The following is a 57,671-nucleotide window of genomic DNA, read 5'->3' on the forward strand; positions in this document are numbered from 1 at the left end:
TCACGGACCAAAGTCCTTGGGTACGCAGCATGAACATTGGTGATAAAGTAAGGATGGTAAGGGCGAAGGAGCAGGGTGTCGTGACGCGCTTCTTACCCGGTAATCAGGTAGAAATTGAAATCGAAGACGGTTTCCGGATTCCGGTTCTGCGGTCGGAGATTGTAGTGGTTTCGGCGATGGAAGCCAAGCGGTTTCAGGCCGAACCAACACTGGAAGCCCAGAAATCGACCAAACCCGAAATCATTGCAAATGCCGGGATTTACCTGGCATTTGTTCCTCAAACGGAGCGGAATAACGCGAAAGACGCTGATCTCTATCTGGTTAATAATACAGATTGGGAATTGCCGTTTACCATCGGTGAAGAACGGGAAAACCGCTACATCGGGCTGCATTCGGACGTGTTGAAAGCGCGTTCGTTTCATAAACTCGTGCAGCAGTATTCCCTGGCGACCTTTGAAAACTGGCCGACGTTTCTGATTCAGGGGCTTTGGCACCGTCGGGGAGCGTCGACCTTGCGGGAACCGTTGATCAAGCGTCTCAAGTGTCGGGCGCAAACTTTTCAGAGCCATATTGGGTTGATTCCGGTTGTGAACCAGACCGGTCACGTTTTTCAACTCGACCTGGAAGAACCCGTTCAGCAGGAGACGCCGAAACTGAAAAAAAACGTTGAAAAACCGGTCGATGCCGCAGCACTGCGCGATAGTTTGCTTGGACTGACTGATAAAAAAGAACCGGCGTCGCTGGAACGCCCGTCGTCCATCATCGATTTACACATCACCAAATTGCTGCCGACCGGTTTTGGCAGCCGTACGAATGCCGAGTTGCTGGAGGTGCAGTTGCAGGCGTTTGAGAAAAACCTGGAAAATGCGATTGCCAGCGGCATGGACGATATTACGTTCATTCACGGTGTTGGCAATGGGGTTCTGCGGAATGAATTACACCGGCGACTGGGCAAATATCCCGGTGTTGCCTATTTTGAAGACGCTCAAAAGGAAAAATTTGGCTATGGAGCCACGAAGGTTAAGATTAAATAAAATTATTTTTACTACATTGACCCGATTCCTGAGCATCCTGCTGATTTTTCTGGCAGTACAGGCTTGCAAACACACCGCGACGACAAATCCGAAGGCACCGAAAGCGGCCTATTCGGTAACCAAAATGGAGGTACAGAACGACAAGTTTTTATCGACTGTAAACATTCCGGTATCCATTGCGCTGACGGACGTCGAGCGGCAGATCAATAGTCAGGTCAATGGCCTGATTTACGAAGACAACAGCCTGACCGACAACGACGACGATCAGTTTATGACCAAAGTCTGGAAGCGCGCGCCCATTCTGGTGTCGGCCCAGGATAGTCTCTTTCACTTCAAGGTTCCGCTAAAAATCTGGGCTAAAGCCGGGATGACCGTGCTGGGTTTTACAAAATACCAGGAAACGGAATTCGAACTGGACCTTAAATTTGCTACCCGGTTTTCCATCGATAAAAACTGGACCGCCAGCACCCAAACCACATCGGAAGGGTACGAATGGGTGAAGAAACCCGCCGTCCGGATCGCCGGTTTCGATGTTCCGGTGACGAGCATTGTGGGGCGGCTTATCGACAAAAATCTGGGAAAGATTACGAAAGCACTCGACGATCAGGTTCGGAAGGAAATTGACCTGCGAACACCGGTTCTGAATGCCTGGAATACCATTCGTCAACCGTATCTGGTTTCGGAGAAATATCGCACCTGGCTGCTGGTCGTTCCCAAACGAATTTTGATCACTCCGTTTCAGTTCGAGAAAGGGGCAATCCGGTCCACGATCGGGATCGAAGGCTATACGCTGACCCAAACCGGCGCCAAACCCGACGTCAAACCTGCCGTTACTATTCCGGAATTAATCGTCTCAAAAGAAATACCCGACCAGTTTCGCATTGGTTTGCTGAGTGAAGCCAGTTACGCCGAAGCCACTAAAGTGGTTTCAAACGAGTTTGTGGGGCAATCCTATGAGTTTCGTGACGGTCGGTACAAGATAACCATTCGGGAGATTGATTTGTACGGGCAGAACAACAACCTGATCATCAAAGCAACCCTGGAAGGCAGTATCAACGGAGCGATTTATTTACGGGGGCAGCCCTTTTACGACGCCCAAGCCCGGACGATTTCGCTGCGTGACCTGCATTATGATCTGGATACAAAAAATATTCTGTATAAAACCGCGAGTTGGTTATTACAGGGTAGCTTTGCACGAACATTGGAAAAACAGCTGACGATTCCGGTGGGAAACCAGATCGACGAAGCCAGAAAGTCGCTTCAGGCCCGATTAACGAACAATCAAATAACCAAGGGAGTTATTATCAACGGGAAACTTGAACAAGTTTCGCCCGATCAGGTTTACTTGACACAGGAGTCACTGCTGGCGGTCGTATATGCGACCGGTAAAATCAATTTAAAGGTCGAAGGATTATAGTTATGGCGGGTTTTGTGCCTTTTTTTTGGCAATAGGCTCGAAAAATTTGCAGTTTTTCGATACCAGGTTTTTAAAGAACCTAAGTATTTATAGATTTGCGGTATTCACGGAATGGCAACCAACGCGGAGTAAATTGGCTTATCGCTCCGGAACGGTTTAACGAACCGGGGAGGAAAGTCCGGACAGCATAGAGTACCATACTTCCTAACGGGAAGGCAGGTGATGGGCAACGCCCGGCGTTGCGGATCAGTTGACAGAAAGTGCCACAGAAAATATACCGCCGTAGCTGGGTTTTGATTCAAAATTCACTGCGGTAAGGGTGAAAAGGTGGGGTAAGAGCCTACCGCCCGGCTGGCGACAGACGGGGCACGGAAAACCTTATGGGCTGAAAGATCAAATAAGCACCGGAATAGGGGCGACTCGTTCCTGTAATTTCGAAGCAATTCGGAATGATGCCGATGCGGGTAGATCGATAGAGTTCCGGAGTGATTCGGAATCGAGATAAATGATAAGAACCCGGAAAAGTTGTTTCGGCAATTTGACGGGAAACAGAATCCGGCTTATAGATTTACTTCGCGGAAAGTTGCTGATGTCGTAAAAAAAGTAGTTTTAAACGGTCCGCCGTAGCGCCGGTTTGCCGTGCGATTGTTCTACGTTAAAGGCTTATGAATTAAACCTGAGTTCTCATGAAGAAAATTTCCATTTTCGCTTCTCTGACGCTTCTGTTACTAACGCAGGCTGTCGGGTATGCCCAAACTGACACCACCAACCGTTCCTCCACCGGAGGGTCCACTCGTAGCCGTTCCTACGAGGGCGATTACAAAATGAATACCTGGTCAGTGACCGTCACACCCGCGATTACCCGTTTCTTTGGCGACCTGGATAATTACGGTTTTTACAAGGCATTTCCTGAAAAAGGCCCCAGCACCAAAATGACCGGGGCACTCGGAGTCTCGATCAACAAACAACTGAGCCACCTGTTCGGGGCGTCGGCCGATTTTCACGTTGGGTCATTGCGGGGCTCGAAACAGGCGCTCTATAACGCTTCGTTTCGGTCAAACTTCCTTCAGGGAACGTTGAATGCCAACGTAAATATGAAGTCGTTGCTGTTCGGCACCAAAAAACTGAAACGGTGGAAGTGGGATATCCACGCCGGAGCAGGTTTGATGTGGTTCGATACCCGGGTGTATGACCTGACGACCGGACAAATGATCCGGTACAGTAACGACCGTCGTGATTATAGTTCCGTTACGCAGGGAAAATGGGAGGGAGACGGCTCGGTCTACACCCGCGAATTCGTTTTCCCGATCGGATCGGCTCTGCATTATGAATTGACCTCCCGGCTCGACATTGGCCTCGATGCAACACTGTATATGGTCAATACCGAAAAACTGGATATGACAGTGGGTGGAGTTGACAACTCAAAAGCGGGGAATGTTTACGGGTGGAGACGCGGTGATTCCGGTCTGGACAAATGGGCTGGCCTGGGTTTATCGTTGACCTACAAAATTGGTAAAGATGCGGTTCGCGTTGGTAAAGACGGCGTTTACGATCCTGCCAAAGGACGGTATCACCTGCGCTGGGCTGATCCGAAAAATCTGTTGAAGGAGCCGTACAACCCAACAATGAACGATGCGGATTCGATTGCCAAAGCGAATATGCCGAAACCGGTCGATCCCCGTTTGTACACGGATACGGATAATGACGGCGTTGCCGATTTGTTTGACAAAGAACCCGCAACACCTGCCGGTAGCATTGTTTCAGGTGCTGGTGTAGCCATGAACCTCGATAGTATCATCAGCTCGATTCTGCGCGGTAAATTTGCCCCGGAATGTGAAGCGTTATTCGGAAATATCGAATTTGATACGGATAAAGCCACAATTCGTCCGGCATCGCAGGACATCATGAAGAAAGTGATCGAACTGCTGAATGTAAAGACCAATTGTGGTATCATCCTCGTTGGACACACCGATTACCGGGCTTCTTATGGTTATAACGTTCAATTATCGAAACGCCGTGTTGATGCCGCCAAGCGGTTCCTGACCCGCGCTGGTCTGACCGATCCGAGTCGGGTCACGGTCGAGTACTACGGGGAATATCGACCCATTGCGCCGAACACTACCGGAGACAACCTCCAGCGAAACCGGCGCGTCGAAATCAAGATTGTTCCCATGAACATGCTCCGTTCCAACTACCAATCGGGTCAGCGGTTTGATCCGAAAGAACCGAGGTAATAACCCCTAAAGGCTAAAAAAGCAAAACCCCGACCTGAGCCGGGGTTTTGCTTTTTTAGCCTTTTAGTTATGTTGGCAGTGGGCCATTTAGACAAAAACATTGTCAGGAAAAACCGGTACAATTGTCAACAAAAATACGTACCTTTGCCCCCTAATTCTACCGGAGGACGACCAACCGCAGCATTGTCAGGTGGTTTCTCCCAATCACAAAAACCAATAAAATGGCAGTTAAAATCCGTTTATCGCGTCGGGGACGCAAAAAACTGGCTATTTACGACATCGTAATTGCCGATGCCAGAGCACCACGGGATGGTAGCTTTATTGAAAAAATCGGTTCGTATAACCCGAACACAGACCCAACCACCGTTGTTTTGAAAAGCGACCGGGCGGTCGACTGGCTGTTAAAGGGAGCACAACCGACGGACACGGCTCGTTCGATTTTGTCGCACGAAGGTGTCATGTTGAAAAAACACCTCCAGGTTGGGGTCATTAAAGGCGCCATCTCTCAGGAACAGGCGGATGCCAAGTTCGAAGACTGGAAGCAAGGAAAAGAGGATCGTAAGCAGGGCAGTGTCGACTCGAAAACGCAGGCAAAAGCCGATGCCAAACAGGCTCGTCTGGAAGCTGAGCGGAAAGTTAGCGAAACCCGTGCTGCGGCTATTGCCAAGAAAAACGTGGTTGAAGAACCCGTTGCTGAGGCTCCGGCCGCCGAAGAACCCGCTGCTGAAGCGCCAGCCGCTGAAGAAGGCGAAGCTCAGGCTTAGTTTCGTACCCACGGACGGAATCGAAACGGCAACCGTCTTTCGAAAGTTCGTGTAAGATTTGAGTGCAGTACGGATGGAAGCCAGCAGGGCCCGGTCCGTTTGTACGTTTCCCGACAACTGATGGAAGTCTGTTTCTTGAAATAGGTTTCTGTCAGTTGTTGTTTTATACAGACCTCTTCTGATTTTTTCGGGGATAAAATAGCATAAATCGTGACCAAGGACGATTGTTTTCAATTAGGGAAAATCACTAAAACGCATGGCGTACGGGGGGAGTTGGTATTTTTCCTGGATGTCGATATGCCGGAAATTTACGCCGAAATGGATTCGGTACTGATCGAAATAAAGGGCGATCTGGTGCCGTATTTTATCGAATCGATTTCGGTTAACCGCAACCGGGGAATTGTCGCGCTGGAAGGCGTCGAAACGATTGAGGAAGCTCAGAAACTGGTCAATTGTGATTTGTTTCTACCGCTCGATAACCTCGATGAACTGGAAGATGGACAGTTTTATTTCCACGAAATTGTCGGTTATCGGGTTCGCGACGAAAAACTGGGCGATTTGGGAACGGTTCGTACGGTGTACAATGTGGCCCCCCAGAATCTGATTTCGATGGATTACCAGGGAAAGGAAGTGCTGATTCCGGTGAATGATGAACTGACGCCATCGGCAGATAAAGTCCAAAAAATTCTGCATGTCCGGCTGCCAGACGGCCTGGTCGATATTTATCTGGAAGAACCTTCGGCGAAAACCGGGAAGAAAACCGCCGAAGATGACGAAGAAGCGATGCTCGATGAGGATTGATATTTTAACCTGCCTGCCCCGATTACTGGATAGTTTCTTCGCCCATTCCATTTTGCAGCGGGCACAACAGGGCGGTTTTGTGGAGGTCGTTATTCACGACCTGCGCGATTTCACGCTCGACAAACACCGCCGGGTCGATGATTACGCTTTTGGTGGGGGAGCTGGGATGGTGATGTCTATCGAGCCGATCGCCCGCTGTATCCGGGCTTTACAGGCCGAACGCACCTATGATGAGGTCATCTACGTAACGCCCGACGGCGAGCGGTTTGACCAACGCACCGCTAACCGGTTGTCATTAACCCAAAACCTGATCATTCTGTGTGGTCATTATAAGGGCGTCGATGAGCGGGTGCGGGAATTGTTTATTACGAAGGAAATCAGTGTGGGCGACTACGTATTATCCGGGGGTGAACTCCCCGCTGCGGTCATTTCCGATGCCATCATCCGCCTGTTGCCCGGTGTGTTGAACGACGAAACCTCGGCGCTGACGGATTCCTTTCAGGACGATTTATTAGCTCCTCCGGTTTATACCCGCCCTGCCGAATTCGAAGGCCATGCCGTGCCAGAGGTGCTGTTGTCGGGCCACGAAGCCAAAATCAATGAGTGGCGGTTTGAAAAGGCCCTGGAACGGACAAAACAGCGTCGCCCGGACCTCTTACAATGACTATGATTGCGGTGATTTTAAATGATGTAATGATGATTGATCTGATCTCATAATCATTTCAATCACTGTAATCATAGTCCATCACCGTAATCATAGTCAGTTCTCCTGTTTTTCCTGTTCCTCTTTTTCCCGGCGACGTTGTTCCCGACGTTCTTTACGGAGTTGCCGACGCGATTTGGGAACAGAATCCGTCGGTGCAACTTCTCCTTTTCCTTTGGCTGCTTCCTGTTCAGGATTCACCACCTCCGGTTCTTCGCGGTCACGGCCTAATACCCGCCGGAAAAAATCACCGACGCCATTGGCGCTTTCTTCCGTTTCTTCATCCGGCATCATCAACGAGTCGATCTCGATGGAGTCGGCCGGTGCGATTTCCTGACGCAATCCTTCGCGCAAACGAACTCCGTAAAAACCGTATGCGGTTGTATCATAAGGTGTTAGCCCCCGGGAAGCCATGATTCGCCCAATCAATTTGAAATAACCCCGAAGATAGGTCTTGACCGAACCATCCGGATAAAACCGGCTCAGCGTAGCCTTCGGCGATGGCACGACGTACGACAATAGAATACTTTCGCCAATGTCAAGGTTGGAGGGACTTTTCGCGAAGTAATACCGGGATGCCTCGCCGATGCCGTAGATATTCCGACCCCACTCGATGAAGTTGAGGTAGATCTCATACATCCGTTCTTTGCTGATAATGTGCTGATTTTCAATTAACCAGACGATCAGAATCTCTTCAGCTTTGCGGGAAAGCGTTTTGTTGCGGTTCAGAAAAGCATTTTTGACAAACTGCATTGAGATGGTGCTTCCCCCGCGCTTGAATTTCTTCGTCTTGAAGTTGGTTGCCAGCGAAACCCGAAACGCTTTTTCGTTAAACCCGTTGTGGGTGAAGAAGTTGTAATCTTCGGCCGTCAGAATGGCGTTGCGGAGATTGGGTGAAATGGAATTCAGCGGGGTAAAATCCGGATTTTCGGGACCAACGATAAACTTGCGAACCAGCTTGTCTTTTTCGTATACCTCGTGTTCGAACGATTTGTTTACCCGGCTGAAATCTTCTTTCCCAAATTGCAGAATCTTGAACTGATCCGGCGTCAGACCGGACGAGAACTGTACCGAATCGGGCAGCGAACTGTCCAGATGCAAAACCGCATCGTATTTGAGTTTCCCCGACACTTTCATGCCTTCCAGTGACTCAAAAAGGCCTTGTGGAAACGAATCAAATATATCCTGAGCTTCCTGTGAATCGGTATGAACCTGAACGTCGTATATCTTGACCGGCGAAACCGTGTATTTGATAAACGGTCGGGCTTTGGCTTTCCCCAAATAAATGGTCGATGAACTGTCGATACCGATATAATTCTCGCCGACAAACAAATTGGCATCCATGGCGGCATTCTCAACCAGCACATCACCCAGCGCAACGGCCGGGTGATTAATCCGCAGATTGCGCACTGCTCCGGCTCCCTCAATCTTGAATTCTCCTCCTGAACTGGCCACATCGCGAAGCTCCGCCCGCAAGGTATCGGCCTGTAATTTAAGCTTAAACCGATGTTCCAGATAAGGTAATTCGAGCGGTTTTCCATCGGCGTAGAGCGCCACGTTGGCTTCCTGATCCGAAGCGGCCACGGTTCCAACCAGGTGCCAGACCGACTCCCCGTTGTTGACCCGAATGGTCGAGGTCAGTTCGTCATCGTCGATGGTGGCGGTTTGAGTCAGAAAGCTCAGTTGCCGTTCGTTGTCCGTAAACCGCAATTCCAGGTTGCGGACATCCATGTTGGCCGGAATTTTGGCCAGCAGGTTATCGACCAGATTTTCGGCCACAACCGACAGATCGACTTTCCGACTGTTGTCGGTGGTTTCCGTTGCCGCCGTCGAGTCTTTCTTGTGCGATTTTAGGAGAAAATCGATGTTGGTGGTACTATCCCGTTTAACAACGTGGGCAAGACCATTTTGCAACGTTAGCGAGGCAACGGCAACTTTTCCGAAAATCAGAGGCCAGATGCTGACACCGACTTCTGTTTTTTCGACCCGCAACAGACTGTCGCGTCCTTCCGGTACTACCGTGACGTTGGAAAAAGCCACCGTAGAAAAACCGGTAAATTGCGCCTTGCCAATGGTAACATTCAGATCATAGTCGCGTTTGGCTTTCCGAATGGCCCGGGAGAGCCCTTCTTTCAGCAGTGCTTCGCGTTTGTTGTAGGCAATACCGGCTCCAATAGCCCCCAGAATCAGAAATCCCAGCAGCACCCAGCCCGAGATGATCAGTATTCGTTTTTTGTTGAATTGCATTGTAAACAAGTAAAGTGATCCGAAAAGGCATTCCGGCACTTTCATGGTGTGGCGCGAAGTTACGGCTATTTATCAAAATCCAGATGGCAATTCCACCAGCCCGTGTCGAAGCGGGTATTAAACTGTTTGTAAAAGTGAATGGCCGGTTCGTTCCAGTCCAGTACCTGCCACATCATGCCGGTGCAATGGGTTTGGTGAGCCTCCTCGATGGTGGCATCAAACAGTGCTTTTCCCAACCCCTGCCCGCGAAAAGCTTCATTGACAATAATATCCTCCAGATACAGGCGTTTGCCTTTCCAGGTCGAATACCGGAAGTAATATAACGACATGGCCACAATCTTGTTTTCGATTTCGGCTACCAGCACCCCAAAAAGTGGGTTATCGCCAAAACCGTCTTTCAGCATTTGCTCCGGCGTGTTGGTGACTTCGTGTGGCGCCTTTTCATACAGGGCCAGTTCCTGAACCAGTTCAAATAAGGACGGAACATCAGCGGGAGTTCCTTTGCGGATCGTCATTCGGAATCAGTTTTTTAAGTGTACGGTTTTCAGGTATTCGGTTTACGGCATTTGGTTTTTGGTTTGTAGGGGTATCCGGTTGAGCTATTACATCGGGTTTGTTGCGTTCTTCTTCAAGCTCAATCTGCGGAGAACTGAAAACCATAAACCGAATTCGGTAAACCGATCACCGGTTTTCGAGGTAACTTTCCCATTTCGCCAAAACCGAGCTGAAATCGTCCGGCCATGCGGAGTCGAACTGGAGCCATTCATGCGTTCGGGGGTGTTCAAATCCCAGCGATTTGGCGTGCAAAGCCTGCCGGGGCATCAGTTCAAAACAATTCTGGACAAATGATTTATAGGAACCGTTGGCGTTGCCGCGCAGAATACGGTCACCGCCATACGTGGCATCGCTGAAAAGCGGATGACCAAGGTATTGCATGTGGACCCGAATCTGGTGGGTCCGACCGGTTTCCAGTTTGCATTCGATCAGCGACACGTAATGCAACGATTTCAATACTTTGTAATGCGTAACGGCGTGTTTTCCCTGGCTACCATCGGGAAAAACTGCCTGAACTTTCCGGTCGCGGAGGCTTCGTCCGATGTTCCCGGAAACCGTCCCCGCTTCGTCTTTCAATTCGCCCCAGGCAATGGCGTTGTACGTTCGCTCGATGGTGTGTTCGAAAAACTGCCGGCCAAGGTGCGCCATCGCATATTCCGTTTTGGCAATAACCATCAAACCCGAAGTGTCCTTGTCGATGCGATGAACCAAGCCGGGGCGAATGCTGCCGTTGCGTGAAGTGGGCAGGTTTTGAAAATGGTAAACCAGGGCGTTGACCAGCGTGCCGGTCCAGTTGCTGTAGGCCGGATGAACCACCATGCCCGCCGGTTTATTCAACACGAGCACTTCGTCATCTTCATACACGATGTTCAGCGGAATATTTTCCGGTAAAATATCCGTGTCGCGGGGTGGATGGGGCAGCGAAACCGTAATGACATCCTGCGGTTTGATTTTGTAACTCGCCTTGATGCTTTTTCCGTTGACTTTCACAGATTCCGTATCGATCGCATTCTGCACCTTCGTCCGGGTGGCATTGGGCAATCGTTCGGTCAAAAACCGGTCAATACGCATCAGGTTCTGGCCGGGGTCGACCACAACGCGGTAATGTTCGTAAAGCTCGTCCTCATCCGGATCAGCATAACCCGGTTCTACGTCCTGCTGAGCCTTCGTTTCAGGTGGTAACATCTTACAAAAATACCAAGAATCACACGTTTTAGCGAACGGTCACTGGTTTTTGTTAAAATATCATGTGACCTTATTACTTTTGTGTAATCAAAATAGAATCAGTGTAGTACAACCTGACTTTACATGAAGAATTCTAATCCACACAAAATGGGGCCTTTCCGGGCTGCCTGTTTGAAAATTGCATTGTTTTTGCCGGCTGTTCTTTTCAGTCTGAGCAGTTGTAAAACGCCGGATCCGGTCGTAATGCCTGAAACCGTATTCGATGGCGTATTCACCGTCCAGGAAGCCAATCCGAAAGATAACTACCTGCTGACGCTGCGTAAAAGCACCGAAAAACCCAATACTTTTCTGGTCGAAAATCTGGCGAATCTGGTCAAAACCCCAATTGAGGCCAAATCCTCAGGCGTAAATCTTCTCATTGAAGATCAGGCTTTTATCAATTACCTGGGCGATCAGTACACCATTTCGGGAGAAGGTGAACTGATTGACGAAACCCTGGTGCTTCGCTACACCATCAACGGGTACAACGGCTATGCAGGTTCGGTTTTTGCCAAAAAGCAGGCGGACGGAAAATAACGGATCGTGAAGGATTGGCCGGTGATTTCTGATTTTTCCCGGCTCCACTACTTGCCTGACCCGTTTCCGGAACCGGTTCCGCTTCAGCTCTATCTGAAGCGGGATGACGAACTGCATCCAACCATTTCGGGCAACAAGTGGCGTAAGCTCAAGTACAATCTCGCTGAAGCTCGGCGATTAGGCTACCAGACCCTGCTGACCTACGGCGGAGCCTACTCCAATCACATATATGCCGTCGCGGCTGCCGGTTCCGAATACGGTTTTTCCACCATCGGGATTATTCGGGGAGAAGACCACCGGGAGCGCGATAATCCGACCCTGGCGTTCGCCCGGGCGCAGGGAATGCATCTCCATTTTGTGACGCGCCAGCAATTCAGAAACCGCTCAGATGCGGTTTTTCAGCAGGACATCCGGCAACGGTTTGGCACGTTTTACGAACTTCCGGAAGGAGGAACGAACGAACTGGCCATTCGGGGGACTGCGGAGATAATTCCGGAAATTTTAACTCAGTTGGAAGGGGAAATACCAGACTTCGTTTGCTGCCCGGTCGGAACCGGAGGAACGTTGGCTGGCCTGGAAAAAACCGCCCCGCCCGGTGTAAAAATCCTGGGCTTTTCTTCACTAAAAGGCTACAATTCCGAACCCAATTCAAGGGCACAGGTACTGACGGAGTACCATTTTGGCGGATATGCCAAAACAACGCCCGCATTAATTGCCTTTATCCGTGATTTTGAAAAAAAAAATCAGGTACGACTCGAACAGGTTTATACCGGCAAAATGCTGTTTGGGATCTTTGATTTGGCCAGAAAAGGCGTTTTTTTATCAGACACAAAGGTTGTTGCCATTCACACCGGGGGACTGCAGGGACGAAGTGAAAAATTAGATTGCTAAAATTGTATAATGATTTGATTTTATTGTTAATATTGAAGACAATGAAATTCAAATCATCCTATGAAGATAGTTTTAATTACGCAGGACGATCCCTTTTATTTAGCCCGAAATCTTGACTATCTTCTGAAAAAGTTACCGCCATTTGCCCAGGTGGTTGGAACGGTGGTGGCGGATGTATCCCCATTTGGCAAACGGGAAACGTTTACCCAAAAAGCCCGAAAAACGTACTCCATTTTTGGCGGCCCCTTTTTTCTGCGCTACGGCCTGAAGTTCATTCTCTCCAAACTACGTCGACAAAATAGCGTCAGGTACGTGCTGAAAAAACATGGCGTGCCGTTGATTCATCTGGAAGGAAACATCAACCGTCCGGAAAGTCTCCAGAAAATAGCCGCCTACCAGCCGGATTTGCTCATCTCCATCGCTGGAAATCAAATTTTTAAACGACCGCTCATCGATCTCGCACCGAAAGGCTGCCTGAACCTGCACACCGCCTTGCTGCCCAAATACCGGGGATTAATGCCCTCTTTCTGGGTAATGAAAAACGACGAAAAATACACCGGGGTTTCGGTTTTTTTCGTCGATGAAGGCATTGACAGCGGGCCAATTCTGGTGCAGAAAAAAGTAGAAATCGGCAACCGCTCGCAGGCCGGTCTGATCAAATATACCAAGCAATTGGGCATGGATGCGATTGTTGAAAGCGTGGAGAAAATTCATGCCGGAACGTACGAGCTGATTGAAAATGATGCATCTCAAATGACCTATTTCTCATTCCCGACGCGCGAGGATGTAAATGCATTTCTGGCCGCTGGCAAAACCTTTTACTGAGCGATGAATATTTTAACTTTCGACATCGAGGAGTGGTTTCACTTGCTCGACAACCCCTCCACCAAGACCGAGCAGGACTGGTGTCAATATGAATGCCGGCTTCACCGCAATGTGGACCGGATTTTTCAGCTATTGGAAGAAACCAATTCGCGGGCTACTTTTTTTTGCCTCGGCTGGGTGGCTCGAAAATACCCCGACGTTATTCGCCGGATCGATGCGGCCGGATATGAAGTGGCAACGCATTCGGACCTCCACCAGTTGGTTTACGAGCAATCTCCCCATGAATGCCGCACCGACCTGGACCGTTCGATCAAGTCGCTTCAGGATGTTACCGGTAAAAAAGTGAGTTACTACCGGGCACCCGGTTTTTCGGTCAAGGAGCAAAATCGCTGGATTTTTCCGTTGCTGATGGAGTTGGGAATCGAGATCGATTGTTCGATGTTCCCCGCGCGCCGGGCCCACGGTGGCGATTCGTCTTTCGGGATTGCAAAACCGTGTTACATCGACGTGGACGGGGCGATGTTAAAAGAGTTTCCGATCAACACGGTCAATTTGCTGGGCCAGGACCTGATTTTTTCGGGGGGCGGTTATTTTCGGTTATTGCCGTATGCCGTCATCCAGAATTTTATGCGCCAATCGCCGTATGTCATGACGTATTTTCATCCCCGCGACTTCGATCCCCAACAGCCGATGGTGCCGGGCCTCAGCCGGTTGCGGCAATTTAAATCCTATTACGGCCTGAGTGGATGCTGGGAAAAACTGAGGCATTTGCTGACGGATTACCGCTTTGTGGACTTGCAGGAAGCCGATCGGCAGGTGAAATGGTCGGAAAGCCGGGTTCAGCGATTCCAAGTAAATTCATAATCCGGACTGCTTTTAAGGTTAGGATGAACGAACTAACCTTACGGATTAAAACGAATGGAATATCGGAAATTGGGTGAGTCGGACCTGACGGTTTCGGCAATTGCCTTCGGAGCCTGGGCCGTCGGTGGCTGGATGTGGGGTGGAACGGAGCGGAAAGACGCTGTTGAAGCCATCAAAGCGTCGTTTGACCTCGGCGTAACCACCATCGACACGGCACCGGTTTATGGCCAGGGGACCAGCGAAGAAATCGTCGGCGAAGCCATCAGGGGCATTCCGCGCGACCAGGTTCAGATTCTGACCAAATACGGCATGCGCTGGAATCTGGCAAAAGGAACGCTGGCTTTTCATACCAGAGACAACCACGGAACGCCGATTGATGTCTATAAATTTGCGTCGAAAGAAAGTATCATTAAAGAATGCGAAGACAGCCTGGAACGGCTGGGAACGGATTACATTGATCTGTATCAGATCCACTGGCCGGATGTTACCACCCCGATTTCGGAGACGATGGAAGCCGTGAGCCGATTGATTGAACAGGGAAAAGTTCGGGAAGCGGGCGTTTCCAACTACAATGTCGAGCAGATGAAAGAAGCGGAACGAACGTTGAAATTGGTCTCGAATCAGGTTTCCTACAGCATGGTTAAGCGGGATATTGAAGCCGAACTGGTGCCCTATTGCCTGGAAACAAACAAATCGATTGTGGCTTACAGCCCGTTGGAACGTGGTTTGCTCGCCGGGAAAATCAGGCCGGGGCATCAGTTTGCCGAAGGCGATCACCGGGTGAATTACAAAGCGTTTAAAGACGGAAATATTGACCGGGTTTGGCCCATGCTGGACCAGCTCAACGCCCTTGCCGATCAGAAACAGGTGACAATGAGTCAATTGGTTATCCGCTGGACCATCGATCGGCCCGCCATCACGGTGGCGCTGGTGGGCGCCCGAAATGCCGAACAGGCCGTTCAGAATGCCAAAGCCATGGATGTAACGCTTACCGCCGACGAAACCGCCTATATCAATCAGCTACTGGAAACAGTAACGCTGGTGTAATGGTAAGATCACCCAGTCCGCGCCGGACCATCGATACGTTCCGGCGCGGACTGGGTTAATCAATATACTTTTTATAATACGGCTTGTAACCGAGTAGCCAGGCAAGCGGAGTCAGCATTCCAAAAACCAGTTTCTGAACAACAAAGGGCGGTTTGGCAACCCGGAAAACGTGGTCATAATGATTCATCATCAGCGCCACCTGTAACAGATCCGGTATGCCTTCTGCATTGGTCTTGTCGTCATTGGCGAGACCGGTGTTCAGTTCCAGTAAATATTCCGTATCCATGGCCGGAACGGTTTTCCAGGAAACGACGGTTTTATCGTCACTGGCATTCCACATGGAATGGACACGATTTCGTTCAATATGGAGTTTATCCCCCGGTTGAAGGATTTTTAAACGGCCATTTAAGCGAATCGTTAATTCACCTTGTAAGACCTCAAAATATTCGTCCTGATTCGGATGATAATGCGGCACCGGCTCTTTGGAATGAGCTTCGTAGGTAGAAATTAATTCCAGGTACCGGCCGCGGGTATCGGCTTTGGTTTTTACAAACTGAATAACCTGCCCGGTTTTCGGATTGCGGATTTCTTTTCCTTTATGTGCCATTAGCTAAGCTGTTGTCAGACGAATTTAACGAAGTCCACCCAATGGCACCACTACATTTTAGGAAACGGTTTTGTTTGGCGAGCTATTTTTTGCCACTTCCCAGCCACAATAAAGCGTCAATGATGAGCCTGTTCTGCTCAGTACTACTAAACGAAGACGACAGTTCTTTGTTGGTTTTATTTTCGTAATCCATGTCATTATGACCCATGTTTAAATAGATCATCCGGTATTTTTTATGGGTCCAGACCACGGGATAATACCCACTGTGCCAGATTTCGTGCGGTTTGGGGCCCGTGCCCAACGGAAAGCTGGTCGAATCGATGGAAAGGAGAATTTTTATATCCGGATTGGCCGTTAAATCGTTGGTCCAGCGATACCATTCATTGGGTGCTGACTTAAATGTTTGGGGCAATTTTTTAGTTGCCGGATGGTTGCGATCTTCCACCCGTAAAACCGCCGGGGTCGGTCGCCAGGTATTGCTTTTATACGAGCCCGCGCCGACGAATTCATTGTGGTACCAGTCCCAGTTCTGCGGATAGGCCGAGGGCGTGAGGGCAAAAGCCGCAAAATGAAATCCCATCCAGCCACCGCCATTTTCCATGTATTTCTGAAAAGCCGCCCGTTGCTCCGGCGCTTCAGGCCGGGTGTCGAAAAAAATAACTACCTGATAATCAGAAAGAAATTTAGTGTTCAGGTTGTTCCAGTTTGAGGTAGAATCAAATTGGAAACGATACTTGGCGGCCATTTGAGGAAACCATTGGTTGGCTTCCCGCACAAAGCTAATGTGCGCTTTGTCATTCTTTGCGGTAAAGAAAGCAATCACCCTGAAGGCCGGTTTGCGGTTTTGTGCCTGAACTCCCGAGCTAAAACAAAGCAGCATCAAGGCAAGAGCTTTGATAAAATGAGGCATAGGTTACGGATATTTTACGGTGGTCGGTAGTTGGTCTGCGGTTTCGGATCGTCGAATTCAGTGACACCTGAAGCATTTCGCCGTCATAATCACTCCGAAAACTGGATACCGAAAATCAAAGCTCACATGGGCAAATAAATAGTAAACGAAGCTCCTTTATCAGGTGTGCTTTCGGCAAAGATATTTCCTTTATGGTTTTCGACAATCTTTTTACAAAGGGCCAGTCCAATTCCGGTTCCGGTATAAGATTTACGTCCGTTCAGACGGTGGAAAATGGTGAAGATCTGCTCAGCATATTGCTGCTCAAAACCGATACCGTTGTCTTTAAAATTGAGTTTTAAATACGTTCGATCAGGTAAAAGATGAGGAATACTACGGGACGATTCAATCGGCACCAGGGTTGCTGAAATATGAATTTCGGGCGTCTTTTCGGAAAACTTGAGCGAATTGCCGATCAGATTTGAAAACAATTGATTCAATTGCAGCGGAATGGCCGTGATGGTTGGTAATACATCGTGGGTAATGACCGCTCGTTTTTGCTCGATTAATAATTCAAAATCCGTTTTAACATTGGCCAAAATCAGGTTTAAATCAGTGGCCGTAAATTGATCATCGGTTTTGGGAAGGCGGGAATAATTCAGCACATCTTTGATTAGGGCCGACATGCGCTGCGCCGACGAACTGATCTTCATCAACAGCGTCCGGGTAGATTCGGCATCATGACTTTGATCCTGGAGTAATTCAATAAATGTCTGAATTTTGCGCAATGGTTCCTGTAAATCGTGGCTGGCGATATACGCAAACTGCTCCAGTTCGTGATTGGTCCGTACCAGTTCATGGTTGGTATTCTGGAGCTGGATTGTGCGTTCCACCACTCGTTTTTCCAATTCCTCAGCTACTTCCTCCAGATTCTTCCGGGCTTCAACCTGTTGGGTAATATCGAGCGCCGTCCCCAGCAATCGCCGTTTTTTTTGATTTTGATCTCTGATTATTTTCCCCGCAAACCGAACCCACTGAATGACATTGTCGGGGCGGGCCAGCCGGGCTTCATAAAAAAGCCGGCCTGATTTAAGGGCTTCCTCAAATGCTTTGGCCCGAATCGAAACAAAATCTGGATGAATGGCGCTGCTAAATTCTTTTTGTTCATGAAATCGATCCGTCGAAAATCCGAAAATGGTGGCCAGCCGTTCGGAATACTGGAATTCACCCGTCGTCATGTCCCAGTCGTAAGTCCCGATATCCGCAGCTTCGATGGCCAGACGCAACCGTTGCTCGGCTTCAAAAATCGACAATCGTGCTTCTACTTTCTCTGTCACATCGTTGACTGTCACTATAATACCGGAAACGTTATTATTGGTGTCGAACAAAGGGGCGTATTCAAAGTCGAGATAATATTTGCCCATCCCTTCCGGCGAATTGACGTAAGCCAGCGCTTCTTTTTCGGTGTATGGAATACCGGTTTTGAGAACATTCGCCAGGAGCGCCGGAAACTGCTGGTTGTTCAGTTCAGGGAATAAATCCAATAACCGCTTTCCCTGAACTTCGGAAAGTGGCCGTTTCCACATCGTTTTCAGCAGAACATCATTGGCAATTTCAATGATGTATTCCGGCCCCCGGAAAATTGTCATCGGAATAGGCGACTGGATGACCAGGTTTCGAAACTGGCGTTCACTTTCCTGAAGGGCGTGTTTGGACTTTACCAGATTTGTGACATCACTGGCGACCACCACGACGCCATTGATGACATTATTTTCTGCCTGCAGCGGCTGGTAAACGAAATTGAAATAAACGGTTTCGTCCTTTCCGTGCCGGTGTAAAATTACCGGGTATTCGTTTCCGAAAAAGGGCTCACCGGTTTCAAAAACCCGGGTCAGTAATTCAAAAATACGCTGGTTTTTTAACTCCGGTAAAGCCTCCAGAATGGGCTTGCCGATCACATCCCCATGGTTTTTGGCAATGAGACCGAGGTAGTTGACATTCGCTGTTTCAAATACAAACTGACGACCCATCAATACCGCGATGCCCACCGGAGCTTGATTGAGCACGTCGCGTACATGCGCTTCGGTTCGGCTGCGCGTTTGGGCAATGGCCAACTGAATCCGGATTCTGGTAATCAATTCCTGAGCCGGAAACGACCCAATCAGGTAATCGTCCGCAGCAGATTCGTCGTCATTCTGCGCCGGTTCTTCCCGGTCCGCTAACACGATTAACGGAATTCGGGCCGTAGCTACATCACTTTTCAGGAGTTTTATCAATGAAAATCCATTCAAAACCGGCAGACTGGTTGTGCTGATGATGAGATCAGGGCGGTTTTGACTGATTTGCCGCAGCGCAAGTGCCGCGTCCGAAGCCGTTTCGGTTAAATAAGTTTTTGTCAGTAGCCGTTGAAGCCGTGGATCGACGGGTGGGCCTATTAACAAGACCCGTTGTTTTGGGGAATTTTCGGAAGAATTCCGACCCTCTTTGCTCATAGGAACCAACGTGCTGGATGAATTGTCTGGAAATGGCTGGATTTAAATGATGGAAACCGGATGTTATACGAGATTGTTTATTTGTTTATTTCTTTAAAGTCCAGTTGCTGAATCAGGGCCGGGTTTTCGGGTGTAAGCGTGAAAAATACCTCAATATTGGCCTTTTCGGCTTCGATCAAAAAGCGCCCCCGCAGTTGATTTTCCGCAATTAATTCGCCGACCCGAACGGTTTTTCCGACTTTGGCGTACAAATCCTGAACCACTTTTCGTCGAATCGCCAGGGATTTATCCGGGAAGAAGTTCTCCGCAAAAATTTTGCTCTCGGGGGCATTCATCCAGTCGGGGAGCAATTGAACAATCTCGGCTTTCCGCTGCGCCAGGATTTTAGAAACCGGCATCATCCTCGGTTTTAATCCAGCCGTTGTGATCAGCGTGTCCAGAACCGCCCAGTTGACCGCGCCCATTCCGGCATACGTCAGGTTGCCGTTGGCCACAACGCCGATGCCGTATTCCGGCATAATCCACCACTGACTGCCAAAACCGGGCAAACCGCCCGTATGACCAACGTAGACGCGTCCTTCGCAATCGCGGCTCCAGCGCAACCCATATCCGTAGCTGCTTACCATCGGACACGCGCGACCGCTGGGATACCTGAAGGTACCGGCCAGGTTATTAAACGTCCACGGTTGCTGCATTTCCCGCACGGAACTTCGTTTGATAGGCCCGGTTTCGGCCCCACTTTGGGGTGGCCAGGCCAATTCGTGTAACGCCATATATTTACTGAAATCTTCGATGGAAGTAAGCAAACCACCCATCGCACCGTAGGACCCGTCGTGCAGCAGGGGTTCTTCCAGCCAGTTATTTTCCTGCCAGCGGTAGCCGTGCGCCAGTTGGTTGGTAGGCACTTTGGTGTATTCCCAAACCGTGTGAGTCATGCCCAGCGGTTTAAAAATCGCTTCATCGATGTACTGCTGATACGGTTTTCCTGAAATTTTACTGATAATGGCACCCAGCATCGCAAACGCCAGATTGCTGTATTCATACGTAACACCCGGTACGTTGGACAATGACAAACCACCCTCGATCAGCTTGATCAGGTCCGCCGGACTGTCGTCCAGTTGCCGGTCACCCCACGGGTTGTCCTCGGGAAAACCCGCCGAATGCGTCATCAGATGCCGGATGGTGATCAGGGGCGAATCGGAAGTAAGGTACGGCAGTTTTTTCAGCTCCGGGATGTAGAGATACGCCGGATCGTCGAGCCGGAGTTTGCCTTCATCGCGTAGTTTCAGAATGGCCATCGTGGTCACACTCTTGCTCATCGACGCAATTCGGAACAGCGATTGGGGCGTTGCGGCAGTTTTCTTGGCGACATCCGTAAAACCAAAACCACCCGCGTGCACCAGCTTGCCATCGACCACAATGCCGAAGGCCAGGCCCGGGAAGTGGTTTTTCGCGGCATAATCACGAAAAAGATTGTCGATGGCTGGAAAGACCGCTTTGATTTTTTCGCTGCGTTGCGGATCACCAAAAACCGGAGGTTGATAGCTGGTCGAGTACGAGGCCGGGCTGCGATCACCCGCAGCGGGTTTAGGCTGGCCGTGCGCTGCTGAAGCAATCAACAAGGCAAATAGCAGATGTCTTTTCATGGAGGTATTCAGTTACGCTAAAATAGGACGCATTTCTTAAAAGAGCTATTTCTGGGGAACAAGAACTACCTTTGTGGGGAACGAAGCGCCGTTACTCCTTGGAACCAAAAATCCTTTTTATTACACCACCTTTCACGCAGCTCAATACGCCGTACCCGGCGACGGCTTACCTGAAAGGGTTTCTGAATACGAAAGGCTTTCGTTCACACCAGGCTGATTTAGGCATTGAGGTGATTCTGAACCTGTTTTCGGCGAAGGGGCTGAAAACGCTATTCGACGAACTGGAGGCTTCCGACGCGGAATTATCCGAAAACAGCTACCGGATTTTTTCGCTGAAGGATGACTACATCAGCACCATTGACCCGGTCATCCGGTTTTTGCAGAACAAAAATCCAACGCTGGCCCACAGCATTTGCGACCGGTCGTATTTGCCAGAAGCTTCCCGGTTTGCGCAACTTGATGAAATGGATTGGGCCTTTGGAACGATGGGGATTCACGACAAAGCCCGCCATCTGGCAACCTTATACCTCGAAGACCTGGCCGATCTGATTACCGAAGCGGTGGACCCGCACTTTGGTTTCAGCCGGTACGCCGAACGCCTGGGTCGCTCGGCAACGCATTTCGACGAAATCAACGCGGCACTGTTAGCGCCCGAAACCCTGATTTCGGCTACATTAACGAATCGGCTCGAAAAACGGATTCAGGAATGGAACCCCAGCGTAGTTTGCCTGACGGTTCCGTTTCCGGGAAATCTGTACGGCGCCTTAAAGTGCGGACAATACATTAAGAAAAACCATCCGCAGATTGCCGTCGTTATGGGCGGAGGGTACGCCAATACCGAACTTCGCTCGCTGAAGGAGCCCCGCGTGTTTGATTTCGTCGATTACATCTGCCTCGACGATGGCGAAGCTCCGCTGCTCTCTCTGCTGGATTACCTGGCGGGAAACCGCGAACGGGAGAGTTTGAAGCGGGTGTATTCGCGGGTGAACGGCGTCGTGACGTACCACAACCAGAACCGGGAGCGGGATATTCCGCAACGCGATACCGGAACGCCCGACTACCGTGATTTACCGCTGAACGACTATTTATCAGTCATCGAAATCGTCAATCCGATGCACCGGCTCTGGAGCGACGGACGCTGGAACAAGCTGACGCTGGCGCACGGTTGCTACTGGGGGAAATGCTCTTTTTGCGACGTAACGCTCGACTACATCAAACGCTACGAACCGCTGACGGCGGCTTTGCTCTGCGACCGGATCGAAGAAATGATCGAACAAACCGGCCAGAACGGTTTTCACTTTGTCGACGAAGCCGCTCCGCCCGCCTTGATGCGCGATCTGGCGCTGGAAATCATTCGCCGGAAGCTGACCGTGGTCTGGTGGACGAACATCCGGTTCGAAAAAAACTTCACGCCCGATCTGTGTCGCTTGTTGAAAGCGTCGGGCTGCATTGCGGTTTCCGGGGGGCTGGAAGTGGCCTCGGACCGGCTACTCGAACGCATGAAAAAAGGCGTAACCGTGGCGCAGGTGGCCCGCGTAGCCGATGGATTCACCCAGGCGGGCATCATGGTCCACGCCTATCTGATGTACGGTTTTCCGACGCAAACCGCCCAGGAAACGATCGATTCGCTGGAAATGGTCCGGCAATTGTTCGAAGCCGGGATTGTGCAATCGGGATTCTGGCACCGGTTTGCCATGACTGCCCACAGCCCGGTGGGTTTGCATCCGGCCGGGTTCGACGTGATGCGAATCGGCCCCGAAACCGGTTTATTTGCCGACAACGATCTGGATCATGACGACCCGCTCGGCTGCGACCACGGCCAGTTCTCGGAAGGCTTACGGAAGTCGCTGTTCAATTACATGCACGGCGTGTGTTTCGAGTTTCCGCTCAAAAGCTGGTTTGACTTTAAAACGCCAACGACTACCATTCCCCCGAACTATATTGCGAAGAGTATACGCCAGTTGTCAGACAATGATTTTCGGCCCAATGCGCTCGTGATCTGGCTGGGGAGTGTGCCGAATCTTTCGGTGCTGGAAGTCAAAAAGGGTAAAAAGGTAGTTGAACTGGCCGAACTGGTTTTTTATTCGAAGAAAAACGAATGGGCGCTGGAAACGAGCGTGCCGGTGGGTGAGTGGCTGGCGAAAATCATGCCCCAACTGGTTATTGCCAAGCACGAACCCTGGTCCCTCGACGGCTTAAAAGCGGACTTTGAAACCGCCGGGTTAGGGAGCTTTGGGGACTTCATGCAGTCGGAAACCGGTCGAAGTTTGCGGCAGAATGGCCTGTTAGTGGTGTAATTAATAATCCTTTTTGCTGTCGCGCTTCGCCTGTTTGTCGGCACGTTTTTCCTTTAGTGTTTTCTCGGACGGTTTTTTAGCGCTTCCTTTTGCGGGTGCTTTTTGCTGGGCCATGATGCTTGAAATTTGAGTTTGGCAGGAATAGATGGAAGAAAGTAGGATAAACTATAAGTTACCAATCTCTTGTTTTCGGCTCTATTCGCTAATGTCGTATAAGGTAGCCTTAAAAACGGAATAAGTACGTCAATCGGGCATAAAAAAGAAGATTACTTCAAAAAACGCCGGTTTCACATCTTGAGCTATCTTTGCGCCTGATTGTAACCATTTCCTGAGATGACTCCTTCGCAGCCCAATAATCCGCTTCACGGCAAAACCCTCGAACTGATTCTAACGGAACTGGTCGATCATTTCGGCTGGGAGCGTTTGGGCCAGCGCATCCCCATACGGTGTTTTACCGACAATCCGAGCATCAAATCCAGTCTGACTTTTTTGCGAAAAACGCCCTGGGCGCGCCAGAAGGTGGAGGAATTGTATCTGAGAATTAAAACCAAGTAACTCCAATTGAATTGACTAACCCGACTTATGAAAAAAGCCTACCCTTTACTCCTGGTTTCTGCATTATTTATTGGCTGGATTTCGTCCGAAAAACCGGCTCCGAATCCGGAGTTTCCGGCTGAAATCATCCAATTTAAATCGTATCCACACAACCCGGTTTTTGCCGGTACCGGTTCGGATACCTGGGATAATAAAATTCGGGAACGGGGTTTTATTCTGCGGGAAGGCAACGAATGGTATCTGTGGTATACCGGGTATGAAGCTGGAAAAGACAAGACTAAATTTCTCGGTTATGCTACTTCGACGGACGGTTTTACGTGGAAACGATACGCTGATAATCCGATTCATAAAGCCGACTGGGTGGAAGATATGTCGGTTTGGAAGTCTGGTAAAACGTATTACATGTTCGCGGAAGGAAAGGATGATGTTGCACACATCCTGACCTCAACCGACCGAATTCACTGGCAGGAACAGGGACCGATTGCTATTTATTATACCGACGGAAAACCGCTCACCAAAGGTCCGTATGGCACCCCGGCGGTTTGGAAAGAGGGTAACACCTGGTATTTGTTTTACGAGCGCAATGATGCTGCGGTCTGGCTGGCAACTTCAAACGATATGAAACGATGGACGAACGTTCAGGACGAGCCGGTTTTGAAAATGGGTCCCGAAAAGTACGATCAGTTTGCGGTGGCTGCCAATCAGGTTATCCGCTATAAAGGGCTCTATTATATGTATTACCACGCTTCGGCGTTCAAAGACTGGCGGGCGTGGTCGACCAACGTAGCGGTTTCGAAAGACCTGATTCACTGGAAAAAGTACGCTAACAATCCCATTCTTGGCGACAATAAATCGAGCGGTATTTTAGTGAACGACGGGACCAATTACCGCCTGTATACCATGCACCCGGAAGTGAATGTTTATCTGCCAGCTGGAAAACCGGCCAACTAAAACCATTAACTGCTCCATTCTTAATTTATGAAAAAATCTGGCTTATTTTCTGCGCTTTTTTGTTTACTCCTGACGGTTTTAGTACGCCCTTCGGCGACTGCTCAACCTGCTGCCGGTAAGAAAAAAATGTCCGGGAATCCGATATTTCCGGGTTGGTACGCTGACCCGGAAGGGATTATATTTGGAAACAAATACTGGATTTATCCGACGTATTCAGCACCCTATAAAGAGCAGGTTTTTATGGATGCTTTTTCGTCGCCGGATCTGGTAACCTGGACCAAACACAGCCGGATTGTCGATACCACCGCCATCAAATGGGCCTGGCGGGCGATGTGGGCCCCCGCCATCGTTGAGAAAGGGGGAAAGTATTACCTCTTTTTTGGCGCGAACGATATTCAGAATGACAAAAGTCCTGGCGGAATAGGCATCGCTGTGGCCGATAATCCGGGCGGGCCTTTCAAGGATTACCTGGGGAAACCGCTGATCGACAAGTTTATTAATGGCGCGCAGCCGATCGACCAGTTTGTTTTTAAGGACAAAGACGGGCAGTATTACCTGATTTATGGCGGCTGGCGGCATTGCAACATTGCCAAATTGAAAGATGATTTTACGGGTTTTGTGCCATTTCCCGACGGAACGACGTTCAAGGAAATTACACCCAAAGGGTACGTGGAAGGGCCGTTTATGTTTATCCGGAACGGTAAATATTACTTCATGTGGTCGGAAGGTGGCTGGACCGGACCGGATTATTCCGTGGCCTATGCCATGTCCGATTCGCCGTTTGGGCCGTTTGAACGCATCGATAAAATCCTGAAGCAGGACCCGAACGTCGCGACCGGAGCGGGCCACCATTCCGTGATTCAGGTGCCGGGCAAAGACCAGTGGTATATCGTATATCACCGACGTCCGCTCACCGAAACCGATGGGAACCACCGCGAAACCTGCATCGATGTGATGTCATTTGATGCCAAGGGGCTTATAAAACCGGTGCAGATTACCGTCGAGGGGGTGAAACCGCAGCCCTTGCGGAAATAACCTCAGGATCTGTAATGATCTGGTAATCTGCTGACTATCCAGACCATCAGTAGACCTAACAGTGATAGAAGTCCAAACGACCACCGGAGATTGAGCGCTTCGGCCAGAAAACCGACCACCGGCGGAACGATCAGGAAACCCAAATAGGCAATCGTGGAAACGGCGGCAATCACCGGGCCGGTTTCCGCCCGTTTGGATTGCGTGGCCAGGCTCAATACAAGCGGAACGACGCAGGACGTGCCAAAGCCGACCATGATGAACCCCAATCCGGCAACTACAACGTTGGGAAAAACGGCAGCCAGTAACAACCCGCTGGCCATGAGAAGACCGCTGAAGGTCAGCACGGTTTTCTTGTTGAACCGATTGACGAGCCAGTCACCGGAAAACCGCCCGATGGTCATAGCGCTCATGTAGGCCACAAAACCAAGTGCGATGATTTCCGTAGGCGCGCGTACGATTTTTTGAAAATAAATACCGCTCCAGTCGTACATGATGCCTTCGAAAGCCATCGATGCGAACGACATCAGCCCGAATTTCAGCAACGCCCGGTCCGGTAACACAAAACCGGTCCGGGAGTTCGACTTTCCGGCCGGTTCAGGGATCGTGTTGGGAAACAAAGCAAGAGCAACCAGCGTCAGAAAAATGCTGACAAGCATGAAATGCCCGGAAGGCAGCACGTGGATCGAAATCATGAAGGAGCCCAATGCCGCACCGGCAAAACCGGCAATGCTCCAGATCCCGTGAAACGATGTCAAAATGGAACGTTTGTAAAGGGCCTGAACGCCAATGGATTGTGCGTTGACGGAAATGCTGAGTTGGTTTCGGGCCGCACCGAAGCAGAATAGCACGAAGGCCAGTTGCCACGTCTGGTTGACCTGACCCAGCAATACCAGCATAATATTCAGAAAAACCGCCCCGACCAGCACCATGATCCGGCTGCTGAACCGGCCGATCAGCATGCCGGTGAGCGGGAGCGTCAGGATCAGGCCCAGCGGCATGGCGAATAAAACCGCTCCCAATTGCGCTTCGTTCAGCCTCAGTTGCTGTTGTAGCGACGGAATGCGCGAGGCCCAGGTGGCAAATCCAAAACCGGAAATGAAGAAAAAACCGGCGATGGAAAACCGGATTCGGCGGGGTGACTTGAACGTATTCGGTGTGCTGATGGCCAAGGTATTTTGGAGAGCAACGAGATGAGACGTGAGACAATGGAATTGGGACGACGCGAACAGGTCTTTATTCCAGTGTCTCACCTCTCATCTCTTTACTCTATTTACTGGACGCTCGTTTCAGAATGCCGCCCACGAAACTACCCAGAAATGTCAGGAAAATGGAGCCGTAGAGGCAAAAAAGTTCGAGCTCCTGTTTACCGCCATTCTCCGGAACTGCGGTGAAAAACGTATACCCAACCCAGAGAATGACAACCTGTAATACCGCCAGAATCCAGCCTTTTCGGGGTTCGAGAAAACCGATGACAGCCGCCGAAACGGCCGCCAGCGAATACGGCCAGTGAACCACGGTTGCCCATTTGATGATTACCAGCAACAAAATGCTATTGGCCAAAACCAGCGCTATATTGATGAGTAACCGGACATTGAAAAAGGGTTCACGGACGTATGAATCGCCGGAAGAGGATGAATGGGAGGGATGCGTCATGGGGGATATTTTTTGCGAAATTACGCACAATTTCCATCCGGCGTACATACCGCTCCCTGAATAGTAACCGGCTCAGTAACAGGGTTTACTTCTTCCCATTCGCCAAATGATTTTTTCAGGGCACCCAGAAACGTTTCGGGAGCCTGTGCACCGGAAACGGCGTATTTCTGGTTAAAGACGAAGAACGGAACGCCGGTAACGCCCACCTGACGGGCTTCGTTGATATCGGCTTTCACTTCGTTGCGGTATTGATCGGACGCCAGAACCTGTTTGACTTCCTCGGAGTCCAGCCCAATTTCAACGCCCAGCCGAAGCAGGGTTTCGTGATCGGCGGTGTTGAGTCCTTCCGTGAAATACGCTTTGAAAAGCCGCTCTTCCATCGCATCACCCTGGCCGTGTTTTTTGGCTAGCTGAACTACACGGTGCGCGTCGAATGAGTTGGCTATTATGGCTTTATCAAAGTCATACTGAAGTCCTACTTCACGTGCCATATTGGTGACATAATCGTTCATTTGCCGGGCATAACCGAGTGTCCAGCCTTTCACTTCGGCCAGGTATTCCGTCACACTCCGGGTGGGATCGGTTTCCTGAGCCGGATTAAGCTGAAAGCTTTTCCACTCAATTTCAATCGAATCTTTATTTTCAAACTGGGCCAGTGCGGTTTCAAATTTCCGCTTCCCGATGTAGCAAAACGGACACATCACGTCCGACCAGATTTCTACTTTCATGATTTTTTGGGTATGAATTCAACGGAATTTATTTCAATACATCATTGTCCAATCACCCGAATTCGTGTTGGTACATTAATAAGGTTTTGGCGTCGAATTTGGTTCAGTTCCGGCCACGATTGGGCTGCTGATTTTAGCCAGAAGTGGCAGTTTGACGGTAAACTGCCCGTCGTTTTCCTGAATGGTGGGTACTACCTGCCCCAGCATGGTGTATTTGGCCAGAATATTGGACAGACCGACGCCGTTGGAAAGCACGCGCGATGGCTTCCGCTGGAGATTGTTCGTGACCTGAATCCAGCCATCGGGGATGGTTTCGATCCGGATCGTAAGGGGTTGATCGGCCATTACAATGTTGTGTTTCACCGCGTTTTCAATCAATAATTGCAGCGTCAAAGGCGGAATTCGGTACGACTGCGCATCGGCATCGATTCGGAGATCAATGGTTAACCCGTTCCCGTAGCGGGTTTTGAGCAAATGGGCGTACGATTGCACAAAACCAAGTTCCGATTTCAACTCCGTCAGATTCTCTTCGTTGGCCCGCAAAACATACCGGTAAACCGTGCTGAGTTCTTCGGCAAAGATTTCGGCCTGCTGCGGATTTTCGCCAATCAAAGAAATCAGCGAATTGAGGCTGTTGAACAGAAAATGCGGATTGACCTGTTGTTTCAGCACATCCAGTTGCTGCTGCATGTGGAGGTGTTTCAACCGGTACTCGCGCTGTTCGCTCCGGAGCCACTGATTGTAGGTATAAACCGATTCGTGTAAACCCGCCGAAATGATGTTCGTCACGAAACCGATCATCAAAATCCAGGGCAGTGTGTTCAAATTATACGGATAATCGAGCCAATGATACAGGCCAAACAGGCTAAGGACCATCAAACTGGTGCCAACGACGTAAACGAATACACTGTAAAGCAGTCGTTTACTGAATTGATTTAGGTGGGTATACCGAAACCGGAGGTATTTCATCCAGAGCGTCAGGCTGACGGACAAAAGGATGGCCAGGACACAAATCACGGCTGAAGAGCCTAAAAAAAGGGTCATGTCACTGACGTACCGATTACCGAAAATGACGTAATTGGCGATAAAAACAGCCGGAAAGTTAATGGCGACCACCAGCACATCTGTGCGGTCGAACCGGGCCCACTGGTTCATAACGGTTTACGTTTTGGGATTACTGTTGTCGGCGGGACCCTGCTGCGTTGCATCGGGCCTGGCGGGAAAACCGCCCCGAAAACCATGTGCCGGCCACAAAGATAATGTATTGGGATTGAGCCGGACCATTCGTTGCTTCCGTTGCCTCATTTGCCTATTAAATCTGGTTGGGCTTTTTTGTACATTTACGTTTCATTCTGTTATTGAGAACGTGTCTACGATTCCTTTTTCGCTGAAATGACGTACGAAGCCTGGTCTCCACTCTTTCTGGGAATGGTGCTGGCCATCTTTCTGGTTACTTCCATTCAATGGCTGATGTATCGGGAGCGGATTTATGGGTTGTACACAATCTATACGCTGGTTTGGGCGGTTTATTTCGTCGTCAATCACTTCCGGCTGCCCTACAACATCGGTAATTTTTACAAACTGATCCTGTCGTATTCCGGTTACATTCTTTACCTGGAACTCGCCAAACTCTTTCTGAACCTGAAGGAAAGACCCCGGTTTATTCGCTGGGTGGTCGTGGTGCAGTGGATGCTGGTTTTCTACGTCGTGGTGAAAACCTACATCTACCTGTTTACGGATTTTTGGCAAACCAAACTCCATAATATTCTGCTTCAGCCGGTTCGGTTGGCGCTCTTATCGGTCGGTGCGTACATTGTTTACACTTTTTTTCGATCGAAAGACACCGTGGCGCGTTTCTTTGTGGCCGGAACCGCTTCCTTGCTCATTAATCATTCGATTACGACCGTCCTGCTGATTCGTTCGCCGAATCTGAGCCAAAGTCTGCCATTCTGGCAGCACCCCGATTTATTCGTGCAAACTGGTGTGGTGCTGGATCTGATCTTTTTTTCACTCGGGATTTCGTTTCGCCACCGGCGCGAAGCCATTCGAAAAGCCGTAGTGGAAAAGGATCTGGAGCGCGAACGCGAACAGCGCCACCGCGAAAATCTGGAAGCCGATCTGGCCCTCCAACGGATGCAGCAGGAAAAAACCGAGGTGCAAATGAGGGCGTTGCAGAGCCAGGTCAATCCGCATTTTCTGTTCAACGGACTCAATACCTTGTCCTCGCTGATCGACGAAGCGCCCCGGCAGGCCAGCGAATTTGTCGATGAACTGTCGAATGTCTACCGGTATTTGCTGCGAAGTAACGAAAACGAACTGGTGACGCTTCACGACGAATTACGGTTTATCCGGTCATATTTCCATCTGCTGCAAACCCGATTCGGACACAGTGTTCAATTGCATGTTTCGGTCGATGAACCCAAAAAATCGGCTTTGCTGCCGCCCTTGACGTTGCAGTTGCTGGTCGAAAATGCGGTGAAACACAACGTTATTTTGCCCGATCAGCCACTTACGATTCGGATTCGGACAACTGGCGATGACCTGTTGATCGTTGAAAATAACCTGCAGCGCAAGAACCTGCGCATCGAATCGAACGGCGTTGGCTTGTCCAATATCGATTACAAATACCGCTTGTTAAATCAGCCGGTGCCCCTCGTTGGCGAAGCTGACGGCTGGTTTCAGGTCATTCTAACACTGTTAACCAATTTACAGAATTCGGTAACAAACCCCGTAGCACATGGAACGGCCTGAACTGGCAGCGGCTCTGGACCGGCTGAAGAAAGTGGTTTTTCCGGTGGTGTCGCTCACGGAAGATGAATGGGAGAATTTTGCGAGTTGCTGGCATCCAGTCGAATACAAACGCAAAACCGTCATGACTGCGGCCGGAGAAGTTGAACGATTTCTGTATTTTGTGGTCGATGGCGTCCAGCGGGCCTATTTTGTGGGCGAAGGCAAGCGGGATGCGACGCTGATTTTTTCGTATTCCGGCTCGATGTCGGGCATCATCGACTCGTTTCAGCTCCAGCGACCGTCGCTGTATTACCTTGAAACACTGACGGCCAGCCGGTTGCTGCGGCTTTCGTTCGCCGATTTCAACCGCTTGCTGGCGACGTACCCGAATCTGGAACGTTGGGGACGCATTGGTACGGCTGCCGCCATGTCGGGTCTGATGGAACGATATATCGAATTGATGACCTACACGGCCGAGGAGAAATTCCGCGTGCTGCTGACGCGCAGCCCGCACGTGCTGCAACTGATTCCGCATAAATACCTGGCTTCCTATCTTGCGCTTGACCCCACCACCTTCAGTAAATTACTGGCGACGGTCAAGTTGTAGCGGTTTTGAAAATCTTGGTCTTCGCCAACATTTTACGGGAAAAACCGCCTTAGGTTTGTGCCTGTAAACACCAACAGCCATGCGCACTTTTCAGACCGATGAACTGCTCGATCAACTGACGAAGGACACCCAAACGCTTATTCAGACCGTTACGGATACGTTCAGGCCGTTGACGGACGCAGATTTAAACCGCCAGCCCACACCCGACCGTTGGAGCATTGCCCAGTGTCTGGAACACCTCAACAGCTACGGACATTATTACATTCCGATGCTCGAAGCCGCGATCGCCAACGGAGAGGAAAATGGGATTCCGGCAGCACCGACTTTCAAAAGTGGCTGGTTGGGAAATTACTTCGCCAATTCGATGCGACCCCGGGCCAACGGTTCAATTGCGCTGAAAATGAAAGCGGTCAAAGCGCATACTCCCGCGCCGAAACAGAACGCTTCGGCGGTTTTAGATCTGTTTCTTGAACAGCAGGAAGCCATTCTGGAACTGCTCGATCGGGCCAAACGAGTCAATATTCAACACCTCCGGGTGCCAATTTCCATCGCCAAATTGATCCGCCTTTCGGCGGGCGACACTTTCCGGTTTTTAATCGCGCACGAGCAACGCCATGTGTTACAGGCCAGCAGGGTCGCAGCGGAATGGAATCTTCGCCCAAAAATTTCGGTAAAATCGTAATATTTCCTATGTTTGGTTATGCTCCTAACCATAACCATCCTCGGCATTCTGGTCCTGATTGCCCTCATTTCGTTTGTTCGTCTTCACACTTTTCTGGCCTTTCTGGCGGTTTCACTCGGCGTCGGGCTGGCTCTGGGTCAAAAACCGCTCGACATTCTGGAGTCCATCCAGAAAGGCATCGGCGGAACGCTGGGTTCCATCACTGCCATCATTGCACTGGGGGCGATGCTGGGTAAACTGGTCGCCCAAAGCGGGGCCGCTCAGCGTATTGCAATTAACCTGATGGACCTGGTCGGCACGCGGCACGCCCGCTGGGCTTTTCTGGTAACCGGTTTTATTGTCGGCCTGCCGCTTTTCTATTCCGTCGGTTTCCTGTTGCTGGCGCCCCTGGTCATCACGGTGGCGCATCGGTACAAACTCCCCGCGCTCTACATTGGCCTGCCCATGCTGGCGTCACTCTCCGTAACGCAGGGCTATTTGCCGCCCCACCCGGCTCCGCTGGCGATTCTCAAGCAGTTCAATGCCGACATGGGGCTGACGCTTTTTTACGGGATTATCGTCGCCATTCCCGCCATTCTGATCTCTGGTGCGCTGTTTGGCTCGACGGTGAAACGGTACACGAACCTGGGCAATCCAACGTTCATTGCTCCCGAACTAAGTGACGAACAGATGCCTTCGGCCACCACCAGTTTTCTGACGGTTTTGCTCCCTATTTTGCTCATTGGCCTCAGCACCTTTCTCAGCCCGTTTTTGCCAACCGATTCGCGGGGTCAGCAGATCGTCGCATTTGTGGGTGAGCCCGTTGTCAGCATGTTTCTCTCGGTGCTGGTGGCAACTTACACACTCGGAACCCGCCGGGGAAAAGCCATTCCGGAAGTGACGGCCCTGTTTGGGGATGCGATCAGGGATGTCGCCATGCTTTTTCTGATTTTCGGGGGAGCCGGGGCCCTGAAGCAGGTTTTGACGGACGGTGGGGTGAGTCAGTCCATTGCCGAAATGATGGAACATTCAACGTTGCATCCGTACGTGCTGGCCTGGGGCATGGCCGCCCTGATCCGCGTCTGCACCGGTTCGTCGACGGTTTCGGGCATTACAACCGCCGGTTTTGTGGCACCCATGCTGGCGGCCACCGGCGTAGAGCCAAACCTGATGGTGTTGAGCATCGGCGCCGGGAGCATGATGTTTTCGCACGTGAACGACACCGGTTTCTGGCTTTTCCGCGAATATTTTCAGCTGTCGATGGCCGACACCCTCAAAACCTGGTCGGTGATGGAAACGCTGGTGTCGGTCGCGGGTCTGGCGGGGGTTATGGCGCTGAGCTGGGTGATTGGATAGCGAAACAAATTTCCTGATAACAGCGTATCCGACTGAGGCTATTAAAGAAGGAGAAACGATATGGAAAAAGTAAGCATAAATAAACTATACGACTTCATTTCCGGACCAAAGATTTAATCACGATATTCCCACTCCCAGACGGTGCCGTCTTCTTCGTCCCAAACCGTTCCCAGACCCACAAAACCATTCCGCTGAAGAACGCGGCTCGATTCATTGTCCGGCTCAAAGGTTCGGGCGGTGATGGTAACGGCCGGATCGGTTTGCCGGGCCAGCAGCACCAGTTCCCGACACATTTCGGTGGCAATTCCCTGCCTTTGAAATGGCGGAAACGTGCCGTAGGCAATTTCGACCCGCCCGTTTTGGGGCGCACCTTTAAAAGCCGCGCTGCCGACTAACTCACCATTTTTCCGGGCGTAATAGCCAATCCACGGCGGTTGATACCCGATTCGATTGAAAAAATCGACCGTCATGGCAAGGGAAGGCTTGCAGTCCTGATGATCCTGAAACCCGGCATTTTCGGCCAATGTCTCTTTAATCGGGAGCAGTTCCATCATAACTTGAGCGGTAGTGAGATTGGTTGAGGCTTAATCCGGATGGCAGATCAACAAAACCCTCCCCGGAATTGGCTGGCGCCCAATTTAGTACTATACTTGCTCACTTCCTAAACGACCCGACATGTCGCTGCGTATCAGACTCATCGCCCTGTGCTGGATTTTTTGCCAGACCGCTTTCGCCGTAAAACCACCCCAACCCAAAGGCTTAATTTCGATTCCATACGGCAAAAATGACCGGATCGAGTACCACCTTCGGTCCGGCGTTTTTGACCTGATTGTAGATGCTAAAACCGTTATTTCGGGGGCCTACGCGGAGGTGAAAAACAAGGATGCGGTTTTGAATAGCAAAGATTATCCTACCCGCAAACATTCCAAAACCGCTATCCGTGACGGATTCGGCGTCGGGCAAAAACATTCGATCGTCCTGACCCGCAAAGGATTTCCGACCCTGCAGCAGATTTTTTACGTTTATCCGGACCGGAAATTTTTCTTTGCGGAAGTTCTGATAAATGGTAACGATCTGAAAAGCAATTACATGGCACCGATCGTTGCCGGGAAGGCGGACATTGGCGTCCAGGGCGACAACCGAAGCCTTTTCGTTCCGTTTGACAACGACGCGTTTGTGAGCTACGACTCCCAACCGGTGCAGGCCGGGCAGTCGACGACCAGTTCGGAAGTGGCTGCGGTTTACGAAAACTACACCCGAAAAGGACTGATCATTGGCTCAGTCGAGCACCTGAACTGGAAAACCGGTATTCTGAGTGCGGGCGACGGCCAGCAGTTGACCAATCTAAAGGCCTGGGGCGGTTTGTCCGACGAAAAAATCACCCGGGACAAAATACCGCACGGTTTTCTTTCCGGCCGCTCTATCAAATCCCCCAAGCTATTCGTCGGTTTCTACGACGACTGGCGCGATGGGCTGGAAGCTTACGGCAAAGCAAACCGCATCGCCGAAAACCCGTATGTATTCAACTGGGAGAAACCCACGCCGTTTGGCTGGAACAGCTGGGGTGCCATCAAAAGCAAGATTTCGTTTGACAAAGCCGTAAACGTAGTCGATTTTTTTGCCGATAGTCTGAGCGGTTTTCGGAACGACAACACGGCGTACATTGATCTGGATTCGTTCTGGGACAATTTCTTTTCGGGCGGACTGAACGGCGATTTCAGCAAGCTGAAGGAGTTTGCTGATTACTGCAAAAAGAAAGGGTTGCAACCCGGCGTCTACTGGGCGCCCTTCACCGACTGGGGTTGGAAATCACAGAAAGTTCGCAGAGCAGAAGGAGGGGATTACCTGTTTTCGGACTTATGGACCAAAGCGCATGGGAAATACCATGACTTCGACGGCGGCCGCGCCCTTGATCCGACTCATCCGGGAACGAAACAGCGGGTGGCTTTTGCGATCAAAAAGCTGAAGGACTGCGGTTTCAAGATGATCAAAATCGATTTTCTGGGCCATGCCGCCATTGAGTCCGACGGTTTTTACGACCCGTCCGTCACGACCGGCATGCAGGCTTTCCGGCAGGGAATGGAACATTTGATCGATCAATTGGACGGACAAATGCTGGTCTATGCCGCCATTTCACCCAATCTGGCAATGGGACGATACGCCCACACACGCCGGATTGCCTGCGACGCCTGGAAAACGATCAAGGATACGAAATACACGATGAACAGCCTGACCTACGGCTGGTGGCAGACGTACGTCTATAATTATATTGATGCCGACCACATTGTGTTTGGCGAAGAGTCGGAGGGAGCGAACCGCGCCCGGCTGACTTCGGGAGTCATCACCGGTACGTTTATTACGGGCGACGATTATTCCGTTCAGGGTCCGTGGAGTTCGCGCGCCCGGCAGCTGTTGCAAAACCAACCGATTCTGGAGCTGGCGAAGAACGGCGTTGCTTTCAAACCAGTGGAAGGCAATGCGGGTAATTCGGCAGCGGAATTGTTTGTCCGGGAAATCAAAGGGGAGTGGTTTCTGGCCGTGTTCAACTACGAAGACTACCCCAAAGAATACATTATTGACCTGGCCCGGATCGGGCTGGATGGATCAGCGGTTTACCTGACAAGCGAATTGTTTCAAAATACAACTACAACCACCATCAACACCTTGCGCACCTCTTTGGCAGGCGGTGATGCGGCTATTTTTAAATTAGTGCGAAAATAGCTGACCTGAAAACCGCACATTTCGGATCAATAGGCACCGAAGCTGTTAAATAGAGGAAATGTAATTTTTCTCCGAAAGGGACTGATTATTGACTTGCTAAATCTTTGCTTTCTGCCTTAAATGCATATTTTTCATTCTATTGTTTAAATAATCTAATGGTACAAATTAAACTTTGATTAAAAACGAGGGTTTGGGTAAACCATCGTTTGAACAATAGTTGTTTAAACGAATATCGGCTCTACCTTTGAGCAACTTTAATGAAGATGAACAAGCAATTTCGAAACGAATACCACCGGCTGATCGCCAACCTGCACCAGACCAACAGTTACATCTTCAACTATTTTGGTCAGAAACTGGCACCGTTTGATCTTTCGGTTCAGCAGTACATCGTCTTACGGCATCTTTCCGAATGTTACCCGAACAGTTTGACGGCCGGGGAGTTGAAGGAAAAAATGAACGACCTGAATCCGGATATGACCCGGCTCGTTGACCGACTGGTGGCGAAAAATCTGATTGTGCGCGAAATAGATCCGCAAAACCGTCGGCGGGTTAATCTCCGGCTGACCGAAGAATCGAAACAGTTTGTTGAAACCGCTGCGGCTCATTTCGCAGACTTTGAGTCGATCGTGAGTCACCTTACCGACGAGGAAGTAAGCACCCTGAATACACTCCTGAATAAAATTAGAAACCGCTGATATGAAAACCTATTTATTAGTAGCGAGCTTTTGGCTGATGAGCGTGGCCTGGGGAATTGCCCAACCGACGCCATCGGTGATGCCGCTCGACCGGGCCATTGAACTCGCTTTGCAAAACAACAAAGGCATAAAACTGGCCGATGCGCGGACCCTGGCGGCCGAGGCCCGCTCGCAGGAAGCCAAAGACCGCAGCCTGCCGCAAGCCAACGCGTCACTGGCGTATTCGCGCTACAGCCTGCTTGGACCCTTTTCGCTGGGTGCCCCCGATGCGGATGGCAAATCGGCGTTAACCATTCCGGCGGGGGCTTTCAACGCCATGATTGGGGGGCTCACAATCACCAAGGAGGTGTTTGGCGGTTTTGCCGAAAAATCGGCGGAGAAGTCGGCGGAATTGCTGACCAAAGCCAGTCGGCTGGATGCCAAAAGAAACCGCTCGGAACTGGTTTACACAGTCAAAGATGCGTATTACAACATCGTCAAACTGATACGCTCCACCTCGGTCATCGATCAGAGTATCAAGCAGTTTGACGAAAAAGAACGCGAAGCGCGCAATCTGGAAAAAGAAGGAATTGTGACGGCCAATGAAGTGCTGAAAATTCAGTTGCAGAAAAATAACCTGCAATTGAGTCGTTTACAGGTCGATAAAGCCCGTCAAACGGCCCTGTATAACTTCAATCTGCTCGTTGGATTGCCGGAAGATCAGGCCATTACGGTGGATACGACGCTGGCCAATCCCGTTGTGACGGCGGAACCGCTGAGCAATTTTCTGACGCAAGCCGCGCAGGCTCGCCCGGAAGTGGAAGCCAATAACCTGCGGTTGCAATCCGCACAGGAGTTGCTGCGGAATACGCGGAGCAGCCTGTATCCGCACCTGGGTGTTTCGGCGGGTTTCAATTACATCAACCCCACGGCGCACCTGATTCCGGAAGCCAAGTCGTTTGTGAGCGCCTGGAACGTGGGAGCCGGGCTGACGTATAATGTTGGTTCGCTGTTCAACATGAAAGGCAAACTGAACAGCGCCAAACTGGCCATCAATCAGGCTTCGCTGCAAGGTCAGCAACAAGCCGATCAGATTCGGTCGGAAGTGGTGACAGCCTACAACAATTACCAACTGGCGCTGGAACAGCAAACCGTCATTCGGACGGCCGTTGGGCAGGCGCAGGAAAATTACCGCCTGACGGAATCCCGGTTTCGAAATGGGCTGGTTGGCTCGACGGATTTGCTGGAAGCCAACAGCTTTTTATTGCAGGCTCAACTCAATGTCATCAATGCCACCGTGGATGCCCAACTGGCCTACCAGCGATTGTTAAAAGCCACCGGCAACAACCTTAATTAATCTCGTTTGACGATACGATCATGAACAAGAAAACTCTGTTTCGCGTAGGTGGCCTTCTGGTGCTGGCCCTTGCTCTCTTTTTTGGTTACAGCGAATTTCGGTACCTGCAACGGCACGAAACCACCGACGATGCGCAGGTGGACGGGGACGTAAACCCGGTCATTCCCAAAGCGGGCGGTTATGTGAAAGCCATTCAATTTCAGGATAATCAGTATGTCAAAGCCGGTGATACGCTGGTGGTGCTCGACGATGCCGATTACCGCATTCGGGTGGCCCAGGCCGAAGCCGCGTTGCAAAGTGCGATGGCGAGTGCGGGGGTTACCCGTTCCAATGTCAGTGTGGCATCAGCCACGGTGGAAAGTTCGCAGGTAAGTGTTCAAACCGCACGCAATCAGGTGGTAACGGCTCAGGCGAATGTGGCGGCTGCGCAGGCCCGTAGCCGGAAAGCCACCCAGGATTTTGAACGTTACGGTCGACTGCTGGCTGAAAAAACCGTACCGCAGCAGCAATACGATGCGGTTCAGGCGGAATACGAAGCCGCCAAGGCGCAACTTCAGGCGGCTGAAGCTCAGCTGCAAACCGCTCAGTCACAGGTAAATGCGGCTGGTTCGCAAACTGGTGTAACCAGTTCGCAGCGTCGGGCAACGCAGGGACAGATTTCAGTAGCTCAGGCAGCGGTGAAACAACGGCAGACCGAACTGGATATGGCGAATCTGCAATTGTCGTATACGGTTATTCTGGCGCCCATTTCGGGGGTTGTGTCAAAACGGGCCGTGCAAATCGGTCAACTGGTGCAGCCGGGGCAGGCCCTGTGTTCGGTGGTTGGGAACTCAACGCTCTGGGTAACGGCCAACTTCAAGGAAACGCAATTGAAACAAATGCAGCCCGGCCAGACGGTCGACATTGACGTGGACGCCTTTGGGGGCGAAAAACTGACCGGCAAAGTGGGTTCGTTTGCGGGTGCAACGGGCGCGAAATTTTCCCTGCTGCCTCCCGACAACGCGACCGGCAACTACGTGAAAGTTGTGCAACGGATTCCGGTTCGCATCGACCTGGATTCGAAAAGTCCGCTGTTTGCCAAACTGCGTCCCGGCATGAGTGTGACGGTGGCTGTGGATTTACAGAAACAATAATCATCAACCAATTGCATCATGAAGTTAGGATTTGATAAATGGATCGTCGTCCTCACGGTGACCGTGGCGGCTCTGCTGCAAACCATCGACTCGTCCATCGTCAATGTGACGCTGAACCAGATGATGGGCAACCTGGGTGCCTCGCTGGGCGATATCAGCTGGGTGGTAACGGGTTACGCAGCCGCCAGCGCCGTGATGATTACGATGTCGGGCTGGTTGACGGCCAAACTGGGTCGTAGGAATTACTTTGCGGCATCAATCATTTTGTTCACGATTGCGTCCATTTTCTGCGGAACCTCGACCAATGTCTGGGAACTGGTCTTTTTCCGGGTGGTGCAGGGAATTGGCGGGGGCGGTTTGCTCACAACGGCACAATCCATTCTGATTCAGACCTTTCCGAAAGAAGATTTGGGGATTGCCAACGCTATATTCGGGATGGGAGTCATCATCGGGCCGTCGATAGGCCCTACGCTGGGTGGTTACATTACGGATAACCTGTCGTGGAGCTGGGTGTTTTACATCAACATTCCCTTCGGAATTTTAGCCACTTTCCTGACCTACACCTACATCAAGGAACCAGCAGAAAAAGTGACGGCGGGCGGGATGGACTGGCTGGCGTTGATCATGCTCACGATGGGCATCGGCGGTTTGCAGATCATTCTGGAAAAAGGACAGGAAAACGACTGGTTCGATTCGGGTTTTATTGTCGGCATGTCGATTGCCGCCGGAATCGGAATCATCGGCTTCATCTGGCGGCAGCTGACCGTTACATTGCCCATTCTGGATTTGAAGTTGCTGCTGCAACGCCGGTTTGCGGTCGGCACGCTGTTCAATTTTATTCTGGGTTTCGGGCTGTTTGCGTCGGTTTTCATTATTCCGGTTTTTTGCCAGACCATTCTGGGTTTCACAGCCAGCCAGACCGGTTTGCTGCTGATGCCGGGTTCACTGGCCACCGGTTTTATGATGCCCGTGGTGGGCGGTTTGATGAGTAAAAACTACATATCGCCTATCTGGTACGCTGCCATCGGTTTTGTGCTCTTCTTTGGATTCTGTTTCGATTTGTCGGCCATCAGCTTGGTGGCTGGTCCGGATTATTTCTTCTGGCCGCTCATTGTGCGGGGCGTTGGTATGGGATTGATTTTTATTCCGCTGACCACCATTACGTTAGCTGATCTGAAAAACGTCGAAATTCCGCAGGGCTCGGCGCTGACCGGCATGATCCGTCAGTTGGGCGGTACGTTCGGTACGGCGATCATGACCACGTATATTTCGACGCGCACCGTCTTCCATTCGTCACGGCTCGCCGATAATGTGTCCATCTACAACCCCATCTCGGCGGAACGCATTCGCCAGTACACCAATTTGTTCCTCTCGAAAGGTGATGCGTTGATGACCGCGACGAGTAAGGCATATGGGGTCATGCAGGGTGCGGTGATCAAGCAGGCATTGGTCATGACTTATGCCGATGCTTTCCTGATTATCGGGTCATTCTTCCTGATTTGCGTCCCGCTGTTGCTGTTGTTTATTGGCAAGAAAATCGAGGCTCCGGCCCACGTCGAAATGGCGATGGACTAATCGATAAAATCTTAAATCGCTTTTCTTCATTAGTACGTATGTATGTTGCCGATTTAGTCGGGTAAGGAAATTTGGTGATACCGGTTTCCTTATTCGGGTTTACACAAACCGCAATCCAATCATACGTTATGAAACGATTTTTTTCTCTATCCTGCCTTTTTCTCATCGGTATTTATTCCGCATCTGCGCAAAGAGCGACCAGCGTTGTTCAGGCGATTCGGTATACCAAACTCGCCAACACGCTTCGGGCGTTGGACAAACCGCAGGATGCGATCAACCTGTTGGAGCGGGCGTTGCCAGCGGTTCGGGGGGTAAATCCGTATTGGGAAGCCGTTACCTGTGAGTCGCTGGGACTGGCGTATTACGAAAACAACAACAGCGAAAACGCTGATTATTACCTGAAAATCGCCCGGAGCCGCTACGAGAAACTGCGGTATGTGGCCAGCGCCTGGGGCGTTAATGAACTGATTCGGGATATTTCCGGTAAAAACCTCTACGCCGGCATTCAGTTTGGCGCATCGGACGTGAAGCTGGCGATTTTCAAAACCCGGTACGAAAGCGACTTTTACGAAAAAGACATCAAAACCCGGGTCGAGGTTCCGAACGTCAGTTTTGTGGCCGATGCGAATAAATCCATCAAACCGGGTACGGACGCCTTAAAAGTGTGTCTGGATTCGATCAATCGCTACAACATTCCAAACGAGCGGATTTTCATCGTGTTCAGCAACGAAATGAAGGAAGGTCTGGCGAAAACGCCGGCAACGAAAAAGATGCTGTATGACCAGTTATCGCGTGCCTTGCCGAACGGCAGTCTTCGAATCGACACCACGCTTTCCATCGATCGGGAAGCGGAATTGTTTACTGTTGGCTCCATTCCCCGCAAGGTCTGGCCAACCACCTCCTCGCTCAATATTGGCTCCGATGCAACACTGGGCGGTTATTTTGATACGGACAAAACATTTCACCCCATCGAAATGCCGGTTGGGGTAACTACGCTGGTGAGCCAGATCGAAAACAAACGGTCGCTGAACGGCGACGCCTTCCGGAAAGAAGCACAACGCGTGATTAAGGGCATTGCGGATACCGAACTGGCACCCCGGTTTAAAACCAGCGGAACCGGTTTACAGCAACGCCGGACGGTTGGTTTGGGGGGCGATGTGGCCTGGGCTTTGGTGACCTATCTGCATCCCGAAAAAACCGGTCTGACGGCGGTTGCCATTTCGCTGGACGATATCGAACGGTTTAAAAAAATGGTCATGGACGATTACAACGACCTGACGCACCCCAACCTGAAAGAGATTACCGATGCCGGAATCCGGAGCAAAGCCGAACAGGAAATCGCAACGGTGCGTGATCAGGTTAGTGAAAAACAACTGATTGCCGGTGCGTTGTGGCTGGAATCCATCATGAAAATTTATTCGACGCCCTCGGCTCCCAAGCGGTTTGTGTTCATTCGAAATTCCGATATTGGCTGGGTAACCGGCAAATTTTTAGAAACCATTAGTGGCGAGTACGAATCGACCATCGCCAAAGGGGCGCTGTATACCCGGTAAAAGTCGTTGCGGTTAATTGTCATTTTTTGTTGGTCCAGATTCGGCACATTTGCGTATATTGAAACGTAAATGTGCTTTTTTTTGACATTGATAACCCAACTATTCCATGAATTCCAATCGTCGCGACTTTATCAAAGGGGTGACAGCGGCTTCGGCGCTGATTGCCACCCAGAGTGTCGCCAAGCCGTTCAATATCATTCGTGATCTGAAGAAGATCAGCCCGAACGACAAAATCCGGATTGCCACCATTGGCATGGGGATTCAGGGCAATTACGATACGCAGGCGGCTCTGCGAAACCCGGATGTGGAGCTCGTGGCCGTTTGTGACCTCTATTCCGGTCGGCTCGAACACGCCCGCACGGCTTTTGGCCAACAATTGTTTACCACCCGCGATTACCGCGAGATTCTGGCCCGGCCGGATGTCGATGCGGTTTTGATCGTCACGCCCGACCACTGGCACGACCACATCACGATTGCCGCCCTGAAAGCCGGGAAGCACGTCTATTGCGAAAAACCGATGGTGCAGCATCTGAACGAGGGAAAAGCGGTGATCGATGCCTGGAGGAAGTCGGGAAAAACCATGCAGGTGGGCAGCCAGCGCATCAGCAGCGCGTCGTTCAAGGAAGCCAAGCGGATGATTGCCGCCGGTGACATCGGACAGATCAACTACATCGAATCCAACAACGACCGGTTTAACGCCATCGGGGCCTGGAATTATTCGGTTCCGCCCGATGCGTCGCCCCAAACCGTTGACTGGGACCGGTTTCTGGGCGACGCGCCCAAACGCCCCTTCGACCCGATCCGGTTTTTCCGCTGGCGGAACTTTCGGGACTACGGGACGGGTGTCGCCGGAGATTTGTTTATTCACCTGATTACGGGTGTCCATTTTGTAACCAATACACTGGGGCCGACGCGGGTGTATTCGTCCGGCAACCTGGCTTACTGGAAAGAACACCGGGATGTGCCGGATGTGATGACGAGCATCATGGATTATCCGAAAACCGATCAGCACGAAGCATTCCAGATGGTGTTGCGCGTCAACTTCGCCAATGCCGGAAAAATCAGCAACGTGACGCGGATCATCGGGAACGAAGGAACGGTCGAATTCTCGGAAAACAACCTGATTCTGACGAAGAAAAAACTGCCCATTGCGCCCGGCTACGGCAACTACGACAGCTTTTTTACGTTTACGGAAGACGTTCAGAAGAAATTTGTGGAGGAGTACGACGCCAAATACCCGGCCGAAACCCGCACCGCCGAACCCGTCAAGGAAATCAAGTTTGAAGCGCCGAAGGACGACGACGCCCACGCCAAACACTTCGGGGACTTTTTCGCGAACGTGCGGGCGGGCAGCCAGGGAACCGTCGAAGACCCGGTTTTCGGATTCCGTGCGGCCGCCCCGGTTTTAGCCTGCAACGAAAGTTATTTTGAAAATAAAGTCGTGCACTGGGACCCGGTGACGATGACGCAGAAGAACCCAGCGGTTTCGTCCGGCAAAAAGCCGGCAGCGGGCAAGAAAAGCTCCGGTTCGCTCAAAAAAGGGAATACGGTGGCGACAAAATCCTGAAATTCCGTTTTATTTGCTCCTGAACGATGGCCCGTATGGAAATGCGGGCCATTTTTAGTTTTCAGTTTATGGTTTACGATTTTCGGTATACGGTTTTCAGTGGGTCGGTTCTAGGTTCATTCGATCTTGTTGTGACCAACCGAAAACGATAAACCGAAATCCGCATACCGAATGGAAAACTACAGCATCGTTTTGTTCATTATGGCGATCATGATCGTGTTGTCGGCGGTCGCGACCCGAATTAAAATTCCGTACCCGATTCTGCTGGTGCTGGCGGGAATTGGCATTGGCTACCTGCCGGGCATTCCGGCCATTACCCTGAATCCGGAAGTGGTTTTCCTGATCTTTCTGCCTCCGTTGCTGCACGATGCGGCATTTACTATTTCATTCAGGGAGTTGCGAAACAACTGGCCCACGGTCAGTTCCCTCGCGATTTCGCTGGTTTTTCTGACCACCACCGCCATTGCCGTTACGACACACTACCTCATTCCCGCACTGAACTGGCCGATGGCCTTTGCGTTGGGTGCCATTCTTTCCCCGCCCGACGCCGTTGCTGCCACGAATGTCACGAAGGGCCTGGGCCTTTCACACCGGACGCTGACGATTCTGGAAGGAGAGAGTCTGGTGAATGATGCGTCCGGCCTGATTGCGTACCGGTTTGCGGTGGCCGCCATTGCCGGGGCCGGTTTTCGCTTTTTTAACGCTTACTTCCAGTTTCTGATTGTTGTCATTGGTGGGGTTGGTGTAGGGATTCTGTTCGGACTGGTGCTGGCGTATTTCCTGCGCCGGGTCTATGGCAACAGCCTGATTGCAATCAGCGCGATGGCGGTTTCGCCGTTTATCGCGTACCTGCTGGCCGAGGAGGTTCACGTTTCGGGGGTGTTGGCCGTAGTGGTTCTGGGCATTACGTTATCGCAATACACCAACCGGCTGTTTCCGACCTCGGTCAAAAATCAGAACAAATCGTTTTGGGACGTCATTATTTTCCTGCTCAACGGCCTGGTGTTTATTCTGATCGGCTTGCAGTTTCCGCAGGTGGTGAAAAGCATTGACCATGACGCGATTTTGCCCCTGATTGGTTTTAGCTTCCTGGTTAGCATTATCATGCTGCTGATCCGAATGTGGTGGGTATTTGGCCACAACAACAACCTGGAAAAAGCCATTAACAAACGCAAACTTTTCCCGCAGCGGCAGGGGCGGTTCCGGTTTTACACCGACGAAAAAATCGACTGGCGGGATGCGCTGGTCATTGGCTGGGCGGGGATGCGCGGCATCGTTTCCCTGGCGTCGGCGCTCGCCTTGCCACTGACGCTGAACGAAGGCAAGGCTTTCCCGGAGCGAAATACGCTGATTTTTATTTCCGTCGTCGTGGTGCTGATTACCTTGGTAGTGCAGGGATTGAGCCTTCCGTTTCTGGTGCGGTTTTTGAAAATGGGGGAAGAATCCACAAAACCATAAAAACCGCCCGTTTAATCCTTTGCATGTTTAACCGGAATATTTTCGCCTTTCCAGATTCGCTTCGACGTCCAGTCTTTGTCCGGCCCGGTCCAGAAAGGATCGCTGGCGGGCAAACCCAGCATCAGAAATGCTTCCGAACAGAGATACAGACTGCCGGTTGAAATATATGTCTCCCCAATCTGCGGCTGATGGCCGTACAAGCCGATTTGTAGCCAGCCATTGGCGTCGAAGGTACCGGGCGCTTCCACCTGTTTTTTGATGAGGGTATATAAAGCCGCCCGCACCTGCTGGGGTTCCAGACCTTCGGGCAGCGCTTTCAGCAACGCGACCTGCGAAAGCAACTGGAACGCACCAAACCGGTAGGCCAGCGACCGACCCAGGGGCGGATAGGTGCCTTCCGGCGAAATCAGGCTTTCCTGCACTTCGGCGTAACGCTGTGCGCGGGACAAAGCGGTTTCGTATTCCTTTTTAATCGACGGATTTGGCGCGGCATCCACCAACGTTTTCAGAACGTCCAGCATCATCGGCTGAATGACAAAGCTGTTATAATAATCCCAGTGAAAGGAGGGACCGTCACCATACGTCCCGTCGCCTTTGTACCATAACTGATGCGATTTCAGAGCGTAATCGATCCGCATCCGGTCATAATTTCCGTCGAATTTCAGCAAAGCCGCTTCGACTTCGGCGCTGAACAGCAGCCAGTTATTGTAATAGGGTGTGACGGCCCGGGACGACTGGAGCGCGGCAATAACGTTTGCTTTCGTCGTTGCGTCGAGCCGGTTCCAGAGCTGGGTGGGTGCCCGCAGCAGGCCCTGCGCGAAAAAAGCCGCATCGACAACGGGTTGGCCGCCCTTGTTAAAATTAAGGAAATCCGGTGATTTCGGGTCTGTCGCATTCCGTAAACTAGCCAGCGTCAGGTCGATGTATTTTTTCCGCAGCTTGCCCTCGGCGGTTTCGTCCGGTCCGAGTTCGAGCCAGGGTGCCATTCCGGCCAGCAAACGGCCAAAGGCTTCCAGATGCGTATATTTTTCCCGCTCCGTACCGGATGACTCGATCGGCATTTTGGCCCGCAACTGGTTCTGACTCAGTGAAACCAAAACCGGGTCGGCAATGCGCACCAGCGTTTGAACCAGGTATTCACGCTCCGCCGTGGGCGTATTTCCCGGAGCGGTTTTTTGCGCGCAGACAGATTGCGAAATGATCAGTGAAAAGTAGAGAATGGCAACGACATGAAAGTTCATTTTCAACGGGATAGGGTGCTTTAATTAGTGTAATAAATTATTCCGAACTCATAATCCGAATCTTCTAAAATAGTCAGGAGAACCCAGATGTTACGGTCGCATAGCGACCAGATGTTTGTAGAAATGCGAATATCCCAAGCCCTTCAGAGCGGTCGCGTAGCGATTGAACCTTCAATGCGTTCAATCGCTACGCGACCAGAAAAGAATGCGTTTGGCGGATTTCCTGCTACAAACATTCAGTCGCTACGCGTCCAAAAGTCGATTTGAAGGTAGATATACTAGTTGGGTTCGTCGGTTGCGGAATAATTCGGGTATAAAAAAAGTGGACGGAGAAACCGTCCACTCTCAGTTGCCGAACAATACGTTAAACGATCGTTCCGCCCATCACCGGGTCGGTAAAACTCGCTTTTCCGGTCTCGACGTGCCCCGCAAACCGTTTTTCAAAAACCGCATTTCCGGAAATTCTAACGCTGAAATCGTACCAGCCAAAACTCTTGCCCAAATCCAGCACCAGACTCGACTGACCGCCTTTGGCAATCACTTTCGTCTTCGCACCGGTTTTGTACGCATTGTCTTTGACCTCAATGGTAACCGCCTTTGATTTGTCCAGATTGCTGATTTTTAGCTCAATAGAGCCAGTCAATTGTTTGCTTTGCGGAGTCGTGCGCTGGTATTCGCACTGAATGTCCAGCGCCGGGTCGTTGGCGTCGCCGATGAATTCACGAAAAAAACCGTTCGGGCCATTGACCCGGAAGTGGTAGGTGTCCTTTTCAAAATCACCAAGCGGCCAGCTGTCGGAAACGCTGTCGCCAGCCCTGACGGCATAATCCCGGACTTTGAAATCACGTTCCGGTTTTTCATTGGCCGTCAGGTACGAATCCAGTGCGTAAACCGTGAACGGCGAACCGGCCGATTTGGCTCCAAAAACGTCTTTTTTAGCCTGAAATGTGATGCCGAATGATTTTTTATCCGCGCTTAACTTTCCGTCGGCGTAGAGTTGATACGGTAAGGCGCAGGCCGCCCGAACGCCTTTTTCCTGCTTTGGAATGAGGGGAGACGTGACCGGCGACTGGCGAATTTGAGCAACTTCCTCGTTTGTCAGTTTCTTATAACCAGATGGTAATTCTTTAAACTGGGCTTTGTGAATACTTTCCACAAATTCGTTTTTAGCCACAAAGGTTGGCAACGGAATTTTCTCGCCTTTGTAGGGTCGGAAAACCGATGTCAAATCCCCGCAAACCGTTCTCCGCCAGGCGCTGATATTGGATTCTTCGATCTTTTTACCGGTTTTCTTGTTGAGGAAAACTTCCAGAAACTGGAGAATCGACGTATGATCGAACACCTCCGACGACACCATGCCGCCCCGACTCCAGGGCGAGGCAATCACGAGGGGAACCCGGTAACCCAACCCGATGGCGTTGGCGCGGGCTTCACGTTTGGCATTGATTCCTTTGCGTTTCAGCTCCTGCTCCATGAACACGTGTTCGATGCCCGTGTCGATGCCTTTGGACGTAGTGCCGGTTTCGGGCTGGTCGGGGTGGGGAGCCACAAACGGCGGAACGTGATCGAAATAGCCGTCGTTTTCGTCGTAGCAGAGAATAAAAACCGTCTTCTTCCAGACGTCCGGGTTCTGCGTCAGAATGTCGAGCATCTCGGAAATGTACCAGGCACCATACCAGGCCGCGCCCGGGTGGTCGGAGAAGTTTTCGGGAGCCACCACCCACGAAACCGTCGGCAGCGTGCGGTTTTTAACGTCGGACCGAAACTGGTGCAGCACATCGCCTTTCGGGATTTCCACTTCGCGTTCCGTGCTGCCATCGTGGTATTTCAGCGACGTCAGCGAATGGTAATCGGGATCGTTTTTATTGGTGGTAAATGCTTTATTATGCAGGTTTTTAGATCGTTGCGAAAGCTTTTCGTAGTTTTCCCGGCTAAAGGTTTCCCGGTGCAACAGACCGGTTTTAAGCTCTTCTTCTTTTTTTGTAAGTTGTTTTTTCAGCTTGTCAGTTTCGCTGTCGGCTTCGGGCAGGGATTTAATTTTGGCGATTAATGCCTGAATTTCACCCGGTAATTCGGCCACCCGTTTTTCGAGGTATTTCTGATAAGCCGCCGAGTAGCCGACGTTGAATTGCTCGAACCACTCAATCGGGTTGTCGGTAAAATTGGCCAGCCAGCCTTCCTGTTCGCCTTCAAAACCGACCGGCAGGCTCAGTTCATTCTGGTAAATTTTCCACGAAATGCCGTTGTCTTCCAGCCGTTCGGGGAAGGTTGTCCACCGGGCCGCATCGCCGTAATCGACGTCTTCGTTGCGCACATTGGCTTTGGATTCGCGCTCCGGTTTTTCCCGAATCGTTCCGGTCCAGAGGTAGAGCCGGTTGGGCGTCGTACCCGTCAGCGACGAGCAGAAGTTCTGATCGCAAACCGTAAAGGCGTCGGCCAGAGCGTAATAAAACGGAATATCTTCCCGGTTGTAATACCCCATTGTCAGGGGCATTTTGGCGTATTCCTTGTTGCCGGAACGCTTGGAATCCAGCCACTTATCGTATTTTCCGTTGTTGCGGGCGTCTACCTGGTTCGTCCAGGAATGCGGGAGCGAACTCATCCAGGTGGCCTTGGTATCTTTCAGATTCAGCCGAAATGGCGCGTAGGTTTCCCCGGCACCGTTGGTCTGGAGCCAGACCGGGTTTTTGTTGGGAAGCGTAATCGCGCGCGGATCATTGAACCCCCGAACGCCCTGGAGGGAGCCGTAACAATGGTCGAACGAGCGGTTTTCCTGCATCAGAATGACGACGTGTTCCGCATCGAGAAAAGTACTGCCCGGCTGGGGATCGATGGCGAGGGCTTTTTGAATCGAGTCGGGTAAAACCTCGAAAAGGCTGGTGCCACCGGCTAGCAGGGCGGCTTTTTTTAAAAATTCTCTTCTGCTGTCTATCATTTTGGGCTGGATAGTAAGTGGTTAGTAAAGATAGTTTTTTTTGGAGTGGGATTGGAAGAAACAAGCCCCTATTTAACAGTATGATAACTTTTTGGAGAATTTTCGGCCTTTTGATCGTCTGTTCTCAGGAGTGTATCGTTGAGTAGCGGGTTGCCAAGCCGCACCTATTGTTACCGTTTCTCCCCGAACCGGTTTTCTGAGCGGTTTTCCAACCTGCCTGGTCAGTAATCAAGGTAGCTGCTTAAGCACCCAAATACCAGCCAAAGTCAAATGCCCGTTCCCTCAGTCGGGCGATATCGACAACGATTCGGGAAATATTGTCATTTATCGATCATTCCCGACGATCTACTTTTGACCCAGCTACTTCTAGTAGGAATCAGACGGATTCCAATCCAACCAAAACAAGAAAGGACTATGAAAAACACCACACGCTGGCCGGCGATTGCCTTGTTGCCTTTTGCCATTTTCTCCTGTGTTCAGGATCACATCATTAATCCAAACTCCCAGAAAACCACAATTACTATAGAGAATGTGCTGAGTTCTCAACCGTTGGTTGAATCGGGCACGTTCAAAGGAACGGGCACGCCACCGGTTATTCTGCCGGGTGAATCGTTCACCATCCAGTTCTCGGCCGCCAAAGGCGAGGCCCTGAGTTTTGCCACCATGTACGGCTGGTCGAACGACCTGTTTTTTGCACCCGAAAATCCGGGAATTCTGGTGTATGATTCCAATGGAAATCCGATTGAAGGTGATGTGTCTTCCCAGATCAAATTGTGGGATAATGGAACGCGCGAAAATCAAAAACCGGGTGCTTCGGTAGCGCATCCCGGTGTGGCTGAAAGCAAAAATATCACCGAAGTGAAAGGAACGGATGCGCAGGGAAATTCGTACCTGGCGGCTTCTGATCTGATGAAGGCGACGTTGAAATACGATGGTAACTCGTATTTTACCCTGACGATTCAGAATACGTCCGGCGGAACGGCCAACGAGACGCCATTCAGTCCGGGCGTTTGGGCGGTTTCGTATATCGTTGGGGGACAGTTGCTTAATCCGACTCCGCTGTACACCGCCGGTCAGCCGACCGCCAATGGGCTGACCAATATTGCCGAAGCGGGGGATAATACGGCACTGAGTGCGTATGTGAAAGGCATAACCGGTATTTTTACTCCGCTATCGCCGGTATTGGTGGTGGTTTACAACGGAATCGAGAATCCGATTTTCAAAAATGGGGAAAATGACCGGGGGCAGGGGCTGACGATGATCGCCCAGCGCGGCAATGCCGACGATCTGGCGGCTTATTTGACCGGAAAACCGGGAATTAAAAACGTGTATGTGTTGGCGGCCGCGGGTACAAAAGTGTTGCTGCCGATCATTGACGGCAAACCGGGGAGCAGCGTTTCGCAGGAACTTTCGGTTGTTGCGGGCGACCGGATCGCCATTGCGACGATGTACGGTTTTTCCAATGACTGGTTTTTCGCATCAGTCGATAACGGAGTCGATGCCACGCTAAAAGGTGACATTTCTACCAGCGTGAAGCTATACGACGACGGAACAGCCCTGAATCAGTTTCCGGGAGCTGGAATCACGCAGTTCAATCTGGCCGGAACACCGCTGGTGGAAAGCAAACCGATTGCGGAAGTGCCCAATCCCAATGCGTTTACAACCCTCCCGGCGATTAAGGATTTCATTAAAATTACCTTGCAATAGTTTTGTCGGAAACGTGTCGAAATGAAAATGTAAACCGGAGTGATGATGTTTATCGAATGTAAAAGTGTGACCATACCGATCACTTTTTACATTCGATATCATCGTTTTGCTTTTGAAATTAAACAGAAGCGGTTTTATGAAATTACACTACGAAGATAAATCTTCCCACGGCCAGTTTACGCTGATCATCAGCGACGCAACGATCGTGGGCGAAGGTGTATTCAACGGAAAAAAGGAGCCGGTCAGTACCATTGTGTGCAATACCGGCGACGAACAGACCGTCGTTATCGACAATATTGGCTACACGATGCCGGCGAAGTCGCTGCTTCCGTTGGTGGCTAATCAACATTTTAAATTTGAAAAACCGGAAAACCTGTCGGCCTGGCAATTCAACCGGGATTTTTACTGCATTGCCGATCACGACGCCGAGGTTGGGTGTGTCGGTTTTCTTTTTTATGGCATTCAGCATCCATTATTTATTCGCTTAGCCCCTGATGAACTACAGAGTATTTTGGTGATTGAGCGGCTTTGTATCGAGGATATGACGGTGAAAGATAAAATGCAGGGCGAAATGTTGCGGACGCTTTTAAAACGATTGATCATCAAAACCACGCGGATTGCCAAGAAACAAACGGAAAATTACGCGCGGTTTACGGAAGAGAAAATGGATATCATCCGCAAATTTAATCTGCTGCTCGAAAGCTATTTCCGGGTTCATCACGACGTTCAATTCTATGCCGAAACCATGAATAAATCGCCCAAAACACTGACGAATATTTTCCACATGTGTCAATATCCAGCGCCTTCAAAACTCATTCAGCAGCGGATTATTCTGGAAACAAAGCGGTATATTTATTACACGGATAAATCAGCGAAAGAAGTGGCCGATCACCTCGGATTTGCCAGCACGGCCCATTTTAGCCGGTTTTTTAAAGTTAATATGGGCATTAATTTTTCGGAATTTAAAAATCGCGAACGACGGGACTCCAAACCTGAAATTGGTACGGATTTGTTCCACGATCAACCACTGACCGTCGGGCCGTTGTCATCCGAAAAAGCAGTTGGCTAACCGGCAAACTGACATTAGGGGAATAAAACGACACATTGATACGATTTTGCGTAAATTTCCGGTAAAAATCGGCTCTGAATGCGATTCGTTTTCCTGTTTTTAGTACTATTCCCGCTTACCGTTTTGGCCCAACTGAAAGGTTGGCAGGAGATTACCATTTCCGACGGACTGTCGCAGGGTATGGTGTACGACCTGAAACAGGATCAGAAAGGATTCATCTGGATTGCGACCAAAGATGGCCTGAACCGCTTCGATGGCCATAATTTTACCATATTCACCCACGATCCTTACAATGACCACAGCATTTCCGAGAACAACTGCTCGGCCTTGCTGATCGACCGCCATCAGCGGCTCTGGGTTGGCACCGGCAATCAGGGGCTGAACCTGTTCGATGAGCAGACCCGGCGGTTTTACCACCTGACCATCAGCGACCAGGCGGCTCCCAACGCAGGTAATTACGAAATCCGGCTGTTGTCCGAAGACCCTGAAGGGAATATCTGGGTCGGCACGGATACCCACAAAATCTTTCGCATCAAGTTGCCCGCTTCACTCGAATCCGGTTTTCCCGATCAGCACGATTTCACCAAACGGGTTGAGATTAAAGCGGTTCATCTCAACCAGCGATTTTCGTATACGCAGTCGCATTATTTTAGTTTTAAACCCAATGGACAGGGGTATATTGGAACGGCGTATGGACTGTATGAATTCAACTGGAAGCAACCGGATTTAGCCACGCATCTGCCGTTATTTCATTCGAAAACCGGTGATTATCACGCCATGTATGTTGACCATCAGCAGGATTACTGGTTTGCCGGCAACAGCAACCAGATCGAAGGCTGGCATCAGGGCGTGTATAAAACCATCGCTTTTCCCCGAAAAAACTATTTTGGGGTTAAACTAAAAGTTATTGATAATCAAACCATTGCAATTGCCACGCCGGATCATTTGTGGCTAATGTCACCCGCCGAACTCTTCCGGCAGGATAGCCTGACCATACGCAGTGCCTATGAGGCTCTCCCGCCTAATCTGGCCACAATCACGAGTCTGTTGAAAGACCGGACGGGTTCGATCTGGGCCGGAACCAGCGGTTATGGATTGCGGAAATTCAATCCCCGTATCAAGCAGTTTCAGGTCTATTTACCGAACACGTCGCTATCCAGAATTTACGTCGACCGGCAGGGGCGGACTTATGTGCGGTTTCAGTACGCCTACGAACAACTCGACCGGAAAACCAATCGCCGGGTGCCATTCCTGAACCCCGAAATGCCGGAAGCCGATCGTCGTCAACGGAATCTGATGCAGGATAGCCGGGGTTATTTCTGGGTTTCCAATACGCATTTCCAGACTCACCAACATCACCTCTTTCAGTTTTCGCCGGATTGGAAACTGCTGAAGAAATACCCGTTACCGGCCAATACAACTTTTGGATTTGTTGGCAATCAAACCCTCGAAGATCCGCAGGGACGTCTCTGGATTGGCGTCAACAATGGCAAGTTGCTGCGCTTCAACCCCGCTACCGAAGTATTCGAGCGGTTTTCGTATCAACATCTGCTGCCCCAAAGCGGGGCCGAAATCGAAACCTACGCACTTCAGCTGGATCAGGACGGAACGTTGTGGATTGGGACACAAAAAGGGTTGATCAAGGCCCAAAACAGCCAATCGAATCCGGTTTTTTCGATCTTCAAAAACAACAGGGCCAACCGGCAGAGCCTCAGCAATGATTTTATTTTGAGCCTGGCCGCCGATCCCAACCGGCCCGACCGGTTTCTCTGGGTAGGCACCAAAGGCGGAGGACTGGAACGCCTGGATAAGCAAACCGGTCAGTTCGAGCATTTTACCGAAGCGGACGGCTTACCAAACAGCGTTGTTTACGGAATTTTATCCGATGAATTTAAGAACTTCTGGCTCAGTACCAATCGGGGACTTAGCCGGTTTGGACCGCAGACGCGGGAGTTCCGGAACTATACCAAAGCCGATGGTTTGCAGGACGATGAGTTCAATAGCTGTGCCTATTTCAGAACCGCTTCCGGGGAATTGCTTTTTGCGGGGGTGAACGGCCTGACGCTTTTCCGGGCGAACGAAGTTTCAGGAACCACCCGGCAGCGGCCACTTGCCAGTATTATTGGTCTGAAAATCAACAATGAAGCGGTTGCTTTGGGAGGAGAAGATCCGTTACTAACAAAGGGAATCGAGTATACGTCGCGACTTGATCTGGCGCACGATCAGAATCTGGTAACGCTGGAATTCAGCGTGATGGATTATACCAATTCGAACAAAAACCGCTATCGGTATCGCCTTTCCGGTATCGACCGCGATTGGGTGGAAGCGGGGACCAACCGGTTCGCTAATTACGCCCACCTGCCCGACGGCAATTACCGGTTTGAAATGATTGGCTCGGCCGATGGCGAAGTCTGGAGTGTGCCATCGGTTTTGCAGATTCGGGTTCATCCGCCGGTTTACCTTAGCTGGTGGGCCTATCTGGTTTATATTCTGACGGGGATTGGGCTGGCCTGGCAATTGTACCGGTTTCAACGGCAGCGATTGATTCTGGAGCAACAGGTTGTTTTCGAGCAGAAAGAAGCCAGCCGACTGGCCGAACTGGACGCCCTTAAAACCCGCCTTTTTGCGAATATATCCCACGAATTCCGGACACCCCTGACTCTGATCCTGGGCCCGATCGAACAATTGGTTCAGGAATATGCCCAGGATACGCGCTTTCCGTTGTTGCAGCGAAATGCGCATCGTTTGTTGAGTCTGATCAACCAGCTGCTGGATTTAAGCAAACTGGAAGCGGGGCAACTCCAACCGGAGCTTCAATCCGGTGATCTGGCAACATTCTTTCGTACCATTGGAAGCTCATTTGAATCGCTGGCGGAGGACCGGAACATTACGTTTACGTTTCGGGAAAATCAGACGGAATACTGGGCCGATTTTGATCCGGATAAGCTGGAAAAAATTGTGACAAACCTCCTTTCGAATGCCTTTAAATTTACGCCAACGGGACAATCCGTTGATCTGGACGTGCGGTTTCCTGAGCAGGATACATCCGGCGATCTGGTATTGACGGTCCGGGATACCGGTATCGGGATCGCCCCTGACCAGCAGGAACACATTTTCGAGCGGTTTTATCGGATCAATGGCGGCATCAGTCGGGCGTATGAAGGAAGCGGTATTGGATTGGCGTTGGTCCGCGAACTGGTTTGGGTATTGAATGGCAGCCTCAGTCTGGTCAGCTCGGAAGGAGTGGGGACGGTGTTTACGGTTCGGTTGCCGATCCCCAAAACCGCAAAACCGGCTGGCTTTGATGCGCGGAGTTTGACACCCGCCCAGGGCGCTATCTTGGTGCCGGATGACTGGATTGTGTCCCCAAAACCGGTTGCGGAGAACGAGACTACTTCCGAAAATATCCTGCTGATCGTGGACGACAATGCCGATATCCGGGCGTATGTCCGAAGCATTTTCGAAAGCGATTACCAGATTCTGGAAGCCATCGACGGGCAGGATGGGCTGGAAAAAGCGACGACGCTGCTGCCCAATCTGGTGATCTGCGACCTGATGATGCCCCGGCTGGACGGTTTTGCCTTTTGCCGGGTTCTGAAAAGCCAGGAAGCCACCAGTCACATTCCGGTGGTGATGCTGACGGCCAAAGCCGAAATTGAAAACCGCATTGAAGGCTTTGAACAGGGGGCCGACGATTACCTGACCAAACCCTTTCATCAGTTGGAAATCCGGGCGCGGGTGCGTAATCTGCTCGAGAAACAAATCCGTTTGCAGCGGTATTTTAGTGATCAGAAACCGCAGGATTTAGCGGTAAACGAACCCGCAAACATTCAGGAGGAAGCATTTCTTCAAAAAGTACGAGCCATCGTTGATGATCACCTCGCCGAAAGCGCGTTCAACGTCGAACAACTTAGCCAGGAATTAAACCTGAGCCAGCGGCAAGTGGTGCGCAAAATCAAAGCCCTGACCAACCAGACTGCCGTGGAATTTATCCGGAACCAGCGCCTGGAACGGGCCGCATCGTATCTGCAACAAAATACCCTCAGCGTATCGGAGGTTGCGTATCAGGTGGGTTTTGAGAGTCTTTCCTATTTCACCAAAGTCTTCCAGGAGCGATACGGCGTCTTACCGTCGGCATACGCCCAGATTTGAATGGATTGGATCATGGTACGGAGTTGATTGAAAATGATACGCCGGTTTGTCCTTCAGAACGTACATCAGTCCCCAATACCGGCCCGAAAAGGGCCTTTTTTATGCTTAAAAGTGGGAAATGGCGAAAATGAGCAAAAGAATGTCTGATTCGAGTTAACGCATTTTGACCGCCCGAAAAGAGTTTTGCACAGGAAACGTAACGGAAAATAATGGTCATTCATTCTCTAACTCGACACGACTGTAATGCAAATGCGTTCCCTGTTTTTTCCCTACCTAAAAACCGCTCTGCCTGTACCGATTAGTCTGGTGCTTCTGTTGTCAGGAATGCTGGTGAATCAGCAGGCCATGCGCCTGGTAAAAAAAGTTGGGTTTGAGTCCCATCGGTTCCTATGCGATGTCTACCTGAATGGTTCGTTCGATGACCGGCCGACGACTCCTGTCAATTCTCCGCCAGTTGGTCGTAAAGTGAACCAACAAGCCACGGCCGAAACCCGGCCGTGGGTAAAAGAACGCCGATCGGGTTCAACCTTTCGAATCCTTAAAACCGCCTAGGGTGAATTTAAGCATCATCTGGTTAAGTACGGCTTTGGAAAAGAAAAAGAATCCTATCTCGAATAATCAATTTTTTCATTTAATAGCCTGATTATGAAATAACTAGCACTGGTCCACCCCCCTTTAGCTCGGGCCGTGTTCGGGCCGCTTTTATTTCGTCATTCCCTCACCCTGTATGAAACACAACTATTTACTACGGTTTAAAACCTTACTCATTCAATTTCTGGTCGGTTTTGGGCTGGTGACCAGCGCTATGGCCCATGATCCGGCCATCCGGAAACTTTCAGCCGCGTCTGACTTCAAAAAGAGCGGAATCCGCGTGAAACATACGCCACCTTCGCCAAGTCGTCTGTATGTCAAGGCCGACGCCAGTGGGGCCAACACCGGGCTGAACTGGGAAGATGCTTTCCCGGATCTACAGTCGGCGATTCATTATCCGAACCTGGAAAACCTGACGGAAATCTGGGTAGCCGGTGGCGAGTATAAACCCACCAGCACCAATGACCCAAGGATTAGTTATAAAATGTTGCCGGATGTGGCGATTTACGGCGGTTTTGTCGGAACCGAAACCGAACTCAGCCAGCGTCCGCCCGTCACATTGAGCGCTCCCAGCAGCACGACACTCAG

46 protein-coding genes and 1 other RNA gene (1 of these 47 only partly in view) are annotated in these 57,671 nt (G+C 50.8%); 33 read left to right on the forward strand and 14 right to left on the reverse strand.

Annotated elements, in window-relative coordinates; translation table 11 throughout:
- The first annotated feature begins 29 nt into the window (after positions 1 to 29).
- The 7 genes from EHT25_RS02000 to trmD all read left to right on the forward strand — a co-directional run bounded on the left by EHT25_RS02000 (position 30) and on the right by trmD (position 6,914).
- The gene (locus EHT25_RS02000; RefSeq protein WP_124869867.1) at positions 30 to 1,034 is read left to right on the forward strand and encodes a Smr/MutS family protein; all 1,005 of its coding nucleotides are present in this window, start codon (positions 30 to 32) and stop codon (positions 1,032 to 1,034) included.
- Positions 1,035 to 1,050: 16 nt separating this feature from the next.
- Complete coding sequence (locus EHT25_RS02005) at positions 1,051 to 2,451, forward strand: DUF4403 family protein (RefSeq protein ID WP_310588711.1); 1,401 nt, start codon at positions 1,051 to 1,053, stop codon at positions 2,449 to 2,451.
- Between the two features lie 125 nt (positions 2,452 to 2,576).
- Positions 2,577 to 3,030: RNase P RNA component class A (gene rnpB / locus EHT25_RS02010), an RNA gene on the forward strand.
- A gap of 107 nt (positions 3,031 to 3,137) precedes the next feature.
- Complete coding sequence (locus EHT25_RS02015) at positions 3,138 to 4,685, forward strand: OmpA family protein (RefSeq protein ID WP_229311406.1); 1,548 nt, start codon at positions 3,138 to 3,140, stop codon at positions 4,683 to 4,685.
- Between the two features lie 221 nt (positions 4,686 to 4,906).
- Positions 4,907 to 5,449: a 30S ribosomal protein S16 gene (locus EHT25_RS02020; RefSeq protein WP_124869874.1), complete on the forward strand. Its 543-nt coding sequence runs from the start codon at positions 4,907 to 4,909 to the stop codon at positions 5,447 to 5,449.
- A 210-nt stretch (positions 5,450 to 5,659) separates the two neighbouring features.
- Entirely contained in the window at positions 5,660 to 6,250 is a 591-nt protein-coding gene (rimM, locus tag EHT25_RS02025; protein WP_124869878.1) for a ribosome maturation factor RimM, read from the forward strand.
- Entirely contained in the window at positions 6,240 to 6,914 is a 675-nt protein-coding gene (trmD, locus tag EHT25_RS02030) for a tRNA (guanosine(37)-N1)-methyltransferase TrmD (RefSeq protein WP_124873446.1), read from the forward strand. The genes rimM and trmD overlap by 11 nt, the downstream gene beginning before the upstream one ends.
- A gap of 96 nt (positions 6,915 to 7,010) precedes the next feature.
- On the opposite strand, the gene EHT25_RS02035 is transcribed toward trmD, so the two are convergent.
- The 3 genes from EHT25_RS02035 to EHT25_RS02045 form a co-directional block, all read right to left on the reverse strand.
- Positions 7,011 to 9,200, reverse strand: coding sequence for a transglycosylase domain-containing protein (locus tag EHT25_RS02035; protein WP_124869881.1), 2,190 nt, complete (start codon positions 9,198 to 9,200; stop codon positions 7,011 to 7,013).
- Between the two features lie 65 nt (positions 9,201 to 9,265).
- Positions 9,266 to 9,715, reverse strand: coding sequence for a GNAT family N-acetyltransferase (locus tag EHT25_RS02040; RefSeq protein WP_124869883.1), 450 nt, complete (start codon positions 9,713 to 9,715; stop codon positions 9,266 to 9,268).
- Between the two features lie 166 nt (positions 9,716 to 9,881).
- A complete protein-coding gene (locus tag EHT25_RS02045; RefSeq protein WP_124869886.1) occupies positions 9,882 to 10,940 on the reverse strand; it encodes an RluA family pseudouridine synthase in 1,059 nt (352 codons plus the stop codon).
- Positions 10,941 to 11,063: 123 nt separating this feature from the next.
- Between EHT25_RS02045 and EHT25_RS02050 the strand changes: the two genes are divergently transcribed.
- The 5 genes from EHT25_RS02050 to EHT25_RS02070 are packed head-to-tail and all read left to right on the forward strand — an operon-like array spanning position 11,064 to position 15,143.
- Positions 11,064 to 11,516 carry a hypothetical protein gene (locus tag EHT25_RS02050; RefSeq protein WP_124869889.1) on the forward strand — a complete coding sequence of 151 codons (453 nt, stop codon included), beginning with the start codon at positions 11,064 to 11,066 and terminating at the stop codon, positions 11,514 to 11,516.
- A 6-nt stretch (positions 11,517 to 11,522) separates the two neighbouring features.
- Complete coding sequence (locus tag EHT25_RS02055; protein ID WP_229311407.1) at positions 11,523 to 12,407, forward strand: 1-aminocyclopropane-1-carboxylate deaminase/D-cysteine desulfhydrase; 885 nt, start codon at positions 11,523 to 11,525, stop codon at positions 12,405 to 12,407.
- 60 nt (positions 12,408 to 12,467) lie between these two features.
- On the forward strand, positions 12,468 to 13,232 hold the full coding sequence (locus tag EHT25_RS02060) for a methionyl-tRNA formyltransferase (protein ID WP_124869895.1): 765 nt from the start codon (positions 12,468 to 12,470) through the stop codon (positions 13,230 to 13,232).
- Between the two features lie 3 nt (positions 13,233 to 13,235).
- Positions 13,236 to 14,096, forward strand: coding sequence for a polysaccharide deacetylase family protein (locus EHT25_RS02065; RefSeq protein ID WP_124869899.1), 861 nt, complete (start codon positions 13,236 to 13,238; stop codon positions 14,094 to 14,096).
- 54 nt (positions 14,097 to 14,150) lie between these two features.
- A complete protein-coding gene (locus EHT25_RS02070) occupies positions 14,151 to 15,143 on the forward strand; it encodes an aldo/keto reductase (RefSeq protein WP_124869902.1) in 993 nt (330 codons plus the stop codon).
- A gap of 55 nt (positions 15,144 to 15,198) precedes the next feature.
- Here the strand turns inward: EHT25_RS02070 and EHT25_RS02075 are convergent, their stop codons facing one another.
- The 4 genes from EHT25_RS02075 to EHT25_RS02090 form a co-directional block, all read right to left on the reverse strand.
- A complete protein-coding gene (locus EHT25_RS02075) occupies positions 15,199 to 15,750 on the reverse strand; it encodes a cupin domain-containing protein (RefSeq protein WP_124869905.1) in 552 nt (183 codons plus the stop codon).
- Positions 15,751 to 15,832: 82 nt separating this feature from the next.
- Positions 15,833 to 16,660 (reverse strand): ThuA domain-containing protein, encoded by an 828-nt coding sequence (locus tag EHT25_RS02080; protein ID WP_124869908.1) that lies wholly within the window; start codon positions 16,658 to 16,660, stop codon positions 15,833 to 15,835.
- A gap of 122 nt (positions 16,661 to 16,782) precedes the next feature.
- Positions 16,783 to 19,131, reverse strand: coding sequence for a PAS domain-containing protein (locus EHT25_RS02085; protein ID WP_124869911.1), 2,349 nt, complete (start codon positions 19,129 to 19,131; stop codon positions 16,783 to 16,785).
- Between the two features lie 77 nt (positions 19,132 to 19,208).
- Positions 19,209 to 20,777 (reverse strand): serine hydrolase domain-containing protein, encoded by a 1,569-nt coding sequence (locus EHT25_RS02090; protein WP_124869913.1) that lies wholly within the window; start codon positions 20,775 to 20,777, stop codon positions 19,209 to 19,211.
- Between the two features lie 98 nt (positions 20,778 to 20,875).
- Here EHT25_RS02090 and EHT25_RS02095 point away from each other — a divergent pair, with 98 nt between their 5' ends.
- From EHT25_RS02095 to EHT25_RS02110, 4 genes are all read left to right on the forward strand, one after another.
- A complete protein-coding gene (locus tag EHT25_RS02095) occupies positions 20,876 to 23,074 on the forward strand; it encodes a B12-binding domain-containing radical SAM protein (RefSeq protein ID WP_124869916.1) in 2,199 nt (732 codons plus the stop codon).
- Between the two features lie 333 nt (positions 23,075 to 23,407).
- Positions 23,408 to 23,629: a VF530 family protein gene (locus EHT25_RS02100; RefSeq protein WP_124869919.1), complete on the forward strand. Its 222-nt coding sequence runs from the start codon at positions 23,408 to 23,410 to the stop codon at positions 23,627 to 23,629.
- Positions 23,630 to 23,656: 27 nt separating this feature from the next.
- Complete coding sequence (locus EHT25_RS02105) at positions 23,657 to 24,580, forward strand: glycoside hydrolase family protein (RefSeq protein ID WP_124869922.1); 924 nt, start codon at positions 23,657 to 23,659, stop codon at positions 24,578 to 24,580.
- 27 nt (positions 24,581 to 24,607) lie between these two features.
- Positions 24,608 to 25,615 (forward strand): glycoside hydrolase family 43 protein, encoded by a 1,008-nt coding sequence (locus EHT25_RS02110; RefSeq protein WP_124869925.1) that lies wholly within the window; start codon positions 24,608 to 24,610, stop codon positions 25,613 to 25,615.
- A gap of 2 nt (positions 25,616 to 25,617) precedes the next feature.
- On the opposite strand, the gene EHT25_RS02115 is transcribed toward EHT25_RS02110, so the two are convergent.
- The 4 genes from EHT25_RS02115 to EHT25_RS02130 all read right to left on the reverse strand — a co-directional run bounded on the left by EHT25_RS02115 (position 25,618) and on the right by EHT25_RS02130 (position 29,151).
- Entirely contained in the window at positions 25,618 to 26,784 is a 1,167-nt protein-coding gene (locus EHT25_RS02115) for an MFS transporter (protein ID WP_221622232.1), read from the reverse strand.
- Positions 26,785 to 26,881: 97 nt separating this feature from the next.
- The gene (locus EHT25_RS02120; protein ID WP_124869928.1) at positions 26,882 to 27,268 is read right to left on the reverse strand and encodes a hypothetical protein; all 387 of its coding nucleotides are present in this window, start codon (positions 27,266 to 27,268) and stop codon (positions 26,882 to 26,884) included.
- Positions 27,269 to 27,288: 20 nt separating this feature from the next.
- Positions 27,289 to 27,996 (reverse strand): DsbA family oxidoreductase, encoded by a 708-nt coding sequence (locus EHT25_RS02125; RefSeq protein WP_124869931.1) that lies wholly within the window; start codon positions 27,994 to 27,996, stop codon positions 27,289 to 27,291.
- A 75-nt stretch (positions 27,997 to 28,071) separates the two neighbouring features.
- Complete coding sequence (locus EHT25_RS02130) at positions 28,072 to 29,151, reverse strand: sensor histidine kinase (RefSeq protein ID WP_124869934.1); 1,080 nt, start codon at positions 29,149 to 29,151, stop codon at positions 28,072 to 28,074.
- 237 nt (positions 29,152 to 29,388) lie between these two features.
- On the opposite strand from EHT25_RS02130, the gene EHT25_RS02135 reads away from it, so the two are divergent.
- From EHT25_RS02135 to EHT25_RS02150, 4 genes are all read left to right on the forward strand, one after another.
- A complete protein-coding gene (locus tag EHT25_RS02135) occupies positions 29,389 to 30,747 on the forward strand; it encodes a sensor histidine kinase (RefSeq protein WP_124869937.1) in 1,359 nt (452 codons plus the stop codon).
- Positions 30,734 to 31,333, forward strand: coding sequence for a Crp/Fnr family transcriptional regulator (locus tag EHT25_RS02140; RefSeq protein ID WP_124869940.1), 600 nt, complete (start codon positions 30,734 to 30,736; stop codon positions 31,331 to 31,333). Before EHT25_RS02135 ends, EHT25_RS02140 begins: the two co-directional genes overlap by 14 nt.
- A 79-nt stretch (positions 31,334 to 31,412) precedes the next feature.
- A complete protein-coding gene (locus tag EHT25_RS02145; protein ID WP_124869943.1) occupies positions 31,413 to 32,015 on the forward strand; it encodes a DinB family protein in 603 nt (200 codons plus the stop codon).
- Between the two features lie 18 nt (positions 32,016 to 32,033).
- The gene (locus EHT25_RS02150) at positions 32,034 to 33,350 is read left to right on the forward strand and encodes a gluconate:H+ symporter (RefSeq protein ID WP_124869946.1); all 1,317 of its coding nucleotides are present in this window, start codon (positions 32,034 to 32,036) and stop codon (positions 33,348 to 33,350) included.
- Positions 33,351 to 33,463: 113 nt separating this feature from the next.
- Here EHT25_RS02150 and EHT25_RS02155 read toward each other — a convergent pair whose 3' ends face one another.
- Complete coding sequence (locus EHT25_RS02155) at positions 33,464 to 33,904, reverse strand: GNAT family N-acetyltransferase (protein ID WP_124869949.1); 441 nt, start codon at positions 33,902 to 33,904, stop codon at positions 33,464 to 33,466.
- Between the two features lie 121 nt (positions 33,905 to 34,025).
- Here EHT25_RS02155 and EHT25_RS02160 point away from each other — a divergent pair, with 121 nt between their 5' ends.
- From EHT25_RS02160 to EHT25_RS02195, 8 genes are all read left to right on the forward strand, one after another.
- Positions 34,026 to 36,071, forward strand: a complete 2,046-nt coding sequence (locus tag EHT25_RS02160) for an alpha-amylase family protein (RefSeq protein WP_124869952.1) — start codon at positions 34,026 to 34,028, stop codon at positions 36,069 to 36,071.
- Between the two features lie 263 nt (positions 36,072 to 36,334).
- On the forward strand, positions 36,335 to 36,766 hold the full coding sequence (locus EHT25_RS02165) for a MarR family winged helix-turn-helix transcriptional regulator (protein WP_124869955.1): 432 nt from the start codon (positions 36,335 to 36,337) through the stop codon (positions 36,764 to 36,766).
- Position 36,767: 1 nt separating this feature from the next.
- Positions 36,768 to 38,102 carry a TolC family protein gene (locus tag EHT25_RS02170; RefSeq protein ID WP_124869958.1) on the forward strand — a complete coding sequence of 445 codons (1,335 nt, stop codon included), beginning with the start codon at positions 36,768 to 36,770 and terminating at the stop codon, positions 38,100 to 38,102.
- A 20-nt stretch (positions 38,103 to 38,122) separates the two neighbouring features.
- Positions 38,123 to 39,235, forward strand: coding sequence for an HlyD family secretion protein (locus EHT25_RS02175; protein WP_124869960.1), 1,113 nt, complete (start codon positions 38,123 to 38,125; stop codon positions 39,233 to 39,235).
- A gap of 18 nt (positions 39,236 to 39,253) precedes the next feature.
- A complete protein-coding gene (locus EHT25_RS02180; RefSeq protein WP_185731257.1) occupies positions 39,254 to 40,810 on the forward strand; it encodes a DHA2 family efflux MFS transporter permease subunit in 1,557 nt (518 codons plus the stop codon).
- Positions 40,811 to 40,938: 128 nt separating this feature from the next.
- A complete protein-coding gene (locus tag EHT25_RS02185; protein WP_124869966.1) occupies positions 40,939 to 42,363 on the forward strand; it encodes a tetratricopeptide repeat protein in 1,425 nt (474 codons plus the stop codon).
- 106 nt (positions 42,364 to 42,469) lie between these two features.
- Complete coding sequence (locus tag EHT25_RS02190) at positions 42,470 to 43,930, forward strand: Gfo/Idh/MocA family protein (protein ID WP_124869969.1); 1,461 nt, start codon at positions 42,470 to 42,472, stop codon at positions 43,928 to 43,930.
- Positions 43,931 to 44,101: 171 nt separating this feature from the next.
- Positions 44,102 to 45,388, forward strand: a complete 1,287-nt coding sequence (locus EHT25_RS02195) for a Na+/H+ antiporter (RefSeq protein ID WP_124869973.1) — start codon at positions 44,102 to 44,104, stop codon at positions 45,386 to 45,388.
- An 11-nt stretch (positions 45,389 to 45,399) separates the two neighbouring features.
- On the opposite strand, the gene EHT25_RS02200 is transcribed toward EHT25_RS02195, so the two are convergent.
- Together EHT25_RS02200 and EHT25_RS02205 are read right to left on the reverse strand one after the other, a co-directional pair.
- Positions 45,400 to 46,629, reverse strand: a complete 1,230-nt coding sequence (locus EHT25_RS02200) for a DUF2264 domain-containing protein (RefSeq protein ID WP_124869976.1) — start codon at positions 46,627 to 46,629, stop codon at positions 45,400 to 45,402.
- Between the two features lie 364 nt (positions 46,630 to 46,993).
- Positions 46,994 to 49,561 (reverse strand): phosphocholine-specific phospholipase C, encoded by a 2,568-nt coding sequence (locus tag EHT25_RS02205; protein WP_124873450.1) that lies wholly within the window; start codon positions 49,559 to 49,561, stop codon positions 46,994 to 46,996.
- 417 nt (positions 49,562 to 49,978) lie between these two features.
- On the opposite strand from EHT25_RS02205, the gene EHT25_RS02210 reads away from it, so the two are divergent.
- From EHT25_RS02210 to EHT25_RS02230, 5 genes are all read left to right on the forward strand, one after another.
- The gene (locus tag EHT25_RS02210) at positions 49,979 to 51,271 is read left to right on the forward strand and encodes a spondin domain-containing protein (RefSeq protein ID WP_124869979.1); all 1,293 of its coding nucleotides are present in this window, start codon (positions 49,979 to 49,981) and stop codon (positions 51,269 to 51,271) included.
- Between the two features lie 136 nt (positions 51,272 to 51,407).
- Positions 51,408 to 52,340, forward strand: a complete 933-nt coding sequence (locus EHT25_RS02215) for an AraC family transcriptional regulator (protein ID WP_124869981.1) — start codon at positions 51,408 to 51,410, stop codon at positions 52,338 to 52,340.
- Positions 52,341 to 52,463: 123 nt separating this feature from the next.
- Positions 52,464 to 56,492, forward strand: a complete 4,029-nt coding sequence (locus EHT25_RS02220; RefSeq protein ID WP_310588712.1) for a hybrid sensor histidine kinase/response regulator transcription factor — start codon at positions 52,464 to 52,466, stop codon at positions 56,490 to 56,492.
- A gap of 243 nt (positions 56,493 to 56,735) precedes the next feature.
- Positions 56,736 to 57,044, forward strand: a complete 309-nt coding sequence (locus EHT25_RS02225; protein WP_124869988.1) for a hypothetical protein — start codon at positions 56,736 to 56,738, stop codon at positions 57,042 to 57,044.
- Between the two features lie 175 nt (positions 57,045 to 57,219).
- Positions 57,220 to 57,671 carry the 5' end (the start) of a putative Ig domain-containing protein gene (locus EHT25_RS02230; protein WP_124869991.1) on the forward strand. The gene runs 2,401 nt beyond the window's last position, so 452 of the gene's 2,853 nt are visible here — the first part of the coding sequence; its start codon is at positions 57,220 to 57,222; the stop codon falls past the right edge of the window.

The sequence above is a fragment of the Larkinella rosea genome (assembly GCF_003858635.1).
GTDB lineage: Bacteria > Bacteroidota > Bacteroidia > Cytophagales > Spirosomataceae > Larkinella > Larkinella rosea.

What these genes read in the sequence shown, in the direction of transcription:
- EHT25_RS02105 (WP_124869922.1), top strand. Translation starts at nt 23,657, where the DNA reads ATGAAAAAAGCCTACCCTTTACTCCTGGTTTCTGCATTATTTATTGGC.
- EHT25_RS02000 (WP_124869867.1), top strand. Translation starts at nt 30, where the DNA reads ATGAACATTGGTGATAAAGTAAGGATGGTAAGGGCGAAGGAGCAGGGT.
- EHT25_RS02120 (WP_124869928.1), bottom strand. Translation starts at nt 27,268, where the DNA reads ATGACGCATCCCTCCCATTCATCCTCTTCCGGCGATTCATACGTCCGT.
- EHT25_RS02210 (WP_124869979.1), top strand. Translation starts at nt 49,979, where the DNA reads ATGAAAAACACCACACGCTGGCCGGCGATTGCCTTGTTGCCTTTTGCC.
- EHT25_RS02145 (WP_124869943.1), top strand. Translation starts at nt 31,413, where the DNA reads ATGCGCACTTTTCAGACCGATGAACTGCTCGATCAACTGACGAAGGAC.
- EHT25_RS02170 (WP_124869958.1), top strand. Translation starts at nt 36,768, where the DNA reads ATGAAAACCTATTTATTAGTAGCGAGCTTTTGGCTGATGAGCGTGGCC.
- EHT25_RS02040 (WP_124869883.1), bottom strand. Translation starts at nt 9,715, where the DNA reads ATGACGATCCGCAAAGGAACTCCCGCTGATGTTCCGTCCTTATTTGAA.
- EHT25_RS02050 (WP_124869889.1), top strand. Translation starts at nt 11,064, where the DNA reads ATGAAGAATTCTAATCCACACAAAATGGGGCCTTTCCGGGCTGCCTGT.
- EHT25_RS02225 (WP_124869988.1), top strand. Translation starts at nt 56,736, where the DNA reads ATGCAAATGCGTTCCCTGTTTTTTCCCTACCTAAAAACCGCTCTGCCT.
- EHT25_RS02090 (WP_124869913.1), bottom strand. Translation starts at nt 20,777, where the DNA reads ATGAAAAGACATCTGCTATTTGCCTTGTTGATTGCTTCAGCAGCGCAC.
- EHT25_RS02160 (WP_124869952.1), top strand. Translation starts at nt 34,026, where the DNA reads ATGTCGCTGCGTATCAGACTCATCGCCCTGTGCTGGATTTTTTGCCAG.
- EHT25_RS02185 (WP_124869966.1), top strand. Translation starts at nt 40,939, where the DNA reads ATGAAACGATTTTTTTCTCTATCCTGCCTTTTTCTCATCGGTATTTAT.
- EHT25_RS02085 (WP_124869911.1), bottom strand. Translation starts at nt 19,131, where the DNA reads ATGAGCAAAGAGGGTCGGAATTCTTCCGAAAATTCCCCAAAACAACGG.
- EHT25_RS02200 (WP_124869976.1), bottom strand. Translation starts at nt 46,629, where the DNA reads ATGAACTTTCATGTCGTTGCCATTCTCTACTTTTCACTGATCATTTCG.
- EHT25_RS02100 (WP_124869919.1), top strand. Translation starts at nt 23,408, where the DNA reads ATGACTCCTTCGCAGCCCAATAATCCGCTTCACGGCAAAACCCTCGAA.
- EHT25_RS02155 (WP_124869949.1), bottom strand. Translation starts at nt 33,904, where the DNA reads ATGATGGAACTGCTCCCGATTAAAGAGACATTGGCCGAAAATGCCGGG.
- EHT25_RS02125 (WP_124869931.1), bottom strand. Translation starts at nt 27,996, where the DNA reads ATGAAAGTAGAAATCTGGTCGGACGTGATGTGTCCGTTTTGCTACATC.
- EHT25_RS02135 (WP_124869937.1), top strand. Translation starts at nt 29,389, where the DNA reads ATGACGTACGAAGCCTGGTCTCCACTCTTTCTGGGAATGGTGCTGGCC.
- EHT25_RS02110 (WP_124869925.1), top strand. Translation starts at nt 24,608, where the DNA reads ATGAAAAAATCTGGCTTATTTTCTGCGCTTTTTTGTTTACTCCTGACG.
- EHT25_RS02045 (WP_124869886.1), bottom strand. Translation starts at nt 10,940, where the DNA reads ATGTTACCACCTGAAACGAAGGCTCAGCAGGACGTAGAACCGGGTTAT.
- EHT25_RS02015 (WP_229311406.1), top strand. Translation starts at nt 3,138, where the DNA reads ATGAAGAAAATTTCCATTTTCGCTTCTCTGACGCTTCTGTTACTAACG.
- EHT25_RS02150 (WP_124869946.1), top strand. Translation starts at nt 32,034, where the DNA reads ATGCTCCTAACCATAACCATCCTCGGCATTCTGGTCCTGATTGCCCTC.
- EHT25_RS02060 (WP_124869895.1), top strand. Translation starts at nt 12,468, where the DNA reads ATGAAGATAGTTTTAATTACGCAGGACGATCCCTTTTATTTAGCCCGA.
- EHT25_RS02140 (WP_124869940.1), top strand. Translation starts at nt 30,734, where the DNA reads ATGGAACGGCCTGAACTGGCAGCGGCTCTGGACCGGCTGAAGAAAGTG.
- trmD (WP_124873446.1), top strand. Translation starts at nt 6,240, where the DNA reads ATGAGGATTGATATTTTAACCTGCCTGCCCCGATTACTGGATAGTTTC.
- EHT25_RS02215 (WP_124869981.1), top strand. Translation starts at nt 51,408, where the DNA reads ATGAAATTACACTACGAAGATAAATCTTCCCACGGCCAGTTTACGCTG.
- EHT25_RS02190 (WP_124869969.1), top strand. Translation starts at nt 42,470, where the DNA reads ATGAATTCCAATCGTCGCGACTTTATCAAAGGGGTGACAGCGGCTTCG.
- EHT25_RS02130 (WP_124869934.1), bottom strand. Translation starts at nt 29,151, where the DNA reads ATGAACCAGTGGGCCCGGTTCGACCGCACAGATGTGCTGGTGGTCGCC.
- EHT25_RS02165 (WP_124869955.1), top strand. Translation starts at nt 36,335, where the DNA reads ATGAACAAGCAATTTCGAAACGAATACCACCGGCTGATCGCCAACCTG.
- EHT25_RS02065 (WP_124869899.1), top strand. Translation starts at nt 13,236, where the DNA reads ATGAATATTTTAACTTTCGACATCGAGGAGTGGTTTCACTTGCTCGAC.
- EHT25_RS02080 (WP_124869908.1), bottom strand. Translation starts at nt 16,660, where the DNA reads ATGCCTCATTTTATCAAAGCTCTTGCCTTGATGCTGCTTTGTTTTAGC.
- EHT25_RS02195 (WP_124869973.1), top strand. Translation starts at nt 44,102, where the DNA reads ATGGAAAACTACAGCATCGTTTTGTTCATTATGGCGATCATGATCGTG.
- EHT25_RS02035 (WP_124869881.1), bottom strand. Translation starts at nt 9,200, where the DNA reads ATGCAATTCAACAAAAAACGAATACTGATCATCTCGGGCTGGGTGCTG.
- EHT25_RS02175 (WP_124869960.1), top strand. Translation starts at nt 38,123, where the DNA reads ATGAACAAGAAAACTCTGTTTCGCGTAGGTGGCCTTCTGGTGCTGGCC.
- EHT25_RS02070 (WP_124869902.1), top strand. Translation starts at nt 14,151, where the DNA reads ATGGAATATCGGAAATTGGGTGAGTCGGACCTGACGGTTTCGGCAATT.
- EHT25_RS02020 (WP_124869874.1), top strand. Translation starts at nt 4,907, where the DNA reads ATGGCAGTTAAAATCCGTTTATCGCGTCGGGGACGCAAAAAACTGGCT.
- EHT25_RS02180 (WP_185731257.1), top strand. Translation starts at nt 39,254, where the DNA reads ATGAAGTTAGGATTTGATAAATGGATCGTCGTCCTCACGGTGACCGTG.
- EHT25_RS02075 (WP_124869905.1), bottom strand. Translation starts at nt 15,750, where the DNA reads ATGGCACATAAAGGAAAAGAAATCCGCAATCCGAAAACCGGGCAGGTT.